Consider the following 54,216-nt stretch of genomic DNA (forward strand, 5'->3'; position numbering starts at 1 on the left):
CCGAGGCGATGAATCACCTCGCGATCCTGTTGGAGAAAAAAGGGGAGACCGCCGCGGCCGAGAGGTGGTATCGCCGCGCTGTCGCCGCCGACCACCGCACCGCAATGTACAACCTCGGGCTCATGCTGGAGGCAGGATGCGTGCTCGATGAGGCCGAGGCCTGGTTCCGGCGATCTGTGCGCGGTGGCGACCATCGTGCGATGTACGCCGTAGCGCGTCTCTCGAGCAAGCTAGGCAGAACCGAAGAGGCCGAAATCTGGCTACGCCGCGCGGTGGCCGGTCTTCGCCCCGACGATCCCTGGAGCGGGAACCCGATCAGCGGAGGCCCGGTTCGCGGAAGCCGATCGCGTATCCGCACCCGGGATTCGTCCTGCTGTCCCCGGTTCTAGTGCCCGCGGGCCGGTAGTCCGTGTGCAGACGGGTCAGCCGTTGGGTCCGGATACGCCACCCGCCGTCGATCCTGGCGTCGGTTCGCGCCGCCGGCCGGGGATTCTCGGCCACTGCCGAGGGCGTCGGTGCCGCGGTGTTCGAGGGGACCCGCGACGGCGACGGCTGGTTGCTCCGTGCAGTCGCCGCCAGGCCCCGGTCCGCGCGGTCTGAACCGGGGTGGACCGGGTCGGGCACCGCGGTTCAGGAACGTCCGCCGAGGAAGCGTTCGGCGAATTGGGAGAGCTCGTCGCGCTGTTCGGCCGGATCGATGGCAGTTGCGCTCACGACCACCCGGGGCACCCCCTGAGCAGTGAAGGCGGCCAAGCGTTCGTCGGTCATATCCAGCCCGCTCCACCGGGTGTACTCGAGCAGATCGGGATCGCGTCCCGCCTCCGCCGCGGTCGCCCGGGCCAGTTCCCAGGTTCCCACTGTGCCGCGCGTTCATCCGGGAGTAGCGCCCCGCCCGCGAAATACCCGTCGCCGCGCAGCCCGGCCCGGCGTGCGGCGACCGCGCTCGAACCGCCGATGTGAACGGGCAGGGTGCGCGACCCGTGCGGCTTGGGGAACTGCACCAGGTTCTCGAAGTCGAAGAATTCGCCGCGGTAGCTCACCCCCTCCTCTCCACCGGACCACAGCATTCGCAGCACATCGATCGCCTCGTCGGCCCGGCGCCCGCGGGTGCGGAAATCGACGCCGGCCGCGGCCGCCTCGGCGGGCAGTGTGCCCAGCCCGACGGACAGCAGCCGCATCCGTCCCTTCGACAGCACATCGATCGTCGCCAGTTGCTTGGCCAGCACGACCGGATGCCGATAGGGCAGCAGCAGGACCCCGGTCCCGAGCAGCAGCCGGTCGGTGACCGCGGCGACGAAGGCGAGTGTGTCCAGCGGGTCGGTGAAGGGCAGATCGGTCGGTACCTCGAAATTGTGCAGTGTCGCACCGGGATACAGAACCAGATGTTCGGGCAGGTACAGCCCTTCGAATCCGCAGGCCTCGGCATGCCGCGCGTAGGCGGCGAGGCGATCCGGATCAGCACCGAAATGTGCGGTGCTGTAACTGACTGCGAATTTCATAGTGTTCCTTTCCGGTGCCCGTGCCGCGGCCCGGCCGACCCGCACACGCGCGGTTCCCGCGCCGACGATCTCAGCGGATGAACTGCCCGGCCGGCGCACCCCCTTCTCCCCGGCCCTGGGCTGCCACGTCAGCAGTGGAACGGCTCGAACCGTGGGTGTGCGCTGGCCGGGCGGTCATCTCGGTTCCGTCTGGAAGAACTCGAGCAACCTCTGGCAGGCGTCCGGTGACATCAGCAATTCCTGCATGTCCGCGGACATCCGGGCGGCAGCGCTGGTGCGTTCGAACATCTCGCGTTCGTATTCCGCGACGGCGGTGGGAAAGTCGTCCGGGTGCGCGGCCAGCGCGAGACCGAGCAGGGCGCCGTCGAGCAGCGCCATATTGGCGCCCTCGCCGACCGGCGGCATCAGGTGCGCGGCATCGCCGAGTAGTGTGACGCCCGGGGTCGACGGCCAGGTCAGGCCGACCGGGAGGGTCGTGATCGACCGCGGCACGATGGTGTCATCGCAGGCCGCGATCAGCGCGGTGAACCGGGGGTGCCAGCCGGGGAGGAGATCGATCAGCCGCGTCCGGGCGGCGGCCGGGTCGTCGAACGGGATGCCGCTGGTGGCGAACCAGTCCGCGGCGGTGTTGTAGAAGCTGAGGCCGAGGCGCACGCGGCCGTCGCCGTTGCGCTGCGCCGCCAGGGACAGGCTGTCGCCGAGCACCCAGTAGTTGCCGCGCCCGACCATTGCCGCGAGGTCGGGGTGGGTGCGATCGATATCGGGAATGCCGAGCTCGACGACGTTCTGGCCGATATGCGCCGGGCGGGCGTCGGTGAGCAGCCCGCGGACCCGGGACTGCGCGCCGTCCGCGCCGACCAGCAGGTCGTAGGTCGCACTGCTGCCGTCGGCGAAGTGCACCAGGCCGTTGTCGGCGGCGGTGAACGCGTGCCCCCAGCGGACCGTGTCTTCGGGGAGGGAATCCAGCAGTAGGTTACGCAGGTCGGCGCGGTCGACCTCCGGGCGGTCGGGCGGGGCGTCGTCGGGAGTGTCTTCTTGCAGCAGCAAGGTGCCGTCCGGCTGTAGGAGGCGCATATCCTGCCCTTCGATACGGGCGATCGCGTGAAACCGGTCGAGCAGACCGGCCTCGCGCAGCGCCCGCTGTCCGGAATGTATGTCCAGCATGCCGCCCTGACCACGCGCATCGCGTGCGAGCTCGCGTTCGTAGACGACGGCGTCGATGCCGTGCACATACAGCACTCTGGCGAGGGCCAAGCCGCCCAGTCCGGCTCCGACGATAGTGATGGTCATGGTCGCCTCCGATACACTCGAACTGATCAATACACTGTATCGGAGTATGCGATGTATTGTCGGCGGCATGTTGGTGTGGGAGCGGCCGGAACCGCCGGAGCGACCGGTGCCGGCTCCGTTGAGCCGGGAGCGGATCGTAGAAGCGGCGATCCGGCTGGCCGACGCGGACGGCCTGGCAGCGGTGTCGCTGCGTAAGGTCGCCGCCGCGCTGGAGGTCGGGCCGATGCGGCTGTACGGCTACATCGCCACCAAGGAGGAATTGCTCGACCTGATGGTCGACACGGTCTACGCCGAGATCCGACCGACCGGGGCGGGTTGGCGAGAGGTGTTACGGTCTCTCGCCGAAACCACGAGGCAGGCCGTGCACCGACACGAATGGTTTGCCGACCTGGTCGGTGGGCGGCCCCAGCTCGGGCCGCACGCACTGGCCAGAGGTGAGGCTGTGGTGGCCGGGATGGGCGACGTCGAAGTGGACGCCGTCATGCCGGTGGTTGATGCGGTCAATGCGTATGTGATCGGCGCGGTACGCCGGGAGGTCGCCGAGCGGCGTGCCGAGCGGGTCACCGGGATGGATGAGCGGCAGTGGCAGGCCGCCTTCGGGCCCTATCTGGAGCGGACCTTCGCGACAGGCCGATTTCCGGCGCTGGCCACCGTTATCCGCGATGCCGCCCACCTGGATGCCGATGAAATCTTCTACACCGGTCTCGATTTCCTGCTCGACGGCATCGGTGCTCGTCTCTCGGGATGACGCGCGGCCGGAGGGCGGGCCGGTTCCGCGGGCAGCGTCCGGTAGGGGCTGTCCGATCGAGAGGCAGAGCCTGCCGCCGCTGATCGCGGGTGAACCGATCACCCCGTTCCAGCGCGCCGCGGTCATGGGCGACGCCACCAACCATCTGTGCCACTGGGGATCCGAGGGCGCGGGCTAAATCAACGCCGATGTGACGGTGAATCTCCCCCGCCTCCCGATCGGCTACGAACTCGGTCTGCGGGCCGACAATGTCATCGCCTCGGCCGGGATCTCCATCGGCGCCGCCACCCTGTACGACCGCACCGGCCCCGTCGGCACCTGCGCGGTGACCGCCATGTCCAACGCCCGGCGTCAGGTCGACTTCTCGACCAACCCTCTCGCCTGAAACTCCGGGCCGGAGGATATCCGGAAGGTAATCTCCGTCCGCCGGAAATCTCCCGCCGCCCCCCGAACTCGACGAGCGACACATACCGTTCGCTACCGTTCGCAGCGAATTACCGGCAGTACATGATGTTCTGGCCGGTGACGATGGTTTTCGGTCGGAGGTGTGTGGTGAGTTTCCGGTTGGCGGCGTATGCCGTGTGCGTCGAAGGCGGGCGGGTGCTGCTCGTCCGTCACGTATCGCCGGAAGGCGACACGAATTGGACCCTGCCGGGTGGCAGGGTCGAGCACGCAGAAGACCCGTTCGACACGGTGGCCCGGGAGTTCGGTGAGGAAACCGGATGCGCAGCCACGGTCGAGCGGCTGCTGGGCGTGGATTCCAGGGTGATACCCGCAGCCGAACGGACGGTCCCCGGAGGATCCGATCATCAGAACGTCGGCATCTTCTACCAGGTCCGTGTCGCCGGCGGGCGGCTCCGGCCCGAGCCAGACGGTCGAACCGTCGATCCGACATGGACCCCGCTGCACGACACCGCCTCTCTGCCGCGGTCGTCGCTGGTGGATATCGGCCTCGCGCTGTTCCGGACCCGTCCGGCGACCGGCCATGTGGCTCCCGTGCCGGTGACCGGATCGGTGCGGCACTGACGCGCAATGCCCGGATCGGGCTGCCGCCACGCGGAGGAGGACGGCGACCGCCTGCGGGTTCGTGTGTCATCAGGTCGTGTCCGGTGTCGATATCCCAGAGCCGGCCCGCAATGTCGTGCGCGGCGGCCAGTTCGGGATGACGCGTGGCCGGCATCGACGTGCACACGATGTGGTATCGCGGTAGTGCGGTCACTGCGGCCTCGTCGCGCAGGTCGAGCTTCTCCTCGGAACAGCGCCACGGAGGCCACCGGTGAATCGCATTTCTGTGAGATTTCCTGGACGAGGCGCGGATACCGAGGTGGGCCGGGCGGTCGCGCGCACCGCGTATCCGAGTGTGGCCGCGGTGGGTATCGGTGCCCTGGCCCTGCTCGAGCCGAACGACCACCGGGACGCGGTGCTGCGCGAAACCGTCACCGGTACCGCGAAACCCATCGCGGTGCTGGGCGGAAATATGGTGCCGGCGGCCGGCGGCGAAACGGCTTGTGCCGGCACCGGAGGCATAGTACCCACCTTCCGGCTCACCCAAACCACCGCGGGATCGGAAATCTCCGGAAACGCGGATTTCGTACCCGATGCCGCGGCGGCGACCACCCTTCCCGGGGGCTGTCCGTCCCGGCGGGGGAGTGACCGGGCCCGAGTAGACCATCGACCACCCGGTGCAGCTTCTCGACGCTGTTCGGCTCATCCAGGCGCAGGGCGATAGTGGCCGCGTTGAGTACGGCGTCGATCTGGAAGACCGCCAGATCCGTGTCACCGCTGCCGCGTCTCCGCGTGGCAGCGACGATCTCGAACTCCCGCGCGAGCGTGTGCAGCCAACCGCGGCGCTGTTGCCGCAGCGTGTCGCGGACCGGCCCGGGACGGCCGTCGAATATCGGGAGATTCGCGCCCCAGAAACATCCGCCGGGGAACAGCGGTTGTGCGGCATCGTCGATCCACCGATCGATGAGCGCGCGCAATCGGGGGACCCGCCGATGCGGCACGGCCGGGGCCACGACCGCTTCGGCGAACACCTCGCCCGCAGTCGCCACGGTGGCCAGTTGCTGGGCCTCTTTGGTGCGGAACAGGGGTTTGGATACCCGCTTTGCTGAGCTCGAGGTCGTCGGCGAGTCGACCGAAGCTGAGCCCGTCCAGGCTGAGCCGGCGCGTTCGGCCGGACCGTAGCCGGGTATCGCGTGACCGGGCACCGCGGTCGTGGTAGCTCGTCGTACCGCGGGCCGGCGGCCGCGTCGATAGGGGAACCCGGGCCATGCCCGGGCGTCGGCCGGGTACTGCCTCGGGACGGTGCGAAGGGCTCTCGCCGCCGGCGTCGCCGCGTGCGGCGAAGTTCTCGCGCTGTTGCCCGTCCCCGCGAAGCCGCCTTATAGTGGATGCGAATTCGGGTTCCGTGAAATCGACTTCACCACTCACAGCTGTACAACCGATCGGGAGTAAGCTGTTATGGCCGATATTCTTTTCGTGGTGACCGGGGCGAGTTATTGGACACTCAGCGACGGCACCCGGCACCCCACCGGGTATTGGGCCGAAGAGTTCGCCGCCCCCTATCGCGTATTGACCGGTGCCGGTCATCGAATCGTGGTGGCTACTCCCTGCGGGGTGGTGCCTCATGTCGATGTGATGAGTCTGCGGCCATCGATGGCCGGTGGCGACAAGGTCGCCCAAGAACTGGAAGAGACCCTGCGCTCGGCCGAAGAGCTACGCCGGCCGATCCAGTTGGCGCACGCCCGCCTCGCCGACTACGACGCCGTCTACTATCCCGGCGGCCACGGCCCGATGGAGGACCTGTGGCGGGACGCGGACTCCGGCAGGTTGCTGACTGCGGCCCTCGCCTCGGACAAGCCGCTGGCCATCGTCTGCCACGCCCCGGTGGCGATTCTGGCGACCAGACGCCACGGTGTATCGCCCTTCGCCGGGTACCGCCTGACCGCGTACACCAATGACGAAGAAGATGCCGTCGGATTGCGTGCGAAAGCGTTCTGGACGGCCGAGGACGAACTGGTGAAACTCGGCGTCGATTTCACCCGCGGTGAGATCTGGAAACCGTACACCGTCGTCGACCGGAATCTGTTCACCGGCCAGAACCCGGCTTCCTCCGGGCCGCTCGCCGAAAAAGTTCTCGACGTACTCGGCTGACGCGAATTCCGCGCTCGGTCGCGTCGCCCCACGTACAGGAATTGCGCGACGTGCTCCGGAAAAGTCGATCCTCGGTCGGAAGAATTACAGGAGACGGTGAACATGCGTGGAGTCATCATGTACGCCCCCGGCGACATCCGGGTCGAGGATCGGCCGGACCCGGAGATCGTCGAGCCCACCGACGCGATCATCCGCATCGCCGCCACCTGTATCTGTGGGTCGGACCTGTGGCCCTATCGCGGCGTCGAACCGGTCGAGGGTCCCACCCCGATGGGGCATGAGTACATCGGCGTCGTTGAAGAGGTCGGTCCGGAGGTCGCCGATATCGCGGTCGGCGATTTCGTGGTCGGATCGTTCTTCGCCTCCGACAACACCTGCGAGATCTGCCGGGCCGGATACCAGAGCCGTTGCGTCCACAATGTCCCGATGGGCTCGATCGGCACCCAGGCCGAGCGGGCCCGCATCCCGCTCGCCGACGGAACGCTGGTCGCCGTCCCGGGGACTCCGGATCCGGCCCTGTATCCGAGTCTGCTCGCGGCCTCCGATGTGCTGGGAACCGGCTGGTTCGCCGCCGTCGCCGCGGAGGCGGGTCCCGGGAAGACGGTCGTGGTCGTCGGCGACGGCGCGGTGGGCCTGCACGCCGTCCTGGCCGCGAAACAACTAGGCGCCGACCGGGTGATCGCCATGAGCCGCCACGCCGACCGGCAGGCGCTGGCCCTCGAGTTCGGCGCCGACGAACTCGTCGAGGAACGCGGTAAGGCCGGGGTGGCCCGGATCAAGGAACTCACCGGCGGGTTCGGCGCACATTCGGTGGTCGAGGCGGTTGGCACCCAGGAATCGATGACGCAGGCCATTCGCGCCACCCGTCCCGGCGGTCATGTCGGCTACGTCGGGGTGGCCCACGACGTCGAACTCGACGGTATGCGGCTGTTCTTCTCCACCGTCCATCTGCACGGGGGCCCGGCCCCGGTACGCCGTTTCCTGCCCGAGCTGATCGATCTCATCGTCCGCGGCGATATCGACCCGGGTGGGGTCTTCGATCTCACCCTGCCGCTGGAGCGAGCCGCGGAGGGCTACCGTGCGATGGACGAGCGTCGCGCCACGAAGGTCCTGCTCACGGTCTGATCGCGCCCGGTGGCCGGCCTTCCGTCTCGTCGACAATGACCTTCATCGGGCCTACCTTTCGCGCGCGTCGGCCGGGCCGTGAGCGCTCTCGTCGGTACGGATATCGGTGGTGCGCTCGAGCAGGTGTTCGAACGCCACCTTCGCCTCGGTGCGGGCCGTAGTCGCGCCTGTCGAGGATCGCTGTCAGTCGCTGCTCTCGGGGTTCGGATGCCCGGAGAACTCGGTCAGGATGCGCAGGGCATTGAGGAAACCGCGGCGGTCGGCGGCGGGCAGCTGTTCCAGTACCTGCTCGTTCTCGCGCGCCTGGATCTCGGCCTGTACCGCGGCCGCGATCCGATGGCCTTCCGGCGTCAGCTCCAGCAGCCGGGCCCGGCGGTCGGTGGGATCGGGGGTGCGTTCGATCAAGCCTCGGTCCTGGAGGTCGTCGAGGACCGCGATGATCCGGGTTTTGTCCGCGCCGATCTCCTGGGCGAGTACGCCCTGACCGCGAGCGGTGCCGCGGCTCAGTGCGATCAGGACCGTGTAGGCCCACATGGTCAGCCCGTGGGCTTCGAGAATCGGGCGTTCCAGGGCGATGAGGGTGCGGGTCAGCGGCGCGAGCATCGCGGCCAGATCCGGACGGTCCGTGGTTCCCATGAGTAGAACCTACCCACTGGAAAATAATAAGCATTGACTTATCATAAGCGACTACCTACTGCATGCTCATGCTTACAGACCTTGTCGAACTCGACCGTCGGGCGGTGCTCACCACGGTGGCCACCGCCGAACTCGTGACCCCTGACCGACTCGGCCTGCCGACCCCGTGCGCGGGCTGGACAGTGGGCGACCTACTGGCACATATGGCCGCACAGCATCGCGGCTTCGCCGCCGGTGCGCGTGGTGACGGCGCCGACCTCGCGCACTGGCAGGTGCGGCCGCCGGGACCGCACACCCCGGCCGAGTACACCGAATCCGCGGCCGAGGTCCTCCGGGCCTTCGCCGAGCCGGGTGCGGCGGAACGCCCCTTCGCGATGCCGGAATTCGAGCCGGATGTGACGGTCCCGGGCGAGCAGGCCCTCGGGTTCCATCTGGTCGACTATGTCGTCCACGGCTGGGATCTCGCGCGAGCCCTCGGTGTGGGCTATGAACTGGACGCCGCCACGGCCGAGCCGGTGCTGCGTATCGCCGAATCCGTCCCCGACGGCCCGGAACGCGAGCAGCCCGGATCCCCCTTCGCCCATGCGCTACCGGGAGGCGACCCGGGCGCACCGCTGGACCGGATCCTCCGGCTGCTCGGTCGATCTCCCGCGTGGCCGAAAAGCGAGGAATAGTACTCCGAACCGGCCCTTCGGCGTCAAGTGCTCTGTGCCTACAAGGGAAACGGGGGAGCGGCGGCGGACCGAAACGAGCGGGGGATGCCGCGCTCAGTCCGAGCCGACCGCCGCGCGGATAGCGGGTCGAGCAGGCCGAGATCGCTGCCCAGCCGGCCGGTGAGTTCGCAAGCCACGGCGACATCCTTACACAGGAAATCGCCCACCGAGTCCGCGAACGCCGCCACCGAACCCTTGGCCGCCACACTCAGCACCGCACGTCCCGCACTACCGCCATGCGGCAGTGCGGAAAGCACCTCGGCTTCGGTGAGGCCCAGCTCCCCGGCCAGTCGCACGGCCTCGGTGACCAGGCCGATCTCGGGGGGGCGAAAAGCGAATCGTCGACGAGTTTCACGCGCTGCCCCGTTACCGAGTTCCCCGACCTTCAGGACCGGATCGGCGTAAGCGGCCGGCACGGGGCGCGCCCGCGCGGTCGCGTCGGCCGAACCGCCCAGGAAGACGGTGGGCGAACCGTCGGCAATACCGTGCGGACCCCACTCACCGGGGCGTCGGCCACGTGGCATCCGGCAGCGGCCCGGGCGGCGGCGATCGTCGTCGCGGTGTCGGGGCTGCCGGTTCGGCAGGAGTGTGGTGCCGAGGGGCCAGCGGGGGGCGGCCCATCAGAGGGAGTGTGGCGTCGGCGGTATCGAGTACCACTCCGGGGGCGATCTGTGCGGCGTCGGCCGGTTCGCTGATCAATCGGACGTCCTTGCGCCAAGGGCCCGCCCTGACTGCCCGGTCCGATGAATCCGACGCGCCGACGTTCCTCTCTCGCGCAGCTCAGGAATCGGCGTCCGCCGAATCCGGTTTCGGGGTGGCCGGTCGCCAGAACACCGCCAGCAGAACGGCGGTGGCGACGACACCGACGCCCAGCGCGACGGCGCCGCCACTCCAGCCGGTGAGCTCGATCCCGGCGGCGTGGTCCACCGACAGCCGTCCGGGGCCGAGGATCCCGAGCGCCAGCGAGACGACCGCGAGAACCAGGACGTATTCGTAGCCGTCCTTGAACACGAAGAAGCCGTTCTTCCGGTGCGCCAGCAGCGCGGCGACCAGCATCACCGAGATCACCGCCGCGGCGGCCAGCGGGGTGAGCAGCCCGGCGACCAGCAGTGCCCCGGCGCCGATCTCGGTGATCACGCTGAACCAGGCCTGCAATACGCCGTGGCGTAACCCGAGGCCGCTGAACCAGCCGGCGGTGCCGGCGATCTTGCCACCGCCGATCCAGTGGTTTACCCCGTGGGCGATCATGGTGCCGCCCACGACCAGACGGAGCAGCAGCAGTGCGATATCGGTGACGTCCATTCGGCTACCTTTCCGGCCGCGCGGCCGCGCCGCCGTCGAATTGCAGGGCGGGGACGGAGAACTCTCCGGTCCCGCGGGCGATGATGCACTCCTCGGCGAAGGCCAGCACCGTGAGGTGGTGGGCAAGCGCGGTCCGGCCGAGGCCGACGTTGTGGCCGGTGTCGGGCATCCGGCTCAGCACGACCCGCGGCGAACGGATGAACAGATTACCCACCGCGACCATCTCCGCGGGATCGTTGCGCCACACCCGCTCGTATTCGCCCAGGCTGTACCGCACCGGAACCCTGATATCGGGGGCCAGGCCGAGGAATTCCCGCGCGGCTCGGTCGTGCAGCGCCGGCAACTCCAGGTGTGAGCCCTGCGCGGACACTGCACTGCCGCCCAGTACATCCTCGGGATACAGCCGGGACGGCTCCCGGGCCAGCCGCACTACCCCGCGCGGCCGCCGGTGCGCGATCCGGTCGGTGCCCCAGAGTAGGTCCTGTGCGGCCTGCTGGTGCCGGTGCCCGGTGCCCGCCATCCGAACCGCGAGTTCGCAGCCCGCCGAATGCACGAGCAGGAAGACGCCCGCGCCGCGCGGCAGGCCGTCCGGAGGTGCGTCGACGGCGCCTCGAGCGCCCGTATCGTCGCAGGTATTCCTGTGTGAGTGTGGTGTAGTCGGCCACGGCGGTGATCGGCAGGATGAACTGCACGTCCGTTGAGAGGCGACGCTTCATCGTTTCTCGCTGCTGATCCCGGCGGGTACCGGGATGGTTGACCGCCACCGGCCGGCCGGCGTTCTCAGGGCCGATCGCCGGCCCTCGGGTCGAAATACAGTCGGGGAACCGACAGTCCGGACGGCGCCGGCCCCGGCGGTCGGGAGATCCGAGGACGAAAAGGCGGTGTCGCCGCATGGGATCACTCGGCGGTGCAGGAGCTCTTCGGAGTTTGTCGCACGCCTCGCCAAATCGGTCACAGTACCGTAGGCTCATCCCAGCAACCCGCTGGCGCAGGGCCATACGAATTGATTCTACGATCGTTACTCCCGGTCGCTTGTGGCGCGCGGATACAGACGATCTTCGATCCATCCGGGACAGCCATTGAGAGTTCCTATCAATCACCGAAATTCTGTGCAGGACCTCGCCACTATCCGGCATTCCTCTAGAGGTGCCCGCGATACTCGCGCGCTCCGAGGAAAATTCTGCAGCGTCGCGCATTCCCTCCCCATGTCGAGCTCATACAGTCCCGGTCCGTGATCGGCTCGTCGGAACTTTGTGCGTCACCGGCGATCTGAAATAGTCGGCGGTTCCGACTCGCTTCGATTTCGATCCCGACCCGATCAGTAGGTGGGCAGGGAGAAGGGGACCAGTTGTCGCTCGAACACCGGGCAATCTGGCGACTTCGACCGGTGCCGTCTCTCGATCGGGGGTCAGAGCATCCGTGGGACCGCGCCGCCGGTGGCGCGGAGACAATACAAGAGCCGAGTTCATAGTGAAAATCCTGAATCCGTCGGAGCCGAATACGAAGCTCCACTATGTATATGATCGCGGAACCGGATACGAGGCCGAGTTGAGGCTTTCGGACGCGTTGTCGGCACTGGTTCCGGCCGACGATCTGGTTCATTCCGATCATCGGTTATTTCAGATCGCCCATCTGGTAACCGAATATGCTTGGGTGGCAATACACCACACAATGTGTAGTATCGTGGCGGCACTCGATCGAGATGAACCGATAGCGGCGCTACGTTTGATCCAGCGTGCGAAGCGGCTGGCAGCATGGCCGGCCAGCAGTATCCGGCTCTTGGTCGACACCCTGCCGCAAACCAGCTTCCTGGAGATGCGTGCCGGCTTTCCAGAGGGCTCATCGGGTCTGGACTCTCCCGGCGCCCGGGCGGTGCGCAAAGCCGCACAGGTGATCTGGGATACGTTCGAGAAAACTCTGGCCGACCATGGCCTCACAGTCGCCGAACTGATGCCGGCGACCGGATCCGGCTATTCCGGAGCACTCGACACATCGTTGTTCTCGGAGATAGCGATGGAGATTCATCGGTTCGACTCGGCGATGGTCGAGTGGAAGCAGCTTCACCTAAACCTGGTCTGGCAGTTGCTCGGCGGTCACCCGGGAGCCTCCGGCTGTCCTGCGGCCGGTACCGACGACCGACCGAAGAGCATGCGGGGCAGGCCCCTGGATGACCTCGAACGCCTCGCGGTGCGTCCGTTGTTTCCCGGGCTGTGGCGGGAGAGCACCGCGATGTACCGGTCCTTCGGTGGCGAGGCCAGACTCGCGTATCGATCCCGGCCCGATGTGGAGTGACGGAAGACGATTGCTGTGACAGATAATTCGACCTCCGCTGCGGTAGATGCTGCCGCCCGGACGAACTCGGTGCCGCTCCGGACGCCGTTCCATTGGCTCACCTTCGATATGAGTTCGGTGCTGCCCCGGAACTGGGACAACGAGCTACTGAGCTTGGCCGCGCAGCGAGCCACACAGCACAGTTTCCGGCCGACGATGAGTTCGGCCAGAGAACCGGCCGAAATCGAGATCGCGCTCGAGTCGGTCAACGGCGAAATGCTGTACGAGCGAGTGCCGTGGCTCTACGACCTGTATCTCGGCTGGTTCCGGACGTTGGCCGAACGCTATGCCGGCGAACCGTTGTACCCCACCAGCACTCACAATCGTGCTCTCAGCCTCAATATCCTGCGGGGCGGAGGTATTCGCTACCCATGTCATGTCGACAGCAACCCTGCTCAGGGCTTGCTGTATCTGACCGACTGCAATGAACGGACCGGCGGTGAACTGGTGGTCGCTCGGCGCAGGACCGCCCGAGACATCGCCGAAGTGGATGCGGACTGCACGGTGCTGTACCCCCGCCACGGTCAGCTGCTCGTCTTCGACGCTCGCGAACACGCACATTATGTGCGGCCGATGCATCATCCCGATGGGTTCCGTGCCGTTGTGACGATGAACTACTACTCCGAGTCCTGTCCGGAGGCGGCGCGTCCGCTGGGTCTCGACGAACAACTGTTCGGCTCGGTGTCGCGATGACCGATGCGGCGCGCAGGCATGACACGGGGATGCGCGGCTTTGCCAGCGACAACAATGCCGGGGTACATCCGGAGGTGCTCGCGGCTATCGCGCTGGTCAACGGGGGGCATCAACCCGCCTATGGTTCCGACGATTACACCGCGCACCTGCAGCAGATTTTCCGGCACCACTTCGGCGAGGAGGCCGTCGCCTATCCCGTCTTCAGCGGCACCGGCGCAAATGTCATCGCGCTGCAAGCCTTGCTGCCACGCTGGGGCGCGGTAATCGTTGCCGAGTCCGCGCACATCAACACCGACGAGTGTGGTGCACCCGAGAAGATGGCCGGAATCAAGTCTTATCCGGTGGCCACACCGGATGGCAAACTGACTCCGGAGCTGATCGACCGACAGGCGTGGGGATGGGGCAACGAACACCGAGCCCAGCCGATGGCCGTGTCTCTCAGCCAGTGCACCGAATTGGGCACCTGCTACTCCCCGGCAGAGATTCGTGCGATCTGCGATCACGCTCATGAACTCGGAATGCTGGTCCACGTGGATGGGGCGCGACTGGCCAATGCGGCCGCGTTCCTCGACGAACCGATGCGTCGGTTCACCACTGATGCCGGTGTGGATATTGTGTCCTTCGGAGGAACCAAGAACGGCTTACTGCTCGGTGAAGCTGTTGTCGTGCTCGACTCCGGAAAATTTCGCGACGTCGCTTATCTCCGCATGATGTCGATGCAATTGGCATCGAAGATGCGGTTCATATCTGTCCAGTTCGAAGCGTTGCTCGGCGGTGACCTGTGGCTGCGCAATGCCAAACATGCGAACGCGATGGCCGTGCGGCTGGAGTCTGCCGTACAGGGCATCGATGGTGTCCGCCTCATGCGTCCGGTACAGGCCAATTCGGTTTTCGCTGTCCTGCCACGTGAGGCCACCGAACGGCTGCAGAAGCGCTTCCCCTTCTACTTGTGGAACGAGCGCACCGGGGAGGTCAGATGGATGTGTGCCTTCGATACCACCATCGAAGATATCGATAGCTTCGTCGATGCTCTCGGCGAAGAAATGCGGACTACTTGATCTTGTGATGCTCGGTTGCTACAGGCACCGGGCCATCTCGGTGATCCGACTGCACTCGGTTGCGGGTGCATCTATCGTCGAACGGCTTATCCACCGGCGCTGGTGTTTCACGGCGAGACTCGATCACGATTTCGCGCGGCGACAGCTATCGCTCGGGGAAGATCCTGGACGCGCGGCGAGTTGTACGCCGGCCGAGCTCGCCCACTGGGTCCGGCGGAGCGAACCCGGATCCGATCAACGGCGAGTGGGCGATGAGCGAGGCGGCCGACGTCGTCGAAACCGCCCGTAGCATCTCATCATCGGTGCCGCCGGACACCACGAAAACATCGCCACTCACCACTGCGAGTCATACTGCTGCCGGAATCCGCTATGCGGTCCGCCTGTCATCGGTTTCCCGGTCTCCGAAGTTCAGCTGCTCTCGCAGCCGATTCCGTTGCCGTCGCGGTCCAGGTCGTACTCGTCGGGTCCGATCACCCGCACTCGCCCGGTGTACACGGGCCCGTTACCACTGCCACCCTCGCAGTCGACATCACTGGTGATGGGCACGCAGGGGTCGTAGGAGGCGTGGCATCCGGCCGGCACTGCGTCGGCCGGAGCGGCTGCCATCAGGCCGAACGAGCCGGCAGCAAGGGCAGCAGTGCCCAGGATGGACAGGGTTTTCATCGAGGCTTCTTTCGGTGGGAAGGACGAGTTGCTGAAGTTTTGCACGAGCCAAGCCGGACGAGTCCAGTTTTAATGGAAAAGTGACCTATAAAAATAGTTACCGGATACTTACCGGAACGCAGGGCAACCGCGTTCTCGGGCGGGAATCCTCGCGTGGGCCCGGATGTTGTTCCGGGCGCATCCCGCCCGCCCAGCCTCCGGAGGCCGCTCATGACGACACCGCGCGCGCACGCATTGATCGATCCTGCAACGGATTTCGGTGCCCGTGTGGCCGAGCGGCTGGACCGTGAGCAGATTGTCTGGCTCACCACCGTGGGACCGACCGGCACCCCGCAGCCCAGCCCGGTGTGGTTCCGCTGGGACGGGCGCAGCTTCCTCATCTTCAGCCAGCCCAGCCGTCCCAAGCTTCGCAATATTGCCCGTAACCCGCGGGTGGCGCTGCACTTCAACAGCACCGAGAGCGGGGGAGAAGTGGTGGTCTTCGGCGGCGCGGCCCAGATCGAGCCCCCCGTCGCTGCGCATGAGATCGCGGCCTATCTCGGTAAGTACGAGTCGGGGCTGGCCGGTCTGTCCATGACCGGTGATCAGTTCCGCGCCGACTACTCGGTGCCCCTTCGCGTGGTGCCCGACCGCTTACGCGGCTTCTGACCCCGCCGCCGCGGCGTCGGCTTCCGATTGCGCCGAGTGTCGAGGGTGCGCCGGGCGCAGGCGAGCCAGGTGTGGACCCTGCGCGCACACCACACGCTTCACCGGAACGCGCCGGGGTCACTCCGGCCGCTCCCGCTCTGCACGCGCGAGGTGGTGCAAATAGTCTCCGAGCCGACCCGCTGCCCGCAGCATGGCCAGCCCCTGGTCGGTGAGCCGGCGCTGCCAGGCGGCGAGCGCGGTCGTCAAGGCGTCGGTGCCGCCGGCCGTCCGGATCTGTTCGACCACGATGGCGATTCGGTCCAGCCCGTAGCCTCCGCGCCGGAGCAGGTGGGTCAGTTCCGCGTCGCGGATGTCGGGCGCGCGGTAGATCCGGTAGCCGGTGCCCGGGTCGCGCCCGGGGGTGAGGATGCCCACGGCTTCCCATGCACGCAGTGTGGCCGGGGTGATATGGAGGTGGTGGGCCAGTTCGCCCACGGTTCGGTCGGAGGGCGCGCGGGAACATCCGGGGGCGGGGTCGTGGCCTGTGGTCAGGTGCGCGATGGCCCGCTGGACCGTGTCCAGGGTTTCGCGGTCCTGGAGCAACTGCTGGTGGCCGCGGTCGATGAGTTTCAGGGCGTTGTCCAGGTTGCCGGTGTGGAGTTCGGTCATGATCCGGCCGGCGAGCGCATGACCGTAAGCCGCGACCAGGGCGAGGAAGGTGCGCAGGGCGGCCGCGTGGACCTCGGTGTAGATCCGGTAGCCGCTCGCCGTGCGTTCGGCGGCCGGGAGGTAGCCGTCGCGTTCGTAATTGCGGACCGCCTGGGTCGAGAGTCCGTGCTCGCGCGCGAGGTCGGCCGGTCGCAGGGTGATCATCGGTTTGAAACTTTATCGCCCGATCGAGCGGTAGATTCGGAGTAGGTATCAACCGAGCCTTCAAAGATACGATCGAAGAAATGAACTTCGATCTCGACATCTTGCTTCCCACCTCCCCTGAGCTGCTGGCATTCGGTGAACCGACCCATCTCGAACCCGCCTTCGCCTGGACCCGCAACGAGCTGTTCGCCGAACTGGCCGGCCGCGGCTACCGCTCGATCGCCCTGGAAACCGACCGGGTGGCCGCCCTCGCGGTGAACGACTATGTCCAGCAGGGCGTGGGCTCCCTCGATATGGTGATGCAGGAGGGTTTCTCGCACGGGTTCGGCGGTCTCGCCGCCAACCGGCAGCTGGTCACCCGGATGCGGGAATACAACGAGGGGCGATCCGCCGCCGAACAACTGTCGTTCCACGGCTTCGATATCTCCGCGGAGACGATGAGCGCGTTCAGCCCGCGCCGCTACCTCGAATACGCCCGCGACTACCTGGACCTCGACCTCGATCTGGCCGGCCTGCTCGGCCCGGACGAACGATGGGACCGTACGGAGGCGGTCATGGACCCGGCGGAGTCGATCGGCGCGACCGCGGCGGCCGATGCCCTCCGTGTGCACGCCGACGATATGCTCACCGAACTCTATCTGCGGGCGCCGGAGCTGATGGAGAAGAGCTCACGTGCCGAATGGTTCCGGGCCGAAACGCATCTCACCGCCGGACTCGGCCTGCTGCGGTACCACAGGCTGGCGGCCCGGCGCGTCGAACAGACTGCCCGCTGGACCCGTATGTGTGCCGCCCGCGACGCGCTGATGGCGCAGAACCTCCTCGCTATCCGCCGCTTCGAGACCGGTCGGGGCCCGACGCTGGTATTCGCCCAAAACGCGCATCTGCAACGAAATCCGAGCCATATGACCATGGGACCCATGGAACTCGACTGGCACAGCGCCGGTGCCGTCGTGCACTCCCTGGTGGGCTCGGATTATGCCCTGATCCTCGGCAGCCTGGGCCGCGACGACACCTTCGGTCTGCTCGAACCCGCACCCGATACCTACGAAGGTTTCCTGCAGACCCGTATCCCGGACCGGGGCCTGATCGCCCCCACCGAGATACCCACCGCCCGCACCCGCGACGATCACGCTCCGGAGCACGGCTACTTCCCGCTCGACCGCGCCTCGATCGACGGCGCCGATATGATCCTGCACATCCACAACGGCGCCGGCTACCGCGGGGCCGGGGAGGACGATCCACGACCGTGGGTGCCCGCGAATCCGGCGTGATCGCCGTGGGAGCGCTTCGACCGGACCGGGCCGTCGCTACGGCGCAGCGTCCCGGCGGCCGGAAAGGTGCGCGGTGAACGTCGACCGCCTCCCGCTGAACGGTCATACGCTGGGCGGCGGTCTGTACCTGTCCCCCGACGAAGCCCGCAATCGCACCGGACGTGACACTGCCCGTGGACTGCGGGTCGATGCTCGAGAGCAGGTTCGCGCGGTTGCGGCCCGGACGCGCCACCGTCCGGGCCGCGCCACCGCGGCGATATGCGATAATCGTCTGCCATGCGCGCCGGACGAATCGGTCGATGGGCGGTCGTGGTCGGAGTGCTGGCGGCCGCGGCGGGATGCGATGCGGCGGCCGAGCCGCCGCCGGTTTCCCCGCAACTCGGTACCGAATTCACGCTGGCACCGGGCGAAACGATCCGGCTGGACGACGACCGGATGACGGTGTCGTTCGACGAGGTGTCCGCCGACGGCCGGTGCCCGACCGGGACCGCGTGTGTATGGGAAGGCGACGCGACGGTGGTCACCGAAGTGACTGTCGGCGCACAGCGATCCCGTCACGAACTCCATACGAATCAGCGATTCGCGACCGGGGCGACCGTGGGCCGATACCGGATCGCACTGGTCGCGCTCCGGCCGTCGCCGTCGGCGAGCGGGCCGGTCCCCGATGGGGACTATCGGGCGGACCTACTGATCACCAGGGAATGACACGCGGGTTATCCGCCGCGCGTTTCACTCGGTGGGTAGTGCCCGGCGCAATTCGGTTACCGCGATCCGCGCGGCCTCGGCGATCGCCGCATCCACGGCCGGGAGCGCGGGGTCGGCGCGGGCGGCCCGGGTGAAAACGGCCACCGCGACCGGGTGTTCGCCCGGGAATTCCACCACGGCCACTTCGTTGCGGATGATGCCGATCGTGCCCGTCTTCCCGGCCACCGACACTCCGCGATGCGGGAATCCGGCCGCGATCCGGTGCGGCCAGACCTGGCGACGCATGACCGCGCGGGCGAAATCCGTTTGCTCTCCGGACAGCACCTCCCCGCGCCAGAGCGCGGCGAGCAGCCGGGTCATCTCCTCCGGGGTTGTCGCGCTCGTGTACGCGGGATCGTAAGCGGAGACCGTCCATGCCTCGTCGTTGTCGGCCAGGGCGGCGAACGCCTCGGCCGTACCGTGGGTGTCGGTATCGCGTACCAGGCTGCGCTGGATATCGGCGGTACCACCGACCAGCCGGGTCAGGTCCAGTCCCAGCGACTCCACCAACTCGTGTACTGCGGCCAGCCCGATCTCGCCGAGCAGCAGATCCGCGGCCGCATTGTCGGAGACGGTCATCATGGAGGTCGCCAGATCGCGCCGGCTCATGGTGACCGGATCGTGCAGGGCGGAGATCCCGGTGGGTCCGGGGGTGCATTCCCCCGGAACGAGTGTGAGCCGCGCCAGCGGGTCCAGGCGACCGGCGTCCACGGCGCGGCAATACGCGAGCAGCAGCGGGAGCTTGTACACGGAGGCGGTGACCACGCGTTCGGTCCCGCCGATGGAGACCTCCGCGTCGCTGCCGTCGCAGCGGCGGGCGTGCAGCCGTCCGGTGCAGCCGGCGTCGGCGAACACCGCCCGGATCCGCTCGGCCGTGGTCATCGCAGGCGCTCCCGGTAGAGCACCCGGTCGACCGCGTTCGCCTGGTCCTCGGCGCCGGCCCGGTGGATCACCCGGCAGCGCAACGCCACCGCCTGCGGGGCCATCCGCAGCCAGCAGACTCCCGGGATATCGGAGGGCGGTGTGGTGGTCAGCCCGAAACTCGCCCCCGCGGCGACCGCGGCGAGCACCGCACGGTCATCGTGGACGGTGACCGTCTGGGCGTCCAGCCCGCGTTCGCGTAAGAGGTCGCGGACGGTATCGGAGGCCGGGGGATTCGCGGCCCGCGGATACGCGGCGTGGGTCAGATCGGCCAGCATGGGGAAGGTGGGACGCTCGGTGGCCGCGCTGCGATGGTCGGCCGGTACGACGATCCAGCGCGGAAGTTTCACCACGGACCGGGCCTCCACGCCGTCCACCAGCGCCGGGTGTTCGATCACCGCCAGATCGCACAGCCCGGACCGGACGGCAGCCACCAGATCCACCGTCGTACCCGTATCGGTGGAAACCGCTTCGCCGGAGGTGTTCCCGGTCCGCAGCGCGGTGACGCAGGCGGTGACGATCCGGTCGGGCAGCGCGGAGGCGGCGCCCCAGTGCACCGTGCCGCGGGTGCGGGCTATCCGCTGCGCTTCGGCGAGCAGCCTTTCCGCGTCGTCGACCAGCAGCCGGGCCCGGGGCAGCAGCTGCCGGCCGGCCGCCGTGAGTACCGCCCCCTGCCGGGTACGGTGCACCAGCTCGACGCCCAGCCGGTTCTCCAGCCGCCGCAAGCCTTGGGAGAGCGGCGGCTGCGTCATATCGAGTACGGTGGCGGCCCGCCCGAAATGGCCCTCGTCGGCGATCGCGACGAAGTAGCCGAGGTGTCGGATCAGGTCCATAGCGATATTGAACCAGCGCCTCGGAGAACCGCTTCCGAACTGCGTATTCCCGGGCCGTTTCGAGCCTTGAAACCCGATCCTACCTGCGTCTATATCAAACGCGACTGGTATGCGGGAGTGTCGGATATTGGCGGCCGTCGGTCGGCCGGTGTCTGCTGCGGGGGTGAAACCGAACCGATCCGCACACCGCATCCTGTCGAGTCGGCGATCACTGGCCCTCGCCCTGACCGCGGTCGCGCTGTCCGCCGTCGCCTGCGGGGGCGCCGATACCGGCACACCGGCCGCGCCCACCACGGTCGAGCAGAAGACCGTGGACCTGAGCGATACGTTGATGGCGCTGCAGGCGAAATACAATGTTCTCTTCGGGATCGCGGCGGTCGATACCCGGGGCGGGCGGACCTTCGAGTGGAACGCCGACGATCGGTTCGCGCTGTGCTCCACCTTCAAGGTGTACGCGGTGGCCGCGATTCTGCGGCTCGCCGAGCGCAAGGAACTGGATCTCAACGACAAGGTGGCGATAACCCGGCAGGACATCGTCATGAGCTCGCCGGTCGTCAGTGATCACGTCGGCGAGCTCATGAGCTATTACGAGCTGAGCCGGGCCGCGCTGGTGCGCAGCGACAACACGGCGGCGAATCTGCTGCTGCGCCGGCTCGGTGGCCCGCGCGCCGTCACCGAATTCGCGCGTACGGTCAACGACTCGCAGACCCGGCTGGATCGGTGGGAGCCGGAACTCAACGAGGCGCGCGCCGGCGATCCCCGCGACACCGGTACCGCGTCCGCACTCGCCGCCGGCTACCGCAAGCTGGTCCTCGGCGACGGCCTGAGCACCGAGTATCGCCGCATGCTCACCAGCTGGATGCGGTCGAGTGTCACCTCACGCCAGCGCCTGCGCGCGGGCCTTCCGGTCGGCTGGGTAGCGGCGGACAGAACCGGTAGCGGCGCCTACGGCACGGCCAACGACGCCGGTGTGGTGTGGAGCCCCGCCGGCACCTCGCTGGTGCTGGTCGTCTTCAGCCGTTCCACCACCGGTTACCCGATGGCGGCGGGCGCCGATGCCGCGGTCGCCGACGCCACGGCCGCGGTGCTGGGCACCATGACGCAGTGAGTTCGGCACCCGGTATCCGAGTGCCCGGCCGGTACACCTCGGCGAGAACGACGGTTGTCTCGGTGCTGAGACCGGTGATCGGCGGATCGTAGGTCTCGCCGTCACGCTCGGTGATCGCCACATGAAGTGCGATACCGCCGAACGACTCGGAGTCCACCGAGGCGGCGACCACGAGCCGACCGGTGCTCGCGGCGACCCACGGCAGGGGAGGCCCGCCCGGCCCCTCACGCCGTGCCGGGCGGACCTCCGTGCCCCGATCAGGAGGTGACGACGCCGCTGATCTCGTTGGGGATCTCCGCCAGGGTCACCGAGGCGGTCACCGTGCCGGAGGCCAGATCGATCCGGTGGATCTGCCTGGTCGCCGTATCGCTCACATAGGCGATACCGTCGCGGACGAACACCGCCGGGCGCGGCTGCTGCCAGTCGATGGGTTCCTGCCACGGGTCGACGACATCGATCGTCCGTACGGTCTTGCCCGTCACCGGGTCGATCACCCGCAGCCCGCCGTCGGTGCCGAGGACGAGCGCCTCGCCCTGGGGCCCGCGGGCCAGCGACCGGAAGGTGTAGCTGGTGCCGATATCGACCAGGCGGATGGTGCCGGACTCGGTATCGATCAGCGAGATCTGTTCGGGACGTTCCAGTTCCGCGTGCTCGTCCTTCTTGTAGTCACCGAGCACGATCGGCGACTTGTCGCTACCGGCCTGGTTGCCGATCCGCCCGTAGGAGTCCGGGCTGGTGACCTTGGTGAGTTTGCCGTTGCGGTAGACCAGGGCCCCGTTCTGGCAGCCGACGACCAGCGTATCGCCGGCCGCGGTGGCCTCGCCGTGCACTCCCGGGCACTGCTCGCTACGGGTGATCTCCTTACGATCGGCGTCCAGGATCGCCAGGCCGACCCGCTCCTCCTCGGTCCCGAGCGTGACGGCCAGTTCGCCGCTCTCCAGTTCCACCGCCACCCCGTGATGCGCCTCCGCGGCTCGGTATTCGGTGGTCTGCGGTGCGCCCGCGGCCAGTTCGGCCGGGTCGAACGAGGTCACGGTGCCGGTCCCGTCGGAGAACAGGACCGTGCGACCGGCGTGCCGTACGACGTGCCCCGGTTTCGGCCCCGGGAACTCGATATCGGTGAACTGTCCGCCCACGGCGTCGAGTACGCGGAAGCCCGCGGAGGTCGACACGATGATGTGCCGGTCGTCGCCCGCCGGATTGACCCGGTTGAAGCCCGCGAGTTCGACTTCGCCGCCGCGCACCAGGGTGTTGCCGTCCAGGAGATGGATACCACCGTCGTAGGTGACGGCCAGCGGAGCGGCGATCGCCGTCTCCTCCTCGGTGGTGCCGGTACCACAGCCGCTCGCGGCGACGACCGCGGTGAGCAGGCCGGTCAGGGCCGCGGCCCGAATCGGGCCGGTCCGAATGTGCATAACGCTCCCTCATTCTTTTCTGCTGGCTGCGGGATATCGCAGCGTTCCCGGTTACGCGGAACCCAGACCCTCGACCATCGCGGTCGTGTTGGCGCGCATCATTTCCAGGTAGGTGGACGCGCCGGCACCGGGCGCGGTCAGTGATTCCGAGTGCAGACCGACAATGCGTACCTGCACACCCGCCTGTTCGGCGAGGGCCCGGGCCAGTCGGTCCGGCCGGGTGGAATCGACGAAGATCGCCGGTACGCCGGTGGTGCGCACGGCTGTGGCCAGGTCCGCGAGATCGGCGGCGCTCGGTGAGGCGAGGGTGGTCCCGCCGGGGATGACGGCGCCCACCACCTCGAAGTCGAATCGGGCGGCGAGATAACCGAATACGTGGTGATTGGTGACCAGTTTGCGGCGCTCGGGCGGGATTCCGGCGAATCGATCCGCCATCCACTGCTGCAACCGGTCGAGTTCGGCGAGGTAGCGGTCGGCGTTGGCGCGCACGGTCTCGGTGTCGATCCCGGGAACGGTGTCGATCACCCGGTCGCGGATCACCTCGACCGCGCGACGCACCCGCTGCGGGTCGGTCCAGAAGTGCGGATCTGCTTGTCCCGCGGCGGCCCCGCCGCGATAGGGGAGCGGGTCGATCTCGCCGCCCACCGGCAGGGTCGCGACCCCCGCGTCCGCGGCCGCCGTCACATGACGAGCCAACCCCTCTTCCAGGCCCAGGCCGTTCTCGACGATGAGGTCCGCCTCGTCGAGGACGGCGGCCTCCTGTGCCGAGAGGGCGAAGGAGTGCGGGTCGGAATTCGGCGGCATCAGTACCGTGACCGCCGCCGCGTTCCCGACCACCGTCCGGGTGATATCGCCGAGAATATCGGTGGTGACGACGATTCCGCCGCCACCGGAGTTGGTGACGCCACATCCGGCGACGGGCAGTAGCGCGACGAGCAGCGCGACACAGAGTCGGAGTGCGGTGTTCATCGTCCGGTCTCCACCATCAGGTCGGGAGTGATGTCGAGATCGAAGGTGCGGGCGATCCGCAGTCCGTCGGCGTAGTCGATCTCGTGGATCCGGCGGCCGGCCGGATCGTTGACGTAGGCGCGGTCCGCGTCGACCAGCAGCACCGGTGGTGTCGCGGGGTCCACGGCCCCCGACGGGAGCGCCCGGTGTCCGGTCTCGGCCCCGGTCTCCGGATCGTAGGAGCGCAGGACCCCAGCGGCGTCCAGGGTCAGGACATCGGTGCCCGCGCCCGCCGTGGTCGCCGCGACGACAGGTCCGGGGCCGATCGGCCGCCAGGTGCGATGGGCGATATCGAGCACCAGCACCCGCGAATCCCGCACGGCCACCAGAACATCGCTGCCGCGCCGGTGGAAGAACCGCTCGGCACTGCCGGTGGTCCCGGCCGGGTACGGCATCTTCTCCGCGGTGAACCGGTCGTCGCGCTCGGTGACCACCAGTGCACCGTCGGCGCAGGAGAACACGGCACCGCGGCGGGTCACCGTCTGGCCGCCCGGCCGATCGCACCGCGACTCCAGCGTCTGCACCGGCGCGTTCTCCCGGTCGCGCACCTGGATTCGGCCGGCGTCCGCCATGAGGAGATGACCACCGTAGGGGAGGGCGGGCCCGTCGAGCACCGGGCCGGGGGTGAGCGTGCCCTCGTCGAGTGCCGATCGGTCCGCGAGTGCGGTCGTCCGGTTGTCCAGCACCGCCGCGGCGACGGCGGTATCGCTGTGCGCGGACCGGACGGATCCCGGCCGCGTGCCGACCCGGCGCGGTTCGGCACGGTAGTAGTGCACATGGTCGCCGTGATCGACGACCCAGCTGCCGCTGTCGAGGACCGTGGTCTCCTCGTCTGTCGCCAGGTAGGCGTAGCGGCCGTCATCGGCGATATGCGCCAGACCCGGCACCGCTTCCTGGGTGAGGACCTCCTCGGTGACGAGGTCGAGGATGCGCACCGCGCCCGCGGACCGGTCGGCGAGGACCAGTCGCGGTTGCGCGCTCGCGCTCTCCTCCGCACCCGCGACATAGCCGTGGGGTACCGGTTCGACCGGCGGCTCGCCGGTTTCACCACCGCAGGCCGCGACGGGAACGAGCAGCAGCGCGGCGGAGGTCACCCCGACCGCCCGGCCGGCCCGCTTCCGCGCGCCCCGGAACAGGCCGGCGGCGCGGCCGGTACCCGGCCCACCGCGTGACCTACTGCGCAGCGCGGCCCGCAAGCGGGCCCCGGCCGCGGCGGCGAAGAAGATCGCCACCGCCGTCGCGGCGATGGTTGCCCCCGCCGCGGTACCCGCGTGCCAGGAGATGACCAGGCCCCCGACAGTCGCGAAGGCACCGAAAACAGCCGCCAGCAGCATGATCCGCGGAATCCGGTGGGTGCAGTAGGTGGCGGCCGCGGGCGGCGCGACCAGTAGTCCGAAGACCAGCAGGGTTCCCACGACATGGAACGACGCGGCGATCGCCAGGGTCAGCAGGGCGAGCAGGGCGATCTGCGCCCGGCGCGGGTGCAATCCGAGGGTGTGCGCGGTGCGCGGATCGAACGCGAGGGCGAGGAAGGCCCGGTGCCCGAGCGCCGTGAGCACCAGGGCCACACCCAGGGCGATCAGTAGGAGCAGCAGATCGCGGGGACGGGTCGCGAGCACATCGCCGAAGAGGAATCCGGTCAGGTCCACCGCGAAGGATCGGGAACGCGATATCAGGATCACCCCGATCGCGAGCATCCCCACGAACAGCAGCCCGATGCCGGTATCGGTGGACAACCGCCGGTTGCGGCTCAGTACCGAGACCCCGGCCGCCATCGCGGAGGCGCTCACTACCGCACCCAGCAGCAGGTTGCCGCCGAGCAGGGCGGCGACGGCGACCCCGGGCAGCATGCCGTGCGCCATGGCCTCACCGAGAAATGCCATGCCGCGCACCACGACCCAGGTGCCGGCGAGCGCGCACAGGCCGGAGACCAGCAGTCCGCCCCACAGAGCTCGCTGTACGAAGGTGACTTCGAACGGGGCGATCAGCCAATCCATGAGAAAAGAGATTAAACTGATAACGATTGTCATTACAAGTTGTTGGCGGGAGTCACAGAATGCGCACGGCGGGTATCGAGATCACCGGGTTGTCCGCGGGTTACCAGGGGAACCCGGTATTGCGCGAGATCACCGCGGCAGTGCCGGGCGGCCGGGTCACCGCGCTCATGGGTCCCAACGGCTCCGGAAAATCCACCCTGCTCGGGGTGCTCGGCGGGATCGTCACGCCGACCTCCGGTACGGTGGCCGGCCTCGGCGGGTGCCGCCCGGCGCTGGTCGTCCAGCAGCAGGCGGTCCCCGCGACACTGCCCATCACGGTCGGTGAAACGGTCGCGATGGGTCGCTGGGCGCATCGGGGTCTGTGGCGTCGGATCACCCGGGCGGACCGGGCGATCGTGGCGGACTGCCTGGCCCGGATGGATATCACCGACCTCGTCGGTCGGCCTCTCGACACACTGTCCGGCGGGCAGCGCCAGCGCGTACTGCTCGCCCGCGCACTGGCTCAGCAATCCGATCTCCTGCTGCTGGACGAACCCGGCACCGGACTGGACGCCGCCGCGCGCGCGGCGATCGGCGCGGCGATCCGCGAGGTCGCCGACACCGGAGTCACGGTGGTGCACGCCACGCACGATCCGGCCGCGGCACGCGAGGCCGATCACTGCGTACTGCTGCGGGACGGCCGTGTCGTGGAAGAGGGGGAACCCGTGGCGGTCCTGGCCGCGGCCGCGTGAGTTCCGGACCCGCCGTGCAGGACCGGAGGTTCTTGCCTCGGCGCCGGTGTTCGGTGCCGAGGCCCTCGTGTGCGGCGGCTCGTCGGTCGCGCGGCGACCGGCGGACAACGCAGTGGACAGGTCGCGCGCGAACGCACCTCGGTCCCCGGCGCCGTACGCGCACGGGCCGGATTCCTGGTGCGACGATGAGAATTTCCTCTACTGTTTGTCTCACCGCTCGCCCGGAGCGACGACAAGGAGGTCGGATCGTGGTCGCTTGTCGGCCGTCCGCGCCGCCGGCCCTGTCCCGCCGAGCCGCAACCGACCGAGGGGAGCCGTAGTGCAGAACCGCCCGACGGCAGCCGAGCTGCTGGAATCACTCGCCGAACTGCTGGAGGACACGCTGCTGCCGGCGCTCCCGCCCGACCTGCAGCATCGCGCACGCGTCGGGGCGAACCTGGCCCGCATCCTCGGCCGCGAGGCCGAACTCGGGCCCGCGGCGGCCGCCCGGGAACGGGAACTGCTCGCGGCGGTCCCGGTCGGCGACGACAACGTGCTGTGGCAGGCACTCACGGAGGTGGTCCGCGCCGACCTCGCGATCGCCAAACCCGGCTATGACAGCTGGGAGGGTGAATGAGCGCCGATCCGGTCGGTGGACTGACCGACTATCTGACCGGCGCGCTCGGCGGTCCGGTCCGGATCACCGATCTCCAGTTCCTCTCAGCCGGCGCGCGCCGCCGCAATATCGCCTTCACCGCCACCGTCGCGCAGACGCCGCGGCGGCTGGTGGCGACCATCGTGCCGCCCGCCGTCGAACTCATGCCGGTCGACGGCGAGGCCGGAGTCCGCGAACTGGCCCGCGCGCACGGCGTACCGGTACCCGCGGTGGTCGCCGTCTGCACCGATGCGGGCTATGTCGGCGAACCGTTCGTCGTCTCCGAACATATCGACGGAGAAACCGTGCCGCGCAAAGTGTTACGAACACTCGCCGCCTCCGGTAACGCCGAGCGGACCGCTCGCCAGTGGGGCGTGGCCATGGCCCGGTTACACGGGATCGACCCCGCCGCCGCGCCGGATTCGGTACCGGCCGCCGGCGCCGACCCGGCCGCCGAACACCTGGCCGAGGTCGAGGCCGCCGCCCGTGCGCTACTCGCCGACCGTCCCGTCTTCTCGCTGGCCCTGCGCTGGCTGGAGAAGCGACTGCCCGGACCTCCGCCGGCGCCCGCGCTCGTCCACACCGATATGCGCAACGGCAATCTGATCATCGATGCCGACGGACTGCGCGCGGTCCTGGACTGGGAGGGCACCCAACGGTTCGGCGACCCCTTGCGAGACGTCGCCTGGCCCGCGCTGCGGATGTGGCGCTTCCGGGCGGACGCCCGGGAATTCGGCGGTTTCGCCGACCGCGAGACCTTCGTGGGTGCCTACGAGGAGGCGGGCGGGACCTTCGATCTCGACCGGTACCGCTGGTGGAAGGTCATGGGCACGCTGTACTGGGGGGTGGGGCTGGCCCAGCAGGCGGCCGCCCATCTCGATGGCACCGTCCGCGACATCGTCATGGCCGCCAGCGGGCGTCGCGTATCGGAAATCGAATGGGATCTGCTCATGCAGATCCGCCCCCGCGTGAAAGCATAGGAGAAAGCGTGGATTTCGAGTTGCCCGCCGACCTGTCGGCCTATCTCCCCGAACTCGACGAGTTCATCGAACGCGAGATCCGGCCGCTCGAACAGGCCGACGACAACATCCGGTTCTTCGACCATCGCCGCGAGGACGCCCGCACCGATTGGGAGCGCGGCGGCCTGCCCACCGAGGACTGGGAGGCGCTGCTGGCCGAATCCCGCCGCCGGGCCGACGCCGCCGGCCATTACCGGTACGCCTTCCCGAAGGAGTTCGGCGGCCGGGACGGCACCAATCTCGGCATGGCGGTCATCCGGGAGCATCTGGCCCGCCGCGGCCTCGGCCTGCACTGCGATCTACAGAACGAACACGCGATCGTCGCGAACAATGTCGGCCTGCTGCTGATGCTCGAATACGGCACGACGGAGCAGAAGGAGCAGTGGGTGGACGGCCTGGCCGCCGGCACCCGGTTCTTCGCCTTCGGTATCACCGAACCCGAACACGGCTCCGACGCCACCCATATGGAGACGACTGCCGTCCGCGACGGCGACGACTGGGTCATCAACGGCACCAAGACCTGGAACACCGGTGTGCACCTCGCCGACGCCGACCTCATCTTCGCCCGCACCTCCGGCGCCGCGGGCGACGGCCGGGGGATCACGGCATTCCTGGTGCCCACCGATACCGCGGGGTTCCGGGTCGAAGAGTACCTGTGGACCTTCAATATGCCCACCGACCACGCCCGTGTCTCGCTCACCGATGTGCGCGTCCCGGATTCGGCGATCTTCGGGCCGGAGGGCCGCGGGCTGGCCGTGGTCCAGCATTTCTTCAACGAGAACCGTATCCGGCAGGCCGCCTCCAGCCTCGGTGCCGCCCAGTACTGCGTGGATCGCGCGGTGGCCTACGCGAACGAACGCAAACCGTTCGGCAAACCGCTGTCATCGAATCAGGCCATCCAGTTCCAGCTGGTCGAATTGCACACCCAGTGCGAGATGCTGCGCGCGCTGGTGCACAAGACCGCCTGGTCCATGGACACCTACGGGACGTTCGCGGTGTCGGAGCAGGTGTCGATGTGCAACTACTGGGCGAACCGGCTGTGCTGTGAGGCCGCCGACCGCGCCATGCAGGTGCACGGCGGACTCGGCTATTCGCGCTATACCCCGTTCGAGCACATCTACCGTCATCATCGCCGGTACCGCATCACCGAGGGCGCCGAGGAGATCCAGATGCGGCGGGTGGCGGGCTACCTATTCGGATTCATGGACCGTGCCGTGGTGAAGGGTGTCGGGTCCGGGCAGTCCGAACGGGGATGACGGGGCGGGTACCGCACCGCCGGCGCCGCCGGGCGGCGACGTAGCGTCGTGTCCGGGCCGCGTGTGAGCCGGGCCGGAGTGGAGGCAGGAACACCGATGAGCGCGCAGCCGAAGAAGATCCTGGTCGCCAATCGGGTTGCCGGTGGCATCGAAACACCGGGTTTCAGTGTCGGGCCCGATTCGGAACGGCAGGCCGCCGTACGGCATTGTTCGTACTCGGTGGACATCTGACCGTGCCGCTGGTGACGGTCGTCCTGCTCGAGGGGTACGGTCTCGGCGCCCCGGCCGTGGCCGGCGGCGGCTTTTACAACACCGATTTGATCGTCGCCTGGCCCACCGGGAGAACAGCGCGCCCGGCTGCTACCCCGACGCGGCGTCGACGGCTCCGGTGCGTTCCGCGGCGGCGAGGAGCTCCGCGAGGCGCGCGCTCATGGCGCGTCCCGCGGCCAGCAGCGGTTCGGTGGACCGCAGGGTGCGGCTCAGGACGAAAGCCCCTTCGAGGGCGGTGACGATACCCAGGATCAGCTCGCGCGCGGTATCCGTCGGTAGTCCGCGCTCGGCGAAATACGCGGTTCCGCCGGTGATCCAGTCGCCGATGATCTCCGCGAGTACTTCGCGTAGCGCGGGCTCGGCATCGGCGATCTCTCCGGCGACCGTACCCACCGGGCACATATTGATCCACCCGGTCTGCTCGATCTGCTCGGCCGCCGCGGCGAAGGCCGCCGGCAAGGCCTCGCGCAGATCCGGGTAGGGGGTGAGCAGCAGCGGGATCAGTTCGCCGTAGGCGGTGCCGGCCGCCCGTAGCGCGACGGCGGCCAGTTCGGGCTTACCGCCGGGGAAGTGGTGATAGAGCGATCCCATCGGCACCTCCGCCGATACGGTGATCTGTTTGACGCCGGTTCCGCTGTAGCCGCGGGTGCGCAGCAATTCGACGGTCGCGGTGATCAACCGCTCGCGGGTGCTGGTTGACATCTTCTCGGTCACCGTTCCAGACTAGAGCAATCACTCTAGAGCAATCACTCTAGAGCGATCGCTCGAAAGGGGGCAGCGGATGCCGACAGTGCAGATTCCCGCAGGTCGGATGCATTATGTGGAGCAGGGCGAAGGGCCGCCGGTGGTGCTGCTGCACGGTCTGCTGATGAACCACACGGTGTGGGACCCGGTGGTCCACCTGCTTCCATCCGGTTTCCGGTACATCCGGCCCGATCTACCGCTGGGCGCGCACCCGATCCCGCTCGAACCGGGGACCGACCTGAGCCTGCGCGGGCTGAACCGGCTCGTCGCCGATTTCCTGGCGGCACTGGACCTCGACGATGCGGTCCTGGTGCACAGCGACTGGGGCGGTGCCCTGTTCCTCACCGCCTACCACCTGGACGACCGGGTCGGCCGGCTGATCGTGCTGCCCTGCGAAGCGTTCGACAATTTCCCGCCCGGCCTACCGGGCAAGACGGCGACAGTCGCGACCCGTCTGCCCGGTGGCGTCGTGCTCGCGCTGCGGCAGCTGCGGATCCGCCGGCTGCGCGGCCTGCCACCCCTCTTCGGCTGGATGGCTCGGAAACCACTGCCGGACGAACTCGTCCACGGCTGGACCGAGCCGGGCCTGCGGAACCGTCGCATCCGCCGGGACCTGCTCGCCTATACGCGGTCCGGTTTCCACGCCCGCGAACTGATCGCGAACACCGAGGCGCTGTGCGGGTTCACCGGCGACGCCCTGATCCTCTGGTCATCGGCCGGCAAGGTCATGCCCCGCGAGCACGGCCGCCGCCTCGCCGAACTGATCCCCCGTGCCCGGCTGGTCGAGATATCCGACGCGTATGTGCTGTCCATGCTGGACCGGCCCGAGGCCGTCGCGGCGGCAATGGCGGATTTCCTCACCGCCGACCGGGCGGGTAGCGAGCGGTGACCGGTGCCGGGCGGCCACCATCGCCGGGGTGCTGCTGACATAACCCTCGCACCGCTGTCGTATCGGCCGGCTCGGCGCCCGGACCGGCGCCGCGGCGCCGGTCCGGGCGGGATCGGTTCAGACGCGTTCGGGCCGCCAGGTGGCGATGGCCCAGATGATCACGATATCGATGGCGATGATCAGGATCGACCACAGCGGATACCAGGGGATCCACAGGAAGTTCACGATGATCGACAGAGCGGCCAGGCCGATCGCCACGATCCGCGCCCACAGCGCCCCGGTCAGCAGTGCCAGGCCGGCCAGGATCAGCAGAATGCCGAAGACGATGTGGATCCAGCCCCAGCTGGTCAGGTCCAGTTCGTAGACATAGTTGGGCCCAGCGACGAACACATCGTCGTTGGCGGCCGCCGAGATGCCCTGGAACAGGGTGATGAATCCGGCGACGAGCAGCAGCGCCGCCGCAGCGATGGAGGTGCCGGTCGCGACGGCCTGTTTGGCGGAATTATCCGCGGTCGAGGCCGCATGGGCCCCGGTGGGCCCCGGTCTTCCGGGCGTCGGTGCTGCGGGGTCGGTGGTCATAACAACTCCCTTCGGATGGGAGGGGCCACACCGGACCTCGAGAACTGATCGCCGGTGACGCCCTCATACGCCACACTTCGATTCCTTTGTCCTGATCGAAAAGTATGCCACCGGCCACCGCGGCCGAGCCCGTTCGACGACGAAACGGATCCGGTTCGACGACGAAACGGAACCGAGTCGCGACTTTCGGCGAAAAAATATCCGGCGAGTTGTCGATTCGCCGGCCACCCGCTCGACCTATGGGTGAAAGGGTCCATGGGGGACCCCGAGAACAAGGAGAACCGGACCGTGAAATACATGCTGATCATGCGCGCCACCGACGAAGCACTCGCCGCGATGGGCGAGGTCGACTTCACCGAGATGCTGGATACGGTCGGCAAGTTCAACGACGAACTGATTCGGGCCGGGGTGCTGCTCGCCGCGGAGGGGCTCGAAGATGCCGCCGAGGGGGTCGTCGTCGACTACTCGTCGGTAGATCCGGTGGTGACCGACGGGCCATATGGGGAGACCAAGGAGCTGTTCAACGGCTACTACATCCTGAACGTCGCATCCAAGGAAGAGGCCGTGGAATGGGCCAAACGGATGCCCATGTCGGGTGCGGGTTTCAAGACCGAGATCCGCCGGGTCCCGACCATCGACGAGTTTCCCCAGGACAATATCTGGATCCAGAAGGAGCGGGCGTGGCGTGAAGCCACCGGTCAGCTCTGACCTGCGGCCGTGACAGTGCACGAGGGCCGGGCCGCGGTGGCCGCGGTGTGGCGGATCGAATCGGCGCGGATCGTCGGTGCGCTCGCCCGCTACACCGGCGATTTCGGCCTCGCCGAGGATCTCGCCCAGGAAGCCCTGGCCGAGGCCCTGGTGACCTGGCCGCGGGACGGGGTGCCCCGAAATCCCGCGGGCTGGCTCCTCACCGTCGGCCGCCGCCGCGCTGTCGACGGCTTCCGGCGGCGCGCCGCCCTCGACGATCGGTACGCCGCTCTCGCCCGGGACCTGGGTGAGGGCGGCGTCGCCGCGGGCAGCGATCCGGCCGACCCGGCGCGAACCGCCGAGCAGATGCTGTGGGATCCGGACCGCATCGACGACGATGTGCTCGCCCTGATGTTCGTCGCCTGCCATCCGCTGCTCTCCCCGGAAGCGCGGGTGGCGCTCACCCTCCGGGTGATCGGTGGTCTGACCAGCGACGAGATAGCCCGCGCCTTCCTGGTGCCGACGGCCACGGTCCAGGCGCGGATCACCCGGGCCAAGAAAACCCTGGCCGCGGCGCGGGTGCCGTTCGAGATCCCGCCGGCCGCGGACCGCTCGGCCCGCCTGGTCTCGGTGCTGCGGGTGATCTACGTGATCTTCACCGAAGGGTCGTCGGCGAGTTCCGGCACCGACCTCATCCGGTTCGACCTGGCCGCCGAGGCCCAGCGGCTGGCGCGGGTGCTGAGCCGGCTGGTCCCGGACGAGCCCGAGACGCACAGCCTGCTGGCACTCCTGGAGCTGACCGCCGCGCGGTTCCCGGCGCGCACCGGCCCCGGCGGCGAGCCGGTCCTGCTGGAGGATCAGGATCGCCGGCGCTGGGACCGGTCGGCGATCCGCCGCGGGCGAGCCGCCCTGGCCCGCGCCGAACGGGCCCGGCGGGGGCTGGGTTTCTATGGGTTGCAGGCCGCGATCGCCGAGTGCCACGCGGTCGCGCCCTCGGTCGGGGACACCGATTGGGATCGGATCGTCCTGCTCTACGAAGCGCTGGGCCGCCTGGCGCCCTCGCCTGTCGTCGAGGTGAACCGCGCGGTGGCGGTCGCCATGGCGCTAGGACCGGCGGCCGCCCTCCCGATCGTCGACGAGCTGGAAGCGGCGGGCGAACTCGCGAACACCCATCTGCTGCCGAGCGTGCGCGGCGAACTGCTCATCCGGCTCGGCCGCACCACCGAAGCACGTGCCGAACTCGAGCGAGCGCTCGCACGGTGCGCCAATGCGGGCGAACGCACCGTGCTCGAACGCAAGATCGAGTTGCTCGATACCGGCATGCCGGGGTAGCCGTCCTCTCGGGAGTCGGGAGTCGGGAGTCGGGAGTCGGGAGTCGGGAGTCGGGAGTCGGGAGTCGGGAGTCGGGAGTCGGGACAGTCGAGGGCACGGCAGCGGCCCGTTCGAGCGGCCGGGCCCGCGACAAGGCCCGGCGGATACCGGACCGGTTCAAGCGCGGGCCGCGGGCGATCGGTCGCGGACCTTCTCCGCCAGCTGGGCGGGCATCGGATCGTGCCGCAGATATTCGCGGGTGAACTGGGCGACACCGTGGGTGAGCGAGCGCAGTTCGGTGGCGTAGCGGACGAGTTCGGATTCCGGCACCTGCGCGCGGATCAGGGTGCGTCCCGGATCGGCCGGTTCGGTGCCCAGTATCCGGGCGCGCCGTACCGACAGATCGGTCAGGGCCGCGCCCAGGTGGTCTTCGGGAACCCGGACCTCCACCAGCGCGATGGGTTCGAGCAGCGCCATCCGGGCGCCGGCCGCCGCGTCGCGCAGGGCCAGGGCGCCGGCGGTCTGGAAGGCGGCGTCGGAGGAGTCGACCGAATGCGCTTTACCGTCCAGCAGGGTGACCCGCACGTCGACCAGCGGATTATCGCTGCTCACCCCGCGTTCGGCCTGGGCGCGCACGCCCTTCTCCACCGAGGTGATGAACTGCCGCGGCACCGCGCCGCCGATGACCTTGTCCACGAACTCGATTCCCGACCCCTCGGTGAGCGGCTCCACCTGGATCTCGCAGACCGCGTATTGGCCGTGCCCGCCGGACTGTTTCACATGCCGTCCCCGCCCACCGGCTCTCTCCGCGAATGTTTCCCGCAGCGGGACACGGGTCTCCTCCACATCGACCTCGACGCCGAATCGGCTGCGCAGCCGTTCCAGTGCGACATCGCGTTGTGCTTCCCCCAGCGACCACAGCACCAGCTGATGGGTTCGTTCGTTGTTCTCCACGCGCAGGGCGGGATCTTCGGCGACCAGCCGGGCCAGGCCCTGCGGGAGCTTGTCCTCGTCGGTCTTGCCGTGGGCGCGGATGGCCGTGGGCAGCAGGGGTTCCGGCATCGGCCAGGGATCGATGTGCAGCGGGTCGCCGGTTGTGGAGAGGGTGTCGCCGGTCCGGGCGTGGCCGAGTTTGGTCACATAGGCGATATCGCCGGCCACGGCCTCGTTCATCGGCCGCTGTTCCCGGCCGAACGGGGCGGTGATCCCGCCGATCCGTTCGTCGTCGTCGTGCTCGGCGCCCGAGCCCTGCCCGCAGACGTGGACGGTGTCGTCGGCGTGCAGTGTGCCGGAGAAGACGCGGACCAGCGAGACCCGGCCGACATACGGGTCCGACGATGTCCGGACCACCTCGGCGGCCAGATCGGCCGCCGGATCACAGCGCAGGGTGATCGATGCGCCCCCGCCGGCGCGCCGCCGGGCCGGCACCGAGTGCTCGGCCGGGCCGGGGAATCCCGCGGTGATCAGGTCGAGCAGTTCGACGGTGCCCAGACCGTACCGCCCGTCGGCGGCGGCCGGCGCCGCGAACAGAACCGGATGGAAGCTACCCCGCGCCACCGCGCGCTCCAGGTCGGTGACCAGGGTGGCGAGCTCGATCGGCTCGCCGCCCAGGTAGCGGTCCATGAGGGTCTCGTCCTCGCTTTCGGCGATTATGCCCTCGATGAGCCGCTCCCGGGCCTGTTCGGCGAGGGCCCGATCGGCGGGCGTGGGATCGACCCACGCGCGCTCACCACCCGAATAGTCGGCCACCCGCTGTTCGAGAAGTTCCATCAGGCCGGTGGCCGGGCGGTGCCCGTCCGCGCCGGCCGGCCCGTATACGGGCAGGTGGAGTGCGAGCACGTTCTCCGCCGCCCCGCCGCCGAGTAGCGCCTGGCAGGTGCGTCGCAGCTCCTCGAAATCCGCGCGTGCGGTGTCCAGATGGGTCAGTACGATCGCCCGCGGCATGCCGACGCTCGCGCATTCCTCCCACAGTGCCCGGGTGGCCCCGGCCACGCCTTCCACGCCGTCGGCCGCCGACACCACGAACAGTGCGGCGTCGGCGGCCCGCAATCCGGCGCGCAGTTCGCCGACGAAGTCCGCGTACCCTGGCGTGTCCACCAGATTGATCTTGATCCCGTTCCACCGGACCGGCACCACCGACAGTTGCACGGACCGGTGTTTTCGCTGCTCGATCTCGTCGTAGTCCGATAGGGAGGTTCCGTCCTCGACCCGGCCCGCCCGGTTCACCGCGCCGGTGGCCAGCGCCAACGCCTCCACCAGTGTGGTCTTACCCGCTCCGCTACTTCCGACGAGCACCACGTTCCGGATGTGTTCCGGGCTCGTCGCCCCGTTCGCTCTGACACCCATGACTCACCGTCCTCGGCAATCGGCATGCGGTCATCTATGAGCTTCCCACCGGTGCTGCCCGTGGTCCACGGTCTTCTTCCGCCCGGATCTTCTCGCATTGCCCGCGCGGGTGCCCGGACGGTCGGCGTGCGGTAGCGGAGAGTGCCCTCCGCGGGCACGGAAAGCAATTTTGAGCAGCGAAAATAGCTATGTAATATCAATCTGTTCGAATGTGATCCACCTCTAGGTGGTGCGCCGACCGTGCCCCCCCGGACCCGAGGAGTTCACATTGATCGACCCGCCCGGCGAGCACCCGCGCCGCTCCGGGAACTCCCCGGCGCCCGGATACGGGCAGGACTCGTACACCGAACCCGCGCCCGCCGGCCGCCGGTCCCTACGCGGGCGGTCCCGCCGGCCGTGGGTCGCCGCCGGGACGGTCTCGGTGATCCTCTGCCTGGTCGGCGGGTGCGTCGCGGCGGTGGCGGGGATCGGGACCGGCGAGGAAACCGTCTCCGAGATCGCGGTGAGTTACGAGGTCGAGGGCACCACCGCCGATGTCTCGGTCACTTATCTCGATCACGACCTCGGCATGGCCCGGGAACCGGCGGCCGGATTGCCGTGGCGGCGGGATGTGCTGATCGAGAGTTTCGGCACGATGGTTTCGCTGATCGCGGTCAATGATGCCGACGGCGGGGAAGTGACCTGCCGGATCCGGATCGGCGGCCGGCTCGCCTCCGAACAGACCTCCACCGGCCCGTACGCGTCGGCCGCGTGTTCGGGGTTCGCCGGAGGAGAGTAAGGCAGGGGGTTCCGGTGCCGCGCCGACGCGGTTCGGATCACAGTGACACGAGAAGAATCGCACGACAGTGGATTCCGATGTCGGCAGGTGATCGGGCAAGAACCGACCGGGTGTCCGGCGCGGTTCGGCGGGTCAGCAGCGCGGCTGGAACGGGTAGCAGATCGGTGGCGGTGCGGGGCGCGGTGGCGGCGCCGGTGTCACTGCCACCGGCTGCGGCGGAGCGGCGGGTACCTCCGCGACCGAGCTGATCTGTTGCTGATTTTCGGGTTCCCGGGGTGCGGGAGCGTCGCCACCGCCGCGGGCCATCAGCCACAACCCGCCGCCCAGCACAGCGATCACCGCGAATGCCGCCGCGGTCTGCCAGTGGGCCCGGCGTCGATCGGCGGAGTCCAGGTCCGGGACCGGTGGTGATTCGATCACCGGGCTCGGTTCCGGGCGCGGTTCGGGTGGCGGTGGTGGCGGGGCCGCGGACGGATCCGGCGGCCGGACGGGGTGGTCCGGTGCGTCGTCGGCCGAGCCGCCTTCCGCGCCCGCGGAGGGCCGCGGCGGAACCGATGCGCGGGCCGGCGCGGACGGCGGCGGCGCGATGGCGCGGGGAGAGGCCGGTACCGGGTCGGGTGCGGACGGCGGCAGCGGAATCGGTTCCACCGCGGGAAGCGCCGAATCCAGCGGGAAACCCGCGTCGGCCAGTTCGGCGATCGTGGTCCGGTCACCGTATTCGAGCGCTTCGATCACGGCATAGGCCTGCTCCGCGGTCCAGACCACGGCGCTGCGGTGATGGGCGCGATGGAACCAGGCGCGCAGCGGATTCTGGGTGTTGCACAGCAGCACATCACAACCCGGTGGCGGTGCCGACTTCTTCTCGAGCCGCATGGTCGATCCGCGCGGCGGGAGCACGACCACGAGACCGGTGACGAACGCGCTGCCGCCCACCTGCCCGGCGGCGGCCTTCAGTTTGAACACTCCGTCGCGCACCTGGTCGTAGGGGGTGGTGTCGTTGTCCCGCACACTGACCGGGTCGCCCGTGGAGCCCGGAACCCGCCAGCGGCTGTTGGTGGTGCACTGCAGGACGCTGCCGGTGACCTCGGGGTCGATACCTTTGATCTCCCCGACCACGGTCGTGTACGGGGTGATGATGACCAGATCCACCTCCTGTCCGGAGATGAAGCAGTTCGTGATCGCGACTCCGGGAACCCGGTAGTCCCCTTCCCATTTCCGGAGCCAGCCGACAACCCGTTTCTCCGCGCCCGATCTGAGCTTGTCGGCGATGACGAGCATCCCGATACCCCTCCCTGTCGCCGGTGATGTGGACACGATATCGGTAGTCGCGCAGCCGGACACGAAACCCTTTGCCCCAGAGAGTCTTCATCTTCGGCGCACCCGCCCGGCCGGGCCCCCTACCTGCCACATCCGCGCCGGCTATTGCGGGAGCGGCCTCCCGTACGGTAGCCGAATCCAGGGAGCGCCGATGGTGGCGGCACCGATTCATCGGCATTGACCCGGGTGGGTCGCCGGTCGCGATCCTGCGGGCGGCCGCGGCCCAGGATCTCCGGCTCTTCCCGGACTAGTGATCGGTCACGGCGGCCGGTGCGCCGCCGATCTCCGGTAGTAGTGCCAGGCGGCTGGCGGTGCGGTGGATATCGGGCGGCAGGTGATCACCGGTCAGGCATTCGGCGAGCGGTGCGGCGGCGACCAGATGCAGGCGGCGGTCCCGGTCGCACAGCACATCCACCAGGTTGGCGAAACGTTGTGCGGCGTCGCGGCCGGTGCTGGCCAGCGCGGGCAGGCCCGACAGCGTCCAGTCCCGGAACCGGTCGGCCAGGCCGAGGTAGTCGATGGTCGAGTAGGGACCCTCGCAGAGATCGGCGAAATCGAACCAGACCGCGTCGCCGCGTACCGCCCGAGCGGTTACCGCGCGCGCCCCGATCCGGACGCGCTGTCGTTCGGCCGGGGCCGGCGGCACCAGACCGGCCCGCGCCAGCCGGGCGGCGGTCCCCGGCCAGAGATAGCCGCCGCGTTCGAACTCCGCGACGGGTGTTCCGGGCCGGCGGCTCCGCCGGTAGTCGCGGGGCCCCGCGACCTCGACGATATCCAGCGCCGTGTGCAGAGTCGCGGCCAGCGGTTCGATCAGATGATGGAACAGCGGGTTCGGCAGCAGTCCCGCGGGCGGATAGTTCGAGGTGGCGACCAGGGTGATCCGCTGGGCGAGCAACGATTGCACGACTCTGGCCATGATCGTGGCGTCGCCGGGATCATGGACGTGGAACTCGTCGAAACACACCAGCCGGGTGTCACCGAGTAGTTCACGCACCGCGCGGTCACCGGCGTGTTTCTCGTGGCGGTGGGCGGCGTAGCGGGTGTGGAACTCGCGGAAGAACTCGTGAAAGTGCATGCGCTGTTTGCCGGGGACGGGCACCGCCGAGTAGAAAGTATCGGTCAGCCAGCTCTTGCCGCGCCCGACCGGCCCCCAGACGTACACTCCGCGTGGCGTCGCACCGCCGAAGAGCCTACGGCGGCGCGACAACTCGTCGCCGAGTCGTACCAGCCGGTCGGCGGCCGCGTACTGGGACGCGTCCAGTTCGAAACCCGCCATCCGGGCGGCCGTCTCGAAAACCCGCGTCGGTAAATCACGTTGTGCTCCGGCCACCTTCGCCACCTCCTCGGTCCCGGAGGTCAGCCTGGCAGGAGTGTGCCGCCGAGCCCAGAGATCAGGAGCACATGTGAGGATGATCCCGCGGGGGTGTCATGCGGCGGGTGTCAGTGTGTAGTCCCGTGGGTCGAGTCTGCGGACGCGGCGGCGGTACCGGGTGACCGTACCCGGCCAGTTGTTGGTGATCTTGCCGGCCGCGTTGCGGTACCAGCTCGAGCAGAAGTTCCACGGCGTACGTTCGAGGCGTTTCTGCAGGGCGTCGTTGAAAGCGCGTTCGGTGTCGGCGCGTACCTCGAGGACATGGCCGGGTGTGCCGGCCAGCAGCTCGACCGCCTGCCGGATGTAGCGGGACTGCGATTCGATCATGTAGATGATCGATCCCACGCCCAGATTCGTATTGGGTCCGTAGACCATGAACAGATTCGGGAATTCGGGCACCGTGATTCCGTAGTAGGCGTGCGCGCCCGCGGACCACACTTCGGCCAGCTCGCGCCCATCGCGGCCGGTGATACGCATGGGCCACAGGAATTCGGTGCCCTTGAACCCGGTGCCGTAGATGATCACATCGGCTTCGTGCAGAGTGCCGTCGGCGGTCCGTACTCCCCGCGGGGTGATCTCGGTGATATCCGAGGTGGTCACTTCCACATTGCGCCGGGTGAGCGCCGGATAGTAGTCGCTGGAGAACAGGACGCGTTTACAGGCGATCGGATAGTCGGGGGTGAGGGCGGCGCGCAGGCCGGGATCGTCGACGTTCTCCGTCAGGTTCCGGGCGGCGATCCGCGCGACGAGACGGCTGATGATCGGCAGTTCCACCAGACCCAGCGAGGAGATCTCGGCGGTGAGCCACCAGCCGAGCCGCTCCACCAGCAGCATGCCGGGGATCTTGGCGAAGAGCTTGTGCTGGATCGGGGAGTAGTCGGTATCGAACTTGGGCAGCACCCAGGCCGCGGTGCGCTGGAACAGGGTCAGCTGCTCGACCACCGGCTGGATCTGCGGAACGTACTGGATCGCACTCGCGCCGGTGCCGATACAGGCCACCCGTTTCCCGGTGAGGTCGACCTGGTGATCCCAGAGGGCCGAATGGAAAGCGGGGCCGGCGAAACTGTCGACGCCCGGGATGGCGGGCAGTCGCGGCCGCGACAGCTGGCCTACGGCGGGGATCAGCACCTGCGCGGTCCGCCGGCCGCCGTCGGCGGTGTGTACCGTCCAGGTGCCGGTCTGCTCGTCGAATGCCGCGTCGGTGACCTCGACGCCGAACTCGATCCGCTCCAGCAGCCCGTATCGGCGGGTCACGGCGCGCAGATAGTCGTGGATGGCGGCCTGGCCGGAGTACCGCTGTGGCCAGTCGGGCTTCTGCTCGAACGAGTAGGAGTACAGCGGGGACGGCACATCGCAGGCCGCGCCGGGATAGGTGTTCTCCCGCCACACACCACCGAGGTCCGCGGCTTTTTCGAGGATGGTGATGTCGTCGAATCCGTGCCGGTGCAGCTCGATCGCCACGCCGATACCACCGAATCCCGCACCGATGATCAGGATCGACACCGGGTGTCGCGCACTCATATCAACTCCTGTTCGCCGCTGTGTTCTTCCTCACTCTAGGACGGTGCCCGTGGTCGGGATCGGCACTTTCGGTCAAACGTTTCCCGGTCGGCGCCGGGGTCGCTCGCGGCCGCGAGGAGTCGCAGGGCGCGGCGCCGGACTCCGGACGGTGCGCATCGGTCACTGCCGGAAAAAAACGATTGCCCGCCGGACACGCGGCCGATAGATTGTCGCGGCTTGTCCACCCCGACTGCCGAAGGAGATGCAGTGCCATGGAACCCCTGACCGAACGCGATATCCGAGCGTCGTTCGTCAATTGCTCGAAAGGTGACGCCAAACGGCTGTCCGTACCTGCCGACCTGGCCAACCGGCCCTGGGACGACCTGGACTTCCTGGGCTGGTCCGAGCCCGGCTCCGCCGGACGTGCCTACCTCGTGATACCCGGCGAGCACGGCCCGGCCGGTATCGCACTGCGGTACGAAACCGGCGGACCACGGCGTTCGCAGATGTGCACGATCTGCTCCACCACGCACACCAACGGCGGCGTGGCGCTGATGACGGCCCGGAAGGCGGGCGAGGCCGGTCGCCGCGGCAACTCGACCGGGACGTATATGTGTGAGGACCTGGCGTGCTCGCTGTATGCCCGCCGGAAGAAAACGCCCGCGATGGGCCGTGCCTATCGCGATGATTTCGATATCGAATACCGGATCGAACAGATCCGGGAGAACATCACCGCGTTCCTGACCCGCGTCCGCGGCTGATCATTGCGGTGGATACCGCTCGACGAGAAAGAGGTTGTGGCTGTGCGCCGATACTCGAGACCCCGCCCGGGAAGCGTTCCGGATCCCGCACCACACCGGAATCCGGAGCCTTCCGCATCCTCCCCGGCCGCGGCGGCCCGGCCGTGCCGGACCGCGCCGGTCGGGGAGGACGCACCCGGGGACATCACTCAGGACCGATGGTTTCCTGCCGGTCGCCGCGGCCACCGAGCAGTTCGGCGATCAAAGCGTGCCCGTCCTGCATCGACGTTTCCCCGCCCCGCTCGCCGTCCCCGTACCGCAGGGTGATCACGTCGGTGCCGTCCCCGGCGGGGCGGCGATGCACGCTGTACTCGCGATCGGGCCCTGCCCACTGCTCCGCGAGCAGTGTGACCGGGTCGGCCGCCGCGAGCCCGGTCGCGATGGCCAGGGGTGTGCGCCCCCGCTCGTCCGCGCGGGCCGGATCCGCGCCGTGGGCCAGCAGCGATTGCACGATCCCGTAGCGTCCACCCTGGGCGGCGATCGTCAGCGGAGTGCCCGGAATCTCGGGATCGGCTCCCGCTGCCAGCAAGAGCTCCACCGTGTCGCGGTGTCCGTTGCGGACCGCCCACAGCAGCGGTGGCGTCCCCGGACCGGTCTGTTCCGGATGTGGCGGCTCGGGTGTATCCGGGTCGGCTCCGGCGGCCAGGAGCGCCGTGACGACACCGGTGTGATTCCAGCACGCGGCGGCGCACAACGGTAGTCCCTCGTCGTCGCCCCCGCCGCGCAGTTGCGGGTCGGCGCCGTATGCCAGCAGCAGGTATACCGCTTCGGTGGCACCCTGTACCGACGCCCGGTACAGGGGAGTGGTTCCGTACTCGTCCGGCTCGTCGGGGTCCGCCCCGGCTTCCAGTAACTCACGAACCCGCTTCGGCCCCACCCACGAGACCGCTGCCACCAGATCTGTCACGAATCCATTAGAGCCGGTGGGTCAACCGGATATCGTGGCTCGGGCCGGCTCGTGGATCGCGCCCGGCCGCGGGCGGTGACGGTTTAGCCTGGGCGATATGACCGATCGACGCCGAGAAGTGTTCCGCGCCGGCGGACGCTACCCCCGCGACCTGTGACCGGCCCCGGCGCGGCGGAGTCTGCCCGGTCGATTCCGGACGAGGTCGGGCCATATCTGACCGAATTGATCCGGCGGGCGCACGCCGTCTACGGCGATCGGCTCCGCAGTGTGTTCCCGATGGGATCTCTGGCCCTCGGGGACTATCGCCACGGTCGCAGCGATATCGATATCACGGTGGTCGTGGACCCCGGCGGACCCGAGCGGCTGCCGCACGAGCTCGCCGAAGTACTGGCCCATCCCGGTTTCGATTGCCCCGCCGCGGGCCTCGAGCTGGTGGTCTACGACGCGGAGTTCGCCGCGTCGGGCGCGCCGGAACCCGGATATCTGCTGAATCTGAACACCGGTCCGCTGCTGCCCGCGGTCGCGGATTTCGATTCCGTGGGGGCACCGGCGTTCTGGTATGTGATCGATCGCGCGGTCGCCCACCAGAGTGGGCTGCCCCTGTTCGGGCGGCCGGTGCGCGAGGTGCTCGCCGCTCCACGCCGGCTCGATGTGCTCGTCGCGGTGGCGGCGTCCGTGGACGAGCACGCGTCCGGTGCCGGGCATCTCGCGGACAATCGGGTGCTCAACGGTTGCCGGGCCGTGTACTTCTGCCGCACCGGCCGCTGGGTGGCCAAACGGGAAGCCGGCCGGGCGATCGTGGCGGCCGGGGACGCGTTCGATGGGCTCGTGGGCGAGGCGCTGCGCAGTTTCGAGCGGCCACGGACGCGGGCGACGGAGCTGTCCGCGGCGCAGGTCGGCGAATTCTCGGCCTGGGTGGGCCGGACGGTGGCCGCGGCTGTAGGACGGGAAGCCGCCGGAGGGTCGGCGTTCGATATGCCTTGACAGGAATATTCCTCTAGGGAAATATAGCTCGCGTGGCACGTGATGTCTTCGAGGTACTGGCCGACCCCACCCGGCGGCGGATACTCGATCTGCTGCGCGACGGGGAGCGCACGGTCGGTGAACTGGTGGATGCGCTCGGCGCGGCCCAGCCCAATGTGTCGAAACATCTGCGCATGCTCGACGCGGCCGCGCTGGTGCGCGTCCGGGTGGACGGCCCGCGCCGGCACTACGGCCTCGCACCCGCCCGGCTGCGGGAAATCGATGCGTGGCTGGCGCCGTTCCGGCAGATCTGGGCCGACCGCCTCGACGAATTCGAGCGGTATCTGGACACGATGCCCGACGACGAAGGACCCGACGAACCCAGAGGAGTGAAATGACCGGCGCAACTGAGCGTCTCGGTGAAGTCCTGCGCGACGGTGATCGCGTGGGTACCCGCTACGAACGCACCCTGGCGCATCCACCGGAGAAGGTCTGGCGGGCGCTCACCGAATCCGAGCATCTGCGGCACTGGTTCCCCGCGGACATCATCGGCGAGCGCCGCCCGGGCGCCGAGGTGCGGTTCCGCTTCTGGCCGGAGGCGGTCGACCGGGCGAGCGAAGAGCTGACCGCAGCGGGAGTCGCGCCGGAGGACCCGGTGCTACCGGGCCGTATCCTGACCTGGGAACCGCCGCGTCTCTTCGAGTTCCTCTGGGACGACGAGCATCTGCTGTTCGAGGTCGTGCCCGACGGTGCCGGGTCCCGGCTGCTGTGCACGGTCTGGTTCGGTACCCCGGGGCCGCACGGAATATCGGGGACCGCCGCCGGATACCACATCTGCCTGGACGCGCTGGTGCATGCGCTCGATACCGGCTCGGCCGGCGAGCCGGACCGGGCGCTGATCCTCGCGCTAGAGCGCCGATACGCCGAGGTTATCGGCTGAATCGGTAGTGGCCGCGCGGTATTCGGCGGGAGGTCGGACCCGCAGCATGGTGCGGCCGAGCGCGGAGCGGTTCTCGATGGCGGCGTGGGCCGCGGCGGCGTCGGCCAGTGGGAAGGTCTGTCCGATGACGACCTCGAGTTGCTCGGTGGCGAGCAGTTCGAGTATGCGGTCGGCGTGACGGGCTCGGCTGCCGTTGCCGACGTTCAGGTCGTACAGGCTGAGGACCTCCACTCCGCGCTCGCGGGCGTTGTCGGCTCCCGCGGCGGCGAATTCACCGGCCGCGGCTCCGTACCCGATGAAGAGACCGTCGCGGGGCACGATCCGCAGCGCGGCATCGCCCGGGTCGCCGCCCGCGCCGTCGAACACCACATCGGGTCCCCGGCCGCCGGTCGCGGCCAGTGCTCGGTCCGTCCAGCCGGTCTCGGAGTAGTCGATCGCGGTCGCGGCCCCCAGCCGCCGGGTGAGCGCGAGTTTCGCCTCCCCGCGGGCCGCGGCGATCACCTGCGCTCCGGCCCGGTGGACGAGCTGGGTGAGCAGAGTGCCGAGACCACCAGCCGCGGCGGTGATCAGCACTCGTTGACCGGGCCGGATACCGGCGCGTTCGAAGGCCGCGAGCGCGGTATGGCCGTCGTGGACCACCGCCGTCGCCCGGTCGATATCGACGCTGTCCGGTATCCGGTTCAGTTGCTCGGCACCGGCGAGCGCGTATTCGGCGTAGCCGCCGATGGGCAGACCGCCGCCGACGCCGCCGGCCACGGTCCGTGCGGTCACCCGGGCGCCCGGCAGCGTGGGGTCGACACCCGGGCCCACGGCCGTGACCACCCCGCCGACAGCGCCGCCGGGTACGTAGGGCGGCTGCACGGCGAAGTAGTCGGTGCCCCATCCCGACCGCAGCCGCGTATCGAGGAACATCACATCCGCCGCGGCGACGCGTATCAGGACCTGGCCGGGGGCCGGTTCCGGGACCGGCAGCTCCCGCATCTCCAAGACGCCGGGTCCGCCGAATTCCTTTACCTGTATTGCCTGCACGATGTCACTCCTCGGGTTCGACAACCGGTGAACTCGACCAGTCTGAAACCTTCACATAGCTTCAGGTCAAGGCGGCATGGCGCGGCCGGGTGCGCGGACGGGTACGACGAAACCGTGACATCCGCGTCCGGCTGCCCGATCCGGGGCCCTCGGACGGGCAGGATCGGGGTATGCGAGTACTGCTGACCGGCGCGGCCGGATTCATCGGTTCCCATATCCACGCTGCCCTGCGGGCCCGCGGCCACGAAGTGGTGGCGGTCGACCTGATGCTGCCCGCGGCGCACGGACCCGGGGCGCAGCCGCCGGCGGGTGTGCGGCGCGTGGATGTCCGCGATGCCGCCGGGCTCGATGTACTGCTACCCGGTATCGACGTGGTGTGCCATCAGGCCGCCGTGGTGGGCGCCGGGGTCGATGTCCAGGACGCGCCCACCTACGCCGGGCACAACGACTACGGCACCGCGGTACTGCTGGCCGCGATGGACCGCGCCGGGTGCGGCCGGCTCGTCCTGGCATCCTCGATGGTGGTCTACGGCGAGGGGCTCTACCGAGGACCGGACGGAATCGTGGACGTGGCGGGGCGTCGGCCCGAAGACCTCGCGGCCGGCCGATTCGAACACCGGCGGCACGGCGAAGCGCTCACCTGGGCACCGGTTCCCGAGGACACACCGGCACGGCCCCGGAGTCTGTACGCGGCGAGCAAAGTGGCGCAGGAACACTACGCGATCGCCTGGGCCGCGGCCACCGGCGGTACGGTCACCGCATTGCGCTACCACAACGCGTACGGGTCCGGAATGCCCAGGGATACCCCGTATTCCGGGGTCGCGGCGATCTTCCGGTCCGCCCTGGCGGCGGGCCGGGCGCCGCAGGTGTTCGAGGACGGCGGGCAGATGCGGGATTTCGTGCACGTCACCGATATCGCCGCGGCGAACGTGGCCGCCGTCGAGACCGCGCTGCCCGGGGTTGAGCCGTTGAACATCTGTTCTGGACATCCCATCTCCATCGGTCATGTCGCGCGGACCCTGGCCGCCGCCCACGGCGGGCCGGAACCCGTGGTCACCGGTGCGGTGCGATCGGGAGATGTGCGCCATATAGTCGCCGATCCGGCGCGTGCCCGGCAGCTGCTCGGGTTCACCGCGCGTATCGACCCGGCCGTCGGCCTGACGGAATTCGCCTCCGCGCCATTGCGTCCGGCCGCGGCGGGCGCCACGATCGGCTGACGACCGCCGAAGACCGCCTCGGACTTCTCACCGGCCGGGCAGCTACTCGGTCTCGGGCGGCAGATCCCACCGGCCACTCTGCTCGGCCCGGGTCGCGCTGACCTGTCGCGGTTCGCCCGGCCGGGAATCCCGGGGCCGAACTCGATCGAGCGATGAGGAGGTCTGGTCGGCTTTGTGGTGGAGGTAGCGCTGTTCGACGTGGTTGTCGGTGAGGTCGGCGGCTCGGCGGAAGAGTTCGGCCGCGGTGGTGTGGTCGCCGGTTTGTTGTAAAAGGTGGGCGCGGACGGCGTGTTCGCGTTGCTGGGTGAGGGGGTTGCGGTCGAGGTGGTGACGCCGGTTCAGGTCGTCGAGCAGGGCCAGGCCGCGGGCGGGGCCGTAGGCGTGGGCGACGGCGACTACGCGGGCGAGTTGGACCGGTGGTGTGGGGGTGAGGCGTTCGAGCCACAGGTAGAGCATGGCAATCTGGGGCCAATCGGTGTGGCCCGGTTCGGCCGCGGCGTGGACGGCGGCGATCGCGGCCTGGAGCCGGTAGGGGCCGGCCGGGTCGCGATTCCAGACGCTGTCGATGAGTGCGGTTCCCTCGTCGATCATTTCGCGATTCCACTGGGATCTGTCCTGCTGGACCAGGGGTATCAGTTCGCCGGCGTCGGTGCGTGCCGCGCGCCGGGATTCGGTGAGCAGCATGAGTGCGAGCAGGCCTGTTGCCTCCACGTCGTCGGGTGCGGTGGCGTGCAGCATCCTGGCCAGCCGGATGGCCTCACCGGTGAGGTCGACGCGGGTGAGGTCGGCTCCGGCGGTCGCGGTGTAGCCCTCGTTGAAGATGAGATACAGCACCTGGCGGACCGCGGTCATCCGGCTGTCGCGGTCGGTACCGGTGGGGAGTGTGAAGCGGGCGCCGGCCTTGGCGAGTTGTTGTTTGGCGCGGCTGATCCTGGTGCCCATGGTGGCTTCGGTGGCGCCGTAGGCATGGGCGATCTCGGCGGTGGTGAGACCGCCGACCGCGCGCAGGGTGAGCGCCACCCGGGAGGTGTGGCCGAGCGCGGGGTGGCAGCACAGCAGGAGCAGGGTGAGACTGTCGTCGGTTCCGCCGGCCAGCGTCGCCCGTCCGGGTTCGGCCATGGCCAGTTCGGCGGCACCGGTTTCCAGCTCACGGCGGCGGCGGGCCTGGTCGGAGCGCAGCAGGTCGACCATTCGCCGGTAGGCGATGCGGATGAGCCGGCTGCGCGGATTGTCCGGGACGCCTTCGACCGGCCACGTGCGTGCGGCGGCCAGCAGCGCTTCCTGCACCGCGTCCTCGGCGGTGTCGAAGCGGCCGAAGCGGCGGACCAGCGCACCGAGGACCTGCGGCGCTTCGGCGCGCAGCAGGTCCTCGATTTCGCGGGTCACGCGGTGAAGTCCTCGCCCATGATCGGGCGGATCTCGATCGGTTCGCCGAGCGCTTCGACAATGCGGGCGGTGATCTGCACGGCTCGTTCGTGTCCGGCGACATCGATCACCGCGAAGCTGGCCAGCACCTCCTTCAGCTCCGCGAACGGTCCGTCGGTGGCGACCACGCCGTCGGCGGTTCTGCGCACGGTGGTGCTGACGGCCGGGTGACCCAGCCCCTCGGTGCCGACCAACTCACCGGAGGCGAACAGTTCCCTCTCCAACTGCTGATAGGTGGCGAACGCGGCCAATGCCTCCGGCGAGGGAGTGTCGGCGGAGGCGGCGTCCCACGCGGCGGCCGGGGTGTAGCCGAGAAGCAGGTATTTCACTGAGATCCTCCGATGTGGTGGGTTCTCGTCACGGTAACCGGTGTGCGAGCGTGCCCGGCTCAGGCGACGTGGCGCCGCCGGGACAGCGCCATCACGGTAGTCCAGGTGAAGGCGACCGCGCCGTTGATCGCGATCTGGACGCTCATGTACTCCGGTGACATCGGTACCAGCAGGATAAGTCCGGCCACGGCGCTGGCCACGGCGGGCAGGACCCGCCGCCGGCGAGCGCACCGCACGCTCAGGACTAGAGCCGCGATCGCGAGCGCGGTGAAGGCCACCGCGGCCGCGGCCGAGTGCGCGATGCTGTGCCAGGACATCTGCGCGACCGGCTCGTCGGGAGTGCCGGCCGGGAAACCGTTCTCCGGGTCCATGGTGAACACACCCGCCGCGACCAGCCCGACTCCGAAAACGCCCACCAGGATCGGTAATGCCCGCCGCCCGGTTCCTTCGGTGAGCGTGCGGCCGATACCGGCGGCCAGGGCCAACGCACCCACCCCCGCGGTGATGAAGGTGAGGATCTGGATCCAACCGAGATCGCCGGTCGCGAGCTGACTGATCGGATGCTGGGTGATATCGAAACCCTCGCGGGTGAGCATCTGGGTGATCGCCGAGACGAAGAACAGGGGGCCGGCGGCAGCACCCGCGAGCAACAGGCCCTCGGACGCCCGGCCGCGAGCGCAGACGGTGACGGTTGGGGTGGTGGTTGGGCTGGTCATCGGGTTTTCCTTCCTCGGTAACGGGTTGTTGCTGCTACCTCGGAACCGCCGGACAGATCTCGACACCACAGGCGAGTGATTCAGGTCACGGTCGATAGATGTCGAAGACCACGTGCCGGCACCGAGGTGACAGCGAACAACCCACCCACAGGAGGACGAAATGAACGACATTCAGCAGCAGCCCACCCCCGAACTGCGAGCACTGGACCGCCTCGTCGGCACCTGGACGGTCCGCGGAGGAGCGGAAGGAACCGTGCGCTACGAATGGATGCCGGGCCGGTTCTTCCTGCTCCAGCACGTCGAGCTCACTCAGTACGGCGAACCCGTCACCGGCATGGAAGTGATCGGCAACCTCCGCCCATTCGGTGAACCGACCGGGCCCGATGTGGCCTCGCGGTACTACGACTCGGCCGGCAACACCTTCGACTACATCTACGAACTGATCGGTGACACGCTCACCATCTGGGCCGGCGCCAAAGGCAGCCCCGCGTACTACCGCGGTGCCTTCGACGCCGAGGGGACCACGGTCACCGGCGAATGGGTGTACCCCGGCGGGGGCGGATACAGCGCGACCATGACCCGGATCTGAACCGCGGCGGCCCGGGTCGATCGGCGCCCCGTCACGGCCGTGACGGGGCGCCGATAACCATGAGATTCAGCAGTTGGGCTCGCGGCCGGTGTGCACGGAAGCGAGTGGGCCACGGAGGCGCTACTATGTAATGAATATTTGTTCATTACATAGATGGGGGAAGGGTGGCACGCACCGCTGAGCAGAGCGCGGCCATGACCGCGGCGACACGGAGCGCGGTGCAGACCGCGGCGGTGCGCGTTTTCGCCCGGCACGGCTACGCCGCATCGACCATCCGCGATATCGCGGTCGAAGCCGGTGTCGGCATCGGCACGATCTACCGGCACTACCCGACCAAGGATGCGCTGTATGCCGACCTGCTCGACCAGGCGCTGACCGGCCTCGTCGCCCTGACCGAGGAGCTGTCCGGCCCAGGAGGTCCGGTCGAGACGGTCCGGGAATTCACCGGCCGATACCTGGCCGGGCTCACCGCCGACGACGGTGCCGCGGAGTTCATGATCGCCATCAACCAGGGCGTCACCGCCGGCACCCCGGGCGCATCGATCGCTCGACTCCACGCCGCCCACCGCTCGATGCAGCACGCTTTCGAAGACCTGGTCCGTCGCGGCCAGGCGGCCGGCGAGTTCGGTCACGGTGATCCGGCACAACTCACGACCTGCTACTTCGCGATGCTCGGCGGTCTCACCTCGATCCGGGTAGGCCTGGGCGCCGAGTTCACCGCCCCGGACATCGATGTCGTACTCAAACTGCTGACAGAAGGACGAACTGGATGATCGAGATCGAGCACGGTGACAAGCTGGGCGAAAGTTTCCGGTGGCGGATCACCGAGGTGCTGGTGCGGGGCTTCGCCGAGGACTTCGCCTTCTTCTCTTCCGACCCGGAGAAATTGACCGCGGCGTTCGAGCACATGCTCCTGCTGGAGCGTTTCGTCGTGGCCCTGGCCGACGGCGAACCTGCGGCCATCGCATCGGTCACCACCGGCGATCAGGAGTGCTTCGCGCCCCGACTGCCGGAGTTCCGCCGCCACCTCGGGCTCCTGCACGGCACCATCAGCTACCCGATCGTGCGCTCGCAGTTCCTGGGCGCTCCCGACGAGGCGCGAGACGGGTCGGCCGAGATCGCCTTCGTCGCCACCGTCCCCGCCCTCCAAGGGCGCGGGGTGGGTACCGCACTGATGCAACACATCATCGCTCTTCCCGGCTACGACGAGTTCGTCCTGCGCGAGATCAAGGATACGAACGCGCCCGCACTCGGTCTCTACCGCAAGTTCGGCTTCACCGAATACCACCGACGACCCGTCCGTTTCGCGCGCCGTGCCGGCTTCGGCCACTACCTCTCACTCCACCTGAAGAAGGCCTGAGCCGGCGAGATCGCCGGCAACGCCGGCCGGCGGACGTGTTCACCGGCCGACGCATTCGGGCCGGTCCGGGCGCTCGAACGGATAGCGCGCGCGGAATTCCGCCGCCGCCTCGGCCATCGTCACGAATTCGACCCCGGCGAAGCCCGCCCAGCGGTCCAGCAGGCGTTCGAGCATCAGCAGTACCTGTGGCCGTCCGGAGACGTCGGGATGCAGGGTGACCGGGATGACGGCGTAGTCCAGTTCCCGGTACACCCAGTCGAATTGGTCGTTCCACATCTGTTCGATCGCGCGCGGCGCGACGAAGCCGTGCGAGTTGGGGTGGGCCTTGATGAACATCATCGGCGGCAGGTCGTCGATGTACCAGTTGCCACAGAACTCGACCAGGTCGATCTCGTGTCCGTGCGCGAGCGGTTTCATCCAGTGCGCGGCGGGTCCGGAGGTGTCGACAGGCGTCCAGGTGTCGCCGACGCGGGCATAGAAGGGAACGAAATCGTTGTAGTTCTGCGAATGGTCGTAGGAGAAGCCGTAGTCGGCGAGGATGGACGCGGTGTGCTCGCTCATCTCCCACCACGGTGCGACATAACCCAGCGGCCGGCGGCCACCGAGTTGTTCGATGAGTTCCACGCATTTGGACATGACATCGCGTTCCTGCCGCGGGGTGAGCGCCCGCGGATTCTCGTGGCTGTATCCGTGGGCGCCGATCTCGTGTCCCGCCTCGACGCACCGGCGCGCTTGTGCGGGGAAGGTTTCGATGGAGTGCCCGGGCCAGAACCAGGTGGTCCGGATATCGCGGCGCGCGAACAGCCGCAGCAGGCGCGGCACCCCGACTTCGCCGGCGAATACGCCCCGTTGCATATCGTTGGGCGAATCCTGGCCGCCGTAGGAACCGAGCCAGCCGGCGCAGGAATCGACATCGATGCCGAGGGCCACCTGAATCTTCTTGTCCATCCGATCAACTCCTTCCGGTGGTCGGTGCCACGTCGTCGTACGGTTCCGGTCGGACGCGTCCCGGAGCGGTGTCGTCGACGGCGGGTAGTGGTGCGGCGGGTTTGTCCGTGCGGGAACCGGTTCCGGCGCGCTCGGCGGCAATGCCAGGGGCGGCGTAGATCTCGTCGACGAGTTCGCGCAGGTCCGGCGGGTCGAGGTCGAGCCGCGGGGTGTCCGTCGCGCTCTTCGTCATCTCGAAGAGATCGTCGATCATCCGGGACAACCGCCGGGTCTCCCGGCCGATCCGCTCGGCGTATCGGGCGATATCGGCCGGGTCGGTCGCCGCGCTGTTGTCGAGCGCCTCGGTCACGGCCCGGATTCCCGCGAGCGGTGTTCGCAGATCGTGGCTCACCCAGGCCATCAGTGCGCGCCGCGACTGTTCGGCGGCGTGTTCCTGGTCGCGAATCCGTCGCTCCCGTGACCTTTGGCGGGATTGCTCCCGGCCCAGCAGTACGGCGGCCGGTACGGTGACCGCGGCGACCAGCAGCAGGACGAGGAAGGTGCGCCGGAACTCGGCGGTGACCAGCAGCCCGCTCACCCCGGTGACAGCGGCCAGCGCGGCCAGGATCGGGAGGAGCACCAGGGTCGTGGTACACGCGGTGAGCGAACGCCGGCGTAGCACGCGCGCGACCAGGACGCCCGCCGTCACCACCGGCAGGGCACAGGCCACTGTGCAGACGATGATCTCCGGCAGGTCATCGGACACTGCTGTGCTCCGCGACGGCATCGGACCGGCTGCCGGCGCAGCGGTGGCGGGGACCCGGCTCGGCGCGGCCGCTCCGGCCGGCGCCGGCGACCCCTACCGTGTGCCTGTCCCGATCGGGGCGTACCACGTCCGGTATCGGGAGGTGGCTGTCGGCCACGAGTATGCGCATGGATACCTCACCAATTCGTCAGCAGCAGGTGGACCAGCAGCAAGGCCCCGGCGGTCTGGACGGCGAGCCAGGGGCGGACATGTCCGCGCGGTAGGAACGCCGTCGCCGCGAGCAGCCACATATCGAACGGTAGCCAGATCCGTTCGGTCTCCGCCTTGCTCAACCCGCTGAGGTCGGCGGCGGCGACAGCGCAGACGGCGGCGGCGACCAGCAGGGCGGCCGGATCGAGTGTCCGCAGCCGGGACGGCGCCAGCGCCCGCGCGAGCGCCGCCGCCGTCGCGAGCCCGACCGCGCAGACGGTGGCGGCGAGATTGCCCCACCACCAGTACCCGTACGGGCGGGTGGCGGCGATGCCCTGGTAGTAGCGTTCGACTACGAGGTGGTAGCCGTCGAGCCACCAGAATCCGGCAGCCGTGAAACCGGCCACCACGATGAGCGCGCCCAGCACGGCGGGCAGCAGCGGCCGCAGCGTGTGGGCGCCGAGCAGTACCGCGACGGCGAACAGACCCATCAGGATCAGGCCGTAGTTCAGGTAGATCCCGAAGCCGAACAGCATCCCGGCCGCGAACGCGGCCGGTATCGCGGTGCGGCGGGCCATGGAGGGAGCGGGCGCCGAGTCGGAAACGGTCCCCGGT

General features: G+C 68.8%; 60 protein-coding genes (1 of these 60 cut by a window edge). 31 read left to right on the plus strand and 29 right to left on the minus strand.

Annotated elements, in window-relative coordinates:
* Window positions 1–8 precede the first annotated feature (8 nt).
* The gene (locus tag ACQPYS_RS09850) at window positions 9–389 is read left to right on the plus strand and encodes a tetratricopeptide repeat protein (protein WP_433493013.1); all 381 of its coding nucleotides are present in this window, start codon (window positions 9–11) and stop codon (window positions 387–389) included.
* A gap of 241 nt (window positions 390–630) precedes the next feature.
* Here ACQPYS_RS09850 and ACQPYS_RS09855 read toward each other — a convergent pair whose 3' ends face one another.
* From ACQPYS_RS09855 to ACQPYS_RS09865, 3 genes are all read right to left on the minus strand, one after another.
* On the minus strand, window positions 631–768 hold the full coding sequence (locus tag ACQPYS_RS09855; RefSeq protein ID WP_433492347.1) for a hypothetical protein: 138 nt from the start codon (window positions 766–768) through the stop codon (window positions 631–633).
* On the minus strand, window positions 765–1,499 hold the full coding sequence (locus tag ACQPYS_RS09860) for a TIGR03619 family F420-dependent LLM class oxidoreductase (protein ID WP_433492348.1): 735 nt from the start codon (window positions 1,497–1,499) through the stop codon (window positions 765–767). Before ACQPYS_RS09860 ends, ACQPYS_RS09855 begins: the two co-directional genes overlap by 4 nt.
* 174 nt (window positions 1,500–1,673) lie before the next feature.
* Window positions 1,674–2,789: an FAD-dependent oxidoreductase gene (locus ACQPYS_RS09865; RefSeq protein ID WP_433492349.1), complete on the minus strand. Its 1,116-nt coding sequence runs from the start codon at window positions 2,787–2,789 to the stop codon at window positions 1,674–1,676.
* Window positions 2,790–2,856: 67 nt separating this feature from the next.
* Between ACQPYS_RS09865 and ACQPYS_RS09870 the strand changes: the two genes are divergently transcribed.
* The 3 genes from ACQPYS_RS09870 (at window position 2,857) to ACQPYS_RS09880 (ending at window position 4,563) form a co-directional block, all read left to right on the plus strand.
* Window positions 2,857–3,537, plus strand: coding sequence for a TetR/AcrR family transcriptional regulator (locus ACQPYS_RS09870; protein WP_433492350.1), 681 nt, complete (start codon window positions 2,857–2,859; stop codon window positions 3,535–3,537).
* A gap of 190 nt (window positions 3,538–3,727) precedes the next feature.
* Window positions 3,728–3,922 carry a hypothetical protein gene (locus tag ACQPYS_RS09875; protein WP_433492351.1) on the plus strand — a complete coding sequence of 65 codons (195 nt, stop codon included), beginning with the start codon at window positions 3,728–3,730 and terminating at the stop codon, window positions 3,920–3,922.
* A gap of 167 nt (window positions 3,923–4,089) precedes the next feature.
* On the plus strand, window positions 4,090–4,563 hold the full coding sequence (locus ACQPYS_RS09880) for an NUDIX hydrolase (RefSeq protein ID WP_433492352.1): 474 nt from the start codon (window positions 4,090–4,092) through the stop codon (window positions 4,561–4,563).
* Window positions 4,564–5,081: 518 nt separating this feature from the next.
* Here ACQPYS_RS09880 and ACQPYS_RS09885 read toward each other — a convergent pair.
* The gene (locus tag ACQPYS_RS09885) at window positions 5,082–5,747 is read right to left on the minus strand and encodes a TetR family transcriptional regulator C-terminal domain-containing protein (RefSeq protein ID WP_433492353.1); all 666 of its coding nucleotides are present in this window, start codon (window positions 5,745–5,747) and stop codon (window positions 5,082–5,084) included.
* 253 nt (window positions 5,748–6,000) lie between these two features.
* Between ACQPYS_RS09885 and ACQPYS_RS09890 the strand changes: the two genes are divergently transcribed.
* Window positions 6,001–6,693 (plus strand): type 1 glutamine amidotransferase domain-containing protein, encoded by a 693-nt coding sequence (locus tag ACQPYS_RS09890; protein WP_433492354.1) that lies wholly within the window; start codon window positions 6,001–6,003, stop codon window positions 6,691–6,693.
* A gap of 102 nt (window positions 6,694–6,795) precedes the next feature.
* Window positions 6,796–7,818, plus strand: a complete 1,023-nt coding sequence (locus tag ACQPYS_RS09895; protein WP_433493014.1) for a zinc-dependent alcohol dehydrogenase family protein — start codon at window positions 6,796–6,798, stop codon at window positions 7,816–7,818.
* Between the two features lie 183 nt (window positions 7,819–8,001).
* Here the strand turns inward: ACQPYS_RS09895 and ACQPYS_RS09900 are convergent, their stop codons facing one another.
* Window positions 8,002–8,454: a MarR family winged helix-turn-helix transcriptional regulator gene (locus ACQPYS_RS09900; RefSeq protein ID WP_433492355.1), complete on the minus strand. Its 453-nt coding sequence runs from the start codon at window positions 8,452–8,454 to the stop codon at window positions 8,002–8,004.
* A gap of 68 nt (window positions 8,455–8,522) precedes the next feature.
* Between ACQPYS_RS09900 and ACQPYS_RS09905 the strand changes: the two genes are divergently transcribed.
* Entirely contained in the window at window positions 8,523–9,128 is a 606-nt protein-coding gene (locus ACQPYS_RS09905; RefSeq protein ID WP_433492356.1) for a TIGR03086 family metal-binding protein, read from the plus strand.
* Window positions 9,129–9,166: 38 nt separating this feature from the next.
* Here ACQPYS_RS09905 and ACQPYS_RS09910 read toward each other — a convergent pair whose 3' ends face one another.
* The 3 genes from ACQPYS_RS09910 to ACQPYS_RS09920 form a co-directional block, all read right to left on the minus strand.
* Window positions 9,167–9,691 (minus strand): hypothetical protein, encoded by a 525-nt coding sequence (locus ACQPYS_RS09910; RefSeq protein ID WP_433492357.1) that lies wholly within the window; start codon window positions 9,689–9,691, stop codon window positions 9,167–9,169.
* Between the two features lie 256 nt (window positions 9,692–9,947).
* Window positions 9,948–10,469 carry a DoxX family protein gene (locus ACQPYS_RS09915; protein WP_063035948.1) on the minus strand — a complete coding sequence of 174 codons (522 nt, stop codon included), beginning with the start codon at window positions 10,467–10,469 and terminating at the stop codon, window positions 9,948–9,950.
* A 4-nt stretch (window positions 10,470–10,473) separates the two neighbouring features.
* Window positions 10,474–10,989 carry a hypothetical protein gene (locus ACQPYS_RS09920; RefSeq protein WP_433492358.1) on the minus strand — a complete coding sequence of 172 codons (516 nt, stop codon included), beginning with the start codon at window positions 10,987–10,989 and terminating at the stop codon, window positions 10,474–10,476.
* Between the two features lie 950 nt (window positions 10,990–11,939).
* On the opposite strand from ACQPYS_RS09920, the gene ACQPYS_RS09925 reads away from it, so the two are divergent.
* Genes ACQPYS_RS09925 through ACQPYS_RS09935 form a run of 3 tightly spaced genes read left to right on the plus strand, consistent with a single transcriptional unit; the run spans window position 11,940 to window position 14,551 of the window.
* Window positions 11,940–12,761: a hypothetical protein gene (locus ACQPYS_RS09925; RefSeq protein WP_433492359.1), complete on the plus strand. Its 822-nt coding sequence runs from the start codon at window positions 11,940–11,942 to the stop codon at window positions 12,759–12,761.
* Window positions 12,762–12,776: 15 nt separating this feature from the next.
* A complete protein-coding gene (locus tag ACQPYS_RS09930) occupies window positions 12,777–13,493 on the plus strand; it encodes a 2OG-Fe(II) oxygenase (RefSeq protein ID WP_433492360.1) in 717 nt (238 codons plus the stop codon).
* The gene (locus ACQPYS_RS09935) at window positions 13,490–14,551 is read left to right on the plus strand and encodes a threonine aldolase family protein (protein ID WP_433492361.1); all 1,062 of its coding nucleotides are present in this window, start codon (window positions 13,490–13,492) and stop codon (window positions 14,549–14,551) included. The genes ACQPYS_RS09930 and ACQPYS_RS09935 overlap by 4 nt, the downstream gene beginning before the upstream one ends.
* Before the next feature lie 408 nt (window positions 14,552–14,959).
* On the opposite strand, the gene ACQPYS_RS09940 is transcribed toward ACQPYS_RS09935, so the two are convergent.
* Window positions 14,960–15,214, minus strand: coding sequence for a hypothetical protein (locus ACQPYS_RS09940; protein ID WP_063035954.1), 255 nt, complete (start codon window positions 15,212–15,214; stop codon window positions 14,960–14,962).
* A 210-nt stretch (window positions 15,215–15,424) separates the two neighbouring features.
* Here ACQPYS_RS09940 and ACQPYS_RS09945 point away from each other — a divergent pair, with 210 nt between their 5' ends.
* Window positions 15,425–15,862 carry a TIGR03667 family PPOX class F420-dependent oxidoreductase gene (locus ACQPYS_RS09945; protein ID WP_433492362.1) on the plus strand — a complete coding sequence of 146 codons (438 nt, stop codon included), beginning with the start codon at window positions 15,425–15,427 and terminating at the stop codon, window positions 15,860–15,862.
* Window positions 15,863–15,979: 117 nt separating this feature from the next.
* Here the strand turns inward: ACQPYS_RS09945 and ACQPYS_RS09950 are convergent, their stop codons facing one another.
* Entirely contained in the window at window positions 15,980–16,714 is a 735-nt protein-coding gene (locus ACQPYS_RS09950) for a TioE family transcriptional regulator (RefSeq protein ID WP_433492363.1), read from the minus strand.
* Window positions 16,715–16,794: 80 nt separating this feature from the next.
* On the opposite strand from ACQPYS_RS09950, the gene ACQPYS_RS09955 reads away from it, so the two are divergent.
* The gene (locus tag ACQPYS_RS09955) at window positions 16,795–17,985 is read left to right on the plus strand and encodes an erythromycin esterase family protein (protein ID WP_433492364.1); all 1,191 of its coding nucleotides are present in this window, start codon (window positions 16,795–16,797) and stop codon (window positions 17,983–17,985) included.
* A 276-nt stretch (window positions 17,986–18,261) separates the two neighbouring features.
* Window positions 18,262–18,690, plus strand: a complete 429-nt coding sequence (locus ACQPYS_RS09960) for a hypothetical protein (protein ID WP_433492365.1) — start codon at window positions 18,262–18,264, stop codon at window positions 18,688–18,690.
* A gap of 24 nt (window positions 18,691–18,714) precedes the next feature.
* Here the strand turns inward: ACQPYS_RS09960 and ACQPYS_RS09965 are convergent, their stop codons facing one another.
* Together ACQPYS_RS09965 and ACQPYS_RS09970 are read right to left on the minus strand one after the other, a co-directional pair.
* A complete protein-coding gene (locus ACQPYS_RS09965) occupies window positions 18,715–19,611 on the minus strand; it encodes a serine hydrolase (RefSeq protein ID WP_063035959.1) in 897 nt (298 codons plus the stop codon).
* Window positions 19,608–20,483, minus strand: coding sequence for a LysR family transcriptional regulator (locus ACQPYS_RS09970; protein WP_063035960.1), 876 nt, complete (start codon window positions 20,481–20,483; stop codon window positions 19,608–19,610). The genes ACQPYS_RS09965 and ACQPYS_RS09970 overlap by 4 nt, the downstream gene beginning before the upstream one ends.
* A gap of 163 nt (window positions 20,484–20,646) precedes the next feature.
* On the opposite strand from ACQPYS_RS09970, the gene bla reads away from it, so the two are divergent.
* Window positions 20,647–21,591, plus strand: coding sequence for a class A beta-lactamase (bla, locus tag ACQPYS_RS09975; RefSeq protein WP_433492366.1), 945 nt, complete (start codon window positions 20,647–20,649; stop codon window positions 21,589–21,591).
* A gap of 257 nt (window positions 21,592–21,848) precedes the next feature.
* Here the strand turns inward: bla and aztD are convergent, their stop codons facing one another.
* Genes aztD through aztB form a run of 3 tightly spaced genes read right to left on the minus strand, consistent with a single transcriptional unit; the run spans window position 21,849 to window position 26,011 of the window.
* Window positions 21,849–23,006, minus strand: a complete 1,158-nt coding sequence (aztD, locus tag ACQPYS_RS09980) for a zinc metallochaperone AztD (protein WP_433492367.1) — start codon at window positions 23,004–23,006, stop codon at window positions 21,849–21,851.
* 51 nt (window positions 23,007–23,057) lie between these two features.
* Window positions 23,058–23,975, minus strand: a complete 918-nt coding sequence (aztC, locus tag ACQPYS_RS09985) for a zinc ABC transporter substrate-binding protein AztC (protein ID WP_431941248.1) — start codon at window positions 23,973–23,975, stop codon at window positions 23,058–23,060.
* Window positions 23,972–26,011: a zinc ABC transporter permease AztB gene (aztB, locus tag ACQPYS_RS09990; protein WP_433492368.1), complete on the minus strand. Its 2,040-nt coding sequence runs from the start codon at window positions 26,009–26,011 to the stop codon at window positions 23,972–23,974. Before aztB ends, aztC begins: the two co-directional genes overlap by 4 nt.
* A gap of 59 nt (window positions 26,012–26,070) precedes the next feature.
* Between aztB and aztA the strand changes: the two genes are divergently transcribed.
* The 5 genes from aztA (at window position 26,071) to ACQPYS_RS10015 (ending at window position 29,882) form a co-directional block, all read left to right on the plus strand.
* A complete protein-coding gene (gene aztA / locus ACQPYS_RS09995; RefSeq protein WP_433492369.1) occupies window positions 26,071–26,742 on the plus strand; it encodes a zinc ABC transporter ATP-binding protein AztA in 672 nt (223 codons plus the stop codon).
* A 319-nt stretch (window positions 26,743–27,061) separates the two neighbouring features.
* Window positions 27,062–27,358, plus strand: coding sequence for a DUF6285 domain-containing protein (locus tag ACQPYS_RS10000; RefSeq protein WP_433492370.1), 297 nt, complete (start codon window positions 27,062–27,064; stop codon window positions 27,356–27,358).
* Window positions 27,355–28,356, plus strand: a complete 1,002-nt coding sequence (locus ACQPYS_RS10005) for a phosphotransferase family protein (protein ID WP_433492371.1) — start codon at window positions 27,355–27,357, stop codon at window positions 28,354–28,356. Before ACQPYS_RS10000 ends, ACQPYS_RS10005 begins: the two co-directional genes overlap by 4 nt.
* Before the next feature lie 8 nt (window positions 28,357–28,364).
* Complete coding sequence (locus ACQPYS_RS10010) at window positions 28,365–29,651, plus strand: acyl-CoA dehydrogenase family protein (protein ID WP_433492372.1); 1,287 nt, start codon at window positions 28,365–28,367, stop codon at window positions 29,649–29,651.
* A gap of 96 nt (window positions 29,652–29,747) precedes the next feature.
* A complete protein-coding gene (locus ACQPYS_RS10015; protein WP_373861406.1) occupies window positions 29,748–29,882 on the plus strand; it encodes a hypothetical protein in 135 nt (44 codons plus the stop codon).
* A gap of 129 nt (window positions 29,883–30,011) precedes the next feature.
* On the opposite strand, the gene ACQPYS_RS10020 is transcribed toward ACQPYS_RS10015, so the two are convergent.
* A complete protein-coding gene (locus ACQPYS_RS10020) occupies window positions 30,012–30,635 on the minus strand; it encodes a TetR/AcrR family transcriptional regulator (RefSeq protein ID WP_433492373.1) in 624 nt (207 codons plus the stop codon).
* A gap of 67 nt (window positions 30,636–30,702) precedes the next feature.
* Here ACQPYS_RS10020 and ACQPYS_RS10025 point away from each other — a divergent pair, with 67 nt between their 5' ends.
* Window positions 30,703–31,554 (plus strand): alpha/beta fold hydrolase, encoded by an 852-nt coding sequence (locus ACQPYS_RS10025; RefSeq protein ID WP_433492374.1) that lies wholly within the window; start codon window positions 30,703–30,705, stop codon window positions 31,552–31,554.
* A gap of 117 nt (window positions 31,555–31,671) precedes the next feature.
* On the opposite strand, the gene ACQPYS_RS10030 is transcribed toward ACQPYS_RS10025, so the two are convergent.
* Window positions 31,672–32,133: a DUF7144 family membrane protein gene (locus ACQPYS_RS10030; protein WP_433492375.1), complete on the minus strand. Its 462-nt coding sequence runs from the start codon at window positions 32,131–32,133 to the stop codon at window positions 31,672–31,674.
* Between the two features lie 288 nt (window positions 32,134–32,421).
* Here ACQPYS_RS10030 and ACQPYS_RS10035 point away from each other — a divergent pair, with 288 nt between their 5' ends.
* Both ACQPYS_RS10035 and ACQPYS_RS10040 read left to right on the plus strand, forming a co-directional pair.
* Entirely contained in the window at window positions 32,422–32,841 is a 420-nt protein-coding gene (locus tag ACQPYS_RS10035) for a YciI family protein (protein ID WP_063036309.1), read from the plus strand.
* 9 nt (window positions 32,842–32,850) lie between these two features.
* Window positions 32,851–34,152 (plus strand): RNA polymerase sigma factor, encoded by a 1,302-nt coding sequence (locus ACQPYS_RS10040; RefSeq protein WP_433492376.1) that lies wholly within the window; start codon window positions 32,851–32,853, stop codon window positions 34,150–34,152.
* Between the two features lie 156 nt (window positions 34,153–34,308).
* On the opposite strand, the gene ACQPYS_RS10045 is transcribed toward ACQPYS_RS10040, so the two are convergent.
* The gene (locus ACQPYS_RS10045) at window positions 34,309–36,477 is read right to left on the minus strand and encodes an elongation factor G-like protein EF-G2 (protein ID WP_433492377.1); all 2,169 of its coding nucleotides are present in this window, start codon (window positions 36,475–36,477) and stop codon (window positions 34,309–34,311) included.
* A 268-nt stretch (window positions 36,478–36,745) separates the two neighbouring features.
* Between ACQPYS_RS10045 and ACQPYS_RS10050 the strand changes: the two genes are divergently transcribed.
* Complete coding sequence (locus tag ACQPYS_RS10050; RefSeq protein WP_433492378.1) at window positions 36,746–37,255, plus strand: MmpS family transport accessory protein; 510 nt, start codon at window positions 36,746–36,748, stop codon at window positions 37,253–37,255.
* A gap of 132 nt (window positions 37,256–37,387) precedes the next feature.
* Here the strand turns inward: ACQPYS_RS10050 and ACQPYS_RS10055 are convergent, their stop codons facing one another.
* The 3 genes from ACQPYS_RS10055 to ACQPYS_RS10065 form a co-directional block, all read right to left on the minus strand.
* Window positions 37,388–38,533, minus strand: coding sequence for a nuclease-related domain-containing protein (locus tag ACQPYS_RS10055; protein ID WP_431941235.1), 1,146 nt, complete (start codon window positions 38,531–38,533; stop codon window positions 37,388–37,390).
* Window positions 38,534–38,819: 286 nt separating this feature from the next.
* On the minus strand, window positions 38,820–39,902 hold the full coding sequence (gene zapE / locus ACQPYS_RS10060; protein ID WP_433492379.1) for a cell division protein ZapE: 1,083 nt from the start codon (window positions 39,900–39,902) through the stop codon (window positions 38,820–38,822).
* A 96-nt stretch (window positions 39,903–39,998) separates the two neighbouring features.
* Window positions 39,999–41,465: a flavin-containing monooxygenase gene (locus tag ACQPYS_RS10065; protein WP_433492380.1), complete on the minus strand. Its 1,467-nt coding sequence runs from the start codon at window positions 41,463–41,465 to the stop codon at window positions 39,999–40,001.
* A gap of 251 nt (window positions 41,466–41,716) precedes the next feature.
* On the opposite strand from ACQPYS_RS10065, the gene ACQPYS_RS10070 reads away from it, so the two are divergent.
* Window positions 41,717–42,205 (plus strand): FBP domain-containing protein, encoded by a 489-nt coding sequence (locus ACQPYS_RS10070; protein ID WP_063035978.1) that lies wholly within the window; start codon window positions 41,717–41,719, stop codon window positions 42,203–42,205.
* 184 nt (window positions 42,206–42,389) lie between these two features.
* On the opposite strand, the gene ACQPYS_RS10075 is transcribed toward ACQPYS_RS10070, so the two are convergent.
* Window positions 42,390–43,151, minus strand: coding sequence for an ankyrin repeat domain-containing protein (locus ACQPYS_RS10075; RefSeq protein WP_063035979.1), 762 nt, complete (start codon window positions 43,149–43,151; stop codon window positions 42,390–42,392).
* A gap of 153 nt (window positions 43,152–43,304) precedes the next feature.
* Here ACQPYS_RS10075 and ACQPYS_RS10080 point away from each other — a divergent pair, with 153 nt between their 5' ends.
* The 3 genes from ACQPYS_RS10080 to ACQPYS_RS10090 are packed head-to-tail and all read left to right on the plus strand — an operon-like array spanning window position 43,305 to window position 45,054.
* Complete coding sequence (locus ACQPYS_RS10080) at window positions 43,305–44,135, plus strand: nucleotidyltransferase domain-containing protein (protein ID WP_433492381.1); 831 nt, start codon at window positions 43,305–43,307, stop codon at window positions 44,133–44,135.
* 32 nt (window positions 44,136–44,167) lie between these two features.
* Window positions 44,168–44,512, plus strand: a complete 345-nt coding sequence (locus ACQPYS_RS10085; protein WP_063035981.1) for an ArsR/SmtB family transcription factor — start codon at window positions 44,168–44,170, stop codon at window positions 44,510–44,512.
* Window positions 44,509–45,054, plus strand: a complete 546-nt coding sequence (locus ACQPYS_RS10090) for an SRPBCC domain-containing protein (protein ID WP_431941230.1) — start codon at window positions 44,509–44,511, stop codon at window positions 45,052–45,054. The genes ACQPYS_RS10085 and ACQPYS_RS10090 overlap by 4 nt, the downstream gene beginning before the upstream one ends.
* On the opposite strand, the gene ACQPYS_RS10095 is transcribed toward ACQPYS_RS10090, so the two are convergent.
* On the minus strand, window positions 45,022–46,083 hold the full coding sequence (locus ACQPYS_RS10095) for a zinc-binding dehydrogenase (RefSeq protein WP_433492382.1): 1,062 nt from the start codon (window positions 46,081–46,083) through the stop codon (window positions 45,022–45,024). The genes ACQPYS_RS10090 and ACQPYS_RS10095 overlap by 33 nt on opposite strands.
* 170 nt (window positions 46,084–46,253) lie before the next feature.
* Between ACQPYS_RS10095 and ACQPYS_RS10100 the strand changes: the two genes are divergently transcribed.
* Window positions 46,254–47,300, plus strand: coding sequence for an NAD-dependent epimerase/dehydratase family protein (locus ACQPYS_RS10100; RefSeq protein ID WP_433492383.1), 1,047 nt, complete (start codon window positions 46,254–46,256; stop codon window positions 47,298–47,300).
* A gap of 42 nt (window positions 47,301–47,342) precedes the next feature.
* Here the strand turns inward: ACQPYS_RS10100 and ACQPYS_RS10105 are convergent, their stop codons facing one another.
* Genes ACQPYS_RS10105 through ACQPYS_RS10115 form a run of 3 tightly spaced genes read right to left on the minus strand, consistent with a single transcriptional unit; the run spans window position 47,343 to window position 49,770 of the window.
* On the minus strand, window positions 47,343–48,686 hold the full coding sequence (locus ACQPYS_RS10105) for an RNA polymerase sigma factor (protein ID WP_433492384.1): 1,344 nt from the start codon (window positions 48,684–48,686) through the stop codon (window positions 47,343–47,345).
* A complete protein-coding gene (locus ACQPYS_RS10110) occupies window positions 48,683–49,054 on the minus strand; it encodes a YciI family protein (RefSeq protein WP_063035984.1) in 372 nt (123 codons plus the stop codon). The genes ACQPYS_RS10105 and ACQPYS_RS10110 overlap by 4 nt, the downstream gene beginning before the upstream one ends.
* A 59-nt stretch (window positions 49,055–49,113) precedes the next feature.
* Window positions 49,114–49,770 (minus strand): DUF998 domain-containing protein, encoded by a 657-nt coding sequence (locus ACQPYS_RS10115; RefSeq protein ID WP_433492385.1) that lies wholly within the window; start codon window positions 49,768–49,770, stop codon window positions 49,114–49,116.
* Between the two features lie 160 nt (window positions 49,771–49,930).
* Between ACQPYS_RS10115 and ACQPYS_RS10120 the strand changes: the two genes are divergently transcribed.
* From ACQPYS_RS10120 to ACQPYS_RS10130, 3 genes are all read left to right on the plus strand, one after another.
* On the plus strand, window positions 49,931–50,359 hold the full coding sequence (locus ACQPYS_RS10120) for a hypothetical protein (RefSeq protein ID WP_433492386.1): 429 nt from the start codon (window positions 49,931–49,933) through the stop codon (window positions 50,357–50,359).
* A 164-nt stretch (window positions 50,360–50,523) separates the two neighbouring features.
* Entirely contained in the window at window positions 50,524–51,132 is a 609-nt protein-coding gene (locus ACQPYS_RS10125) for a TetR/AcrR family transcriptional regulator (RefSeq protein WP_063035987.1), read from the plus strand.
* Window positions 51,129–51,719, plus strand: a complete 591-nt coding sequence (locus ACQPYS_RS10130; RefSeq protein ID WP_433492387.1) for a GNAT family N-acetyltransferase — start codon at window positions 51,129–51,131, stop codon at window positions 51,717–51,719. The genes ACQPYS_RS10125 and ACQPYS_RS10130 overlap by 4 nt, the downstream gene beginning before the upstream one ends.
* A gap of 39 nt (window positions 51,720–51,758) precedes the next feature.
* Here ACQPYS_RS10130 and ACQPYS_RS10135 read toward each other — a convergent pair whose 3' ends face one another.
* The 3 genes from ACQPYS_RS10135 to ACQPYS_RS10145 form a co-directional block, all read right to left on the minus strand.
* Window positions 51,759–52,667: a polysaccharide deacetylase family protein gene (locus tag ACQPYS_RS10135; RefSeq protein WP_433492388.1), complete on the minus strand. Its 909-nt coding sequence runs from the start codon at window positions 52,665–52,667 to the stop codon at window positions 51,759–51,761.
* 4 nt (window positions 52,668–52,671) lie between these two features.
* Window positions 52,672–53,412 (minus strand): sensor histidine kinase, encoded by a 741-nt coding sequence (locus tag ACQPYS_RS10140; protein ID WP_433492389.1) that lies wholly within the window; start codon window positions 53,410–53,412, stop codon window positions 52,672–52,674.
* 176 nt (window positions 53,413–53,588) lie between these two features.
* Window positions 53,589–54,216: the final stretch of a hypothetical protein gene (locus tag ACQPYS_RS10145; RefSeq protein ID WP_433493015.1), read on the minus strand. Its footprint extends 776 nt past the window's final position; 628 of the gene's 1,404 nt are visible here — the last part of the coding sequence; the start codon falls outside the window, past its right edge; it ends in the stop codon at window positions 53,589–53,591.

Origin of the sequence: Nocardia grenadensis, from assembly GCF_050942415.1 — a bacterium.
In the GTDB taxonomy this organism is placed as follows: domain Bacteria; phylum Actinomycetota; class Actinomycetes; order Mycobacteriales; family Mycobacteriaceae; genus Nocardia; species Nocardia grenadensis.

Bases quoted from the DNA above. Each gene is read 5' to 3' on its own strand.
- ACQPYS_RS09850 (WP_433493013.1), top strand. From the start codon at position 9: ATGAATCACCTCGCGATCCTGTTGGAGAAAAAAGGGGAGACCGCCGCG.
- ACQPYS_RS09855 (WP_433492347.1), bottom strand. From the start codon at position 768: ATGACCGACGAACGCTTGGCCGCCTTCACTGCTCAGGGGGTGCCCCGG.
- ACQPYS_RS09860 (WP_433492348.1), bottom strand. From the start codon at position 1,499: ATGAAATTCGCAGTCAGTTACAGCACCGCACATTTCGGTGCTGATCCG.
- ACQPYS_RS09865 (WP_433492349.1), bottom strand. From the start codon at position 2,789: ATGACCATCACTATCGTCGGAGCCGGACTGGGCGGCTTGGCCCTCGCC.
- ACQPYS_RS09870 (WP_433492350.1), top strand. From the start codon at position 2,857: ATGTTGGTGTGGGAGCGGCCGGAACCGCCGGAGCGACCGGTGCCGGCT.
- ACQPYS_RS09890 (WP_433492354.1), top strand. From the start codon at position 6,001: ATGGCCGATATTCTTTTCGTGGTGACCGGGGCGAGTTATTGGACACTC.
- ACQPYS_RS09895 (WP_433493014.1), top strand. From the start codon at position 6,796: ATGCGTGGAGTCATCATGTACGCCCCCGGCGACATCCGGGTCGAGGAT.
- ACQPYS_RS09900 (WP_433492355.1), bottom strand. From the start codon at position 8,454: ATGGGAACCACGGACCGTCCGGATCTGGCCGCGATGCTCGCGCCGCTG.
- ACQPYS_RS09905 (WP_433492356.1), top strand. From the start codon at position 8,523: ATGCTTACAGACCTTGTCGAACTCGACCGTCGGGCGGTGCTCACCACG.
- ACQPYS_RS09910 (WP_433492357.1), bottom strand. From the start codon at position 9,691: ATGCCACGTGGCCGACGCCCCGGTGAGTGGGGTCCGCACGGTATTGCC.
- ACQPYS_RS09915 (WP_063035948.1), bottom strand. From the start codon at position 10,469: ATGGACGTCACCGATATCGCACTGCTGCTGCTCCGTCTGGTCGTGGGC.
- ACQPYS_RS09920 (WP_433492358.1), bottom strand. From the start codon at position 10,989: ATGGCGGGCACCGGGCACCGGCACCAGCAGGCCGCACAGGACCTACTC.
- ACQPYS_RS09935 (WP_433492361.1), top strand. From the start codon at position 13,490: ATGACCGATGCGGCGCGCAGGCATGACACGGGGATGCGCGGCTTTGCC.
- ACQPYS_RS09940 (WP_063035954.1), bottom strand. From the start codon at position 15,214: ATGAAAACCCTGTCCATCCTGGGCACTGCTGCCCTTGCTGCCGGCTCG.
- ACQPYS_RS09945 (WP_433492362.1), top strand. From the start codon at position 15,425: ATGACGACACCGCGCGCGCACGCATTGATCGATCCTGCAACGGATTTC.
- ACQPYS_RS09950 (WP_433492363.1), bottom strand. From the start codon at position 16,714: ATGATCACCCTGCGACCGGCCGACCTCGCGCGCGAGCACGGACTCTCG.
- ACQPYS_RS09955 (WP_433492364.1), top strand. From the start codon at position 16,795: ATGAACTTCGATCTCGACATCTTGCTTCCCACCTCCCCTGAGCTGCTG.
- ACQPYS_RS09960 (WP_433492365.1), top strand. From the start codon at position 18,262: ATGCGCGCCGGACGAATCGGTCGATGGGCGGTCGTGGTCGGAGTGCTG.
- ACQPYS_RS09965 (WP_063035959.1), bottom strand. From the start codon at position 19,611: ATGACCACGGCCGAGCGGATCCGGGCGGTGTTCGCCGACGCCGGCTGC.
- ACQPYS_RS09970 (WP_063035960.1), bottom strand. From the start codon at position 20,483: ATGGACCTGATCCGACACCTCGGCTACTTCGTCGCGATCGCCGACGAG.
- aztD (WP_433492367.1), bottom strand. From the start codon at position 23,006: ATGCACATTCGGACCGGCCCGATTCGGGCCGCGGCCCTGACCGGCCTG.
- aztC (WP_431941248.1), bottom strand. From the start codon at position 23,975: ATGAACACCGCACTCCGACTCTGTGTCGCGCTGCTCGTCGCGCTACTG.
- aztB (WP_433492368.1), bottom strand. From the start codon at position 26,011: ATGGATTGGCTGATCGCCCCGTTCGAAGTCACCTTCGTACAGCGAGCT.
- aztA (WP_433492369.1), top strand. From the start codon at position 26,071: ATGCGCACGGCGGGTATCGAGATCACCGGGTTGTCCGCGGGTTACCAG.
- ACQPYS_RS10005 (WP_433492371.1), top strand. From the start codon at position 27,355: ATGAGCGCCGATCCGGTCGGTGGACTGACCGACTATCTGACCGGCGCG.
- ACQPYS_RS10015 (WP_373861406.1), top strand. From the start codon at position 29,748: ATGAGCGCGCAGCCGAAGAAGATCCTGGTCGCCAATCGGGTTGCCGGT.
- ACQPYS_RS10025 (WP_433492374.1), top strand. From the start codon at position 30,703: ATGCCGACAGTGCAGATTCCCGCAGGTCGGATGCATTATGTGGAGCAG.
- ACQPYS_RS10030 (WP_433492375.1), bottom strand. From the start codon at position 32,133: ATGACCACCGACCCCGCAGCACCGACGCCCGGAAGACCGGGGCCCACC.
- ACQPYS_RS10045 (WP_433492377.1), bottom strand. From the start codon at position 36,477: ATGGGTGTCAGAGCGAACGGGGCGACGAGCCCGGAACACATCCGGAAC.
- ACQPYS_RS10055 (WP_431941235.1), bottom strand. From the start codon at position 38,533: ATGCTCGTCATCGCCGACAAGCTCAGATCGGGCGCGGAGAAACGGGTT.
- ACQPYS_RS10065 (WP_433492380.1), bottom strand. From the start codon at position 41,465: ATGAGTGCGCGACACCCGGTGTCGATCCTGATCATCGGTGCGGGATTC.
- ACQPYS_RS10070 (WP_063035978.1), top strand. From the start codon at position 41,717: ATGGAACCCCTGACCGAACGCGATATCCGAGCGTCGTTCGTCAATTGC.
- ACQPYS_RS10090 (WP_431941230.1), top strand. From the start codon at position 44,509: ATGACCGGCGCAACTGAGCGTCTCGGTGAAGTCCTGCGCGACGGTGAT.
- ACQPYS_RS10100 (WP_433492383.1), top strand. From the start codon at position 46,254: ATGCGAGTACTGCTGACCGGCGCGGCCGGATTCATCGGTTCCCATATC.
- ACQPYS_RS10115 (WP_433492385.1), bottom strand. From the start codon at position 49,770: ATGACCAGCCCAACCACCACCCCAACCGTCACCGTCTGCGCTCGCGGC.
- ACQPYS_RS10120 (WP_433492386.1), top strand. From the start codon at position 49,931: ATGAACGACATTCAGCAGCAGCCCACCCCCGAACTGCGAGCACTGGAC.
- ACQPYS_RS10130 (WP_433492387.1), top strand. From the start codon at position 51,129: ATGATCGAGATCGAGCACGGTGACAAGCTGGGCGAAAGTTTCCGGTGG.
- ACQPYS_RS10135 (WP_433492388.1), bottom strand. From the start codon at position 52,667: ATGGACAAGAAGATTCAGGTGGCCCTCGGCATCGATGTCGATTCCTGC.